Genomic DNA, 57671 nt, shown 5'->3' with positions numbered 1-57671 from the left:
TGTAATTACAGATCTTAAGAATTATTTAATCCCAATTGTAGGTATAGCTACTGTAGCAGTTATTGCTGTGTCTTACTTTATTATAATAGATAAAGATATTGTTAGTTACGTTTCAGGATTGTTAGATTATAGTGTAGATTTTAGTCCTTTAAACTCTAAGCGTATTATAATAAGTTCTACATTATTATTATCATTTGGTTTGTGGTCTTTGTTTTACTACATAAAAAACATAAAGTCTCAAATGAAGAGCTATAGACCTTCGTTTAAACTAATAATATTATCTGCTATTATAGGATTAGCAATCTTAGCAATTGCGCCTTCAAAAAATGGTAGTGAGTTCCTTTTTCTATTTGCACCTTTATCTATTATTATGACTAATTATATAGAAGTAATTTCAGAAAAATGGTTTAAAGAAACCTTGCTTTGGGTTCTTACTATAACACCAATAATTTTATTAATGCTGTAATTTTTTTCCGAAGGCTAAATCACCTGCATCACCTAATCCAGGAACGATGTAACCTTCTTTGCTTAACGATTTATCTACAGTAGCAATCCATAGGTGTGTATCTTTTCCGAAGTGATTATTAACAAAATCCACACCATCTTGAGCTCCAATAACACTCACTAAATGAATGTTTTTTGGCGTACCAAAAGGTTTTAGAGCCTCAAAAGTTGCAACCATAGATTGACCAGTTGCCAACATAGGATCTGCAAGAATTAATGTTTTACCTTCCAAACTAGGACAGGCTAAATATTCTACAATAATCTCAAAGGTCTCTGGATTGTCTTTATGATGTCTATAGGCCGAAATAAACGCGTTTTCAGCCTCATCAAAGTAGTTTAGGAGTCCGTTGTGAAGCGGTACACCAGCTCTTAAAATAGAACACAATACAATATCATCATTAATGAGTTTGGTCTCACTTTTCCCTAAAGGTGTTGTGATAGTTTTAGGAGAAAAATCTAGGGTTTTGCTCATTTCATAACATAAAACTTCACCAATACGTTCAATGTTTCGTCTAAAACGCATACGATCTGTTTGGATGTTGACGTCTCTAATTTCTGAAATGAAAGAATTTAATATAGAATCTTCTTGTGATAAATTATGAATGTGCATAGTTGAGTGTTCATTTTATGAGTGCTAAAGTTAATAAATACCCATATATTTGTAGTCTAAAATTTTATATTATGTTTTCAGAAAAAGCCAATAAAATATTTCAGGATGTTATTGCAAAATATCATGTCATTAATACAGTAGATCAGCCATTTACAAATCCTTATAATAAAGAATCAAACTTATTAGAACATTTATTATATAGAAAATGTTGGATTGACACCGTTCAATGGCACTATGAAGACATTATTCGTGATCCTCAAATAGATCCGGTTGCTGCTTTAAAATTGAAACGCCAAATTGATGCTTCTAATCAAGATAGAACAGATATGGTTGAATATATTGATAGTTATTTTCTAGAAAAATATAAAGATGTTTCTCCAAAAGCGAATGCAACTATAAATACTGAAAGTCCTGCTTGGGGAATTGACAGATTATCTATTTTAGCACTTAAAGTGTATCATATGAACGAAGAAGCAACTCGTAAAGATGCCTCAGATGCTCATAGAGCTGCTTGTCAAACAAAATTAGATATTTTATTAGAACAGCGTGTTGATTTATCAACTGCTATTGATACGCTAATAGAGGATATAAGTAAAGGTGATAAGTACATGAAAGTCTATAAGCAGATGAAAATGTATAATGACGACGAACTTAATCCTGTACTACGTTCACAGAAGTAAATATTACTTTATTGTCAGTCTGAGCGCAGTCGAAGACCATTTTATGGCGACACCAAAAAGCACTTTGACTGCGCTCAGTGTGACAATCCATTACTATGCCAAAACCAAATCACATTCTAGTAATTAGGCTCTCAGCAATGGGTGACGTTGCAATGACAGTACCTGTTTTACGTGCATTTACAAATCAATATCCTGAAATTAAACTTACAGTTTTAACCAGACCATTTTTTACCCCTTTTTTTAGAGATATTCCTAATATTACTGTTGTTTCTGCAGATATAAAAGGGAAACATAAAGGTGTTTTTGGACTTTATAAATTATCAAAAGAGCTCAAAACTTTAAATATAGACAGCATTGCAGATTTGCATAATGTTTTAAGAAGTAAGATTTTGAAATTTTTTCTCTTCGGAAAACGCGTGGTGCAAATAGATAAAGGTCGTGAAGAAAAGAAGGCTTTGGTAAACGGACAATCATTCAAGCAACTAAAAACGACACATCAACGCTATGCTGATGTTTTTGAAAAATTAGGATATCCAATTGATTTGAGTCAACCTAATTTTCCGAAGAAAGAAAACCTAAAAGAAAAATTCATAAAGATTATAGGTAACGACTCAAAACCATGGATAGGCATTGCGCCTTTTGCAGCTTTTGATTGTAAAATGTATCCATTAGATTTAATGACAACAGTTATAGAAACGCTTTCAAAGGATTATAAAGTGTTATTATTTGGAGCAGGAAATGAAGAAAAAATAATATTGAATACCTTAGCTAATCAAGGTGACAATATTATAAATCTTGCAGGTCAATTTTCTTTAAGCGAAGAACTAGACATTATATCTAATTTAGATCTCATGCTCGCTATGGATTCTGGTAATGCACATATTGCTGCCATGTTAGGTGTTAAAGTAATTACAGTTTGGGGAGTTACACATCCTTATGCAGGATTTTTACCTTTTAATACGACGTTAGATTCTGCTATTTTAGCTGATAGGATAACATATCCTAAAATACCAACATCAGTCTATGGTAATAAATGTCCAGAAGACTATGAAAATGCAATGCGTACTATTGCTCCAGGTACCATAATTTCAAAAATAAATAAGACTTTAAACCTAAGTTAGACATAACATTTATTTCTAGTTTAAAGGTTTGAAATTAAAAAAAAAGCCTCGTTCCAGAAGAACGAGGCAAGATTTAGAATTTTTAGATAATCCCTATGATTAAACTCTAATCTATAGCGAAAGTATTTTGATTAAAATTAGCTAAGAAGAATAGGTAGGAAAATTTTTTATTTTTTCGACAAAGTGTTCGTTTTTAGGGTTTAAACTTAATTAAATTAGGTGATGTGTAATTTAAACTATTGAATATTTTAATGATTGATGACGTTTATTTGGTATTATACGTCATCATAATCAACTTTAATTGTTGGAGTTGTGGGTTGTGCTTGACAGGTTAATATTAAACCTTCTGCTAATTCACCATCTGTTAAAATATTATTTTGCCTCATGGTAGCTTCACCTTCGGTAATTTTGGCAATACAACTACTACAAATTCCGCCTTGACATGAATAAGGAGCATCAATATCTTCATCTAATGCAGCTTCCAAAATGGTTTGTTTTTGAGACATTTCAAAAGTGAATGTTTCATCATCTACAAGAACTGTTATTTTAGTTTTTCCGCTAGAAACGGCTCCATCATCAACAACTGCTGGTTTTGCAGCTTTGAAAAGTTCAAAATGAATACGGTCTTTGTCTGTACCATGATCTGTCAAAACATCTTTAACGGTATGAATCATCCCTTCTGGACCACATAAATAATAAGCATCAACATCAATATGCTTGTACTTATTTTTCATTACAAAATTCACAGTACTTTTCTCTATACGACCAAAAATAGCATCTTCCTCATCTGCCTGACTAAAAACAAATTGGATCCCAAAACGATCTTTATACTCATGTTGAAGTTGTAATAATTCATTTAAAAACATCGTATCCTCTGTTTTTTTGTTTCCATAAACAAGGATGATTTTACTTAAAACTTCTTCTTCTAAAGCACACTTAATGATACTTAATATTGGAGTGATGCCACTTCCTGCAGCGAATAACCCAATATTTTTAGTTTTAGAATCATTTGGTTCAAACACAAAACGACCTTTAGGAGGTGCCACTTCTAACACATCTCCAACACGTAATTGAGTATTAGCGTATGCAGAAAAAGTACCATCTTCAACTTCTTTAACAGCAACTTTAAGTTCTCCGCTTTTAGGAGAAGAGCATAACGAATAGTCACGTCTTACTTCGTTACCGTTAAGGTCTGTTTTTAAAGTGATATACTGTCCTGCTTTAAATCGATATGTGTTTTTTAATTCCTCCGGAACGTCAAAACTTATAGTAACCGCATTTTCGGTTTCCTTAGTAATGTCTTTAATTGAAAGCTTATGAAAGTGTGACATATTTTATTTTTTTGTAAAAATAATGAAGCTAAAACACTTTGTCATTTTTTTAGATGAAAAAATATTACATAAAAGCTATATGCATAAGAATATTATGTATATTTGGTGTATGGCAAATTCAAAATTATATAAAGGTAGTTTAGTGACTATTATTTTAAAACTTTTAAACGAAAGTGATAAAATGTATGGTTATGAAATCACTCAAAAAGTTAAAGAACTTACTAAAGGTGAATTAAAAATTACCGAAGGTGCCTTATATCCTGCACTTCATAAATTAGAAGCAGAAGGTTTATTAGACGTTGAGGTTAAAAAAGTTGATAATAGATTACGTAAATATTACAAATTAACAGAGAAAGGCAATAAAGAGACCATTAGTAAATTACAAGAATTGCAAGACTATATTAAGACAATGCAAGTTTTGGTGAATCCTAAATTGAGTTTAGAGTAATGGTTAAATTAGAAAAAGAACACATTCAGTTTATAGAAAACTATCTAGAGAACTCAGATATTTTTTATGCAGATATTCGCATGGAAATGACAGATCATGTTGCTTCAGAAATTGAAAAACTCTTGGATTCAGAACACACAGAATTCTACGAGACGTTCAAATCTTATATGGTAAATAACAAGTCTACATTGTTAGAGAATAATAAGAAATATATTAGAGGAGCAGATAAATCTATATATAGAAGGTTATGGAGAGAACTGTATAAGTTACCAACGTTACTCGTCTTTAGTTTATTCTTTTTTGTAAGTTATAAGTGGTTGTCCACTATTGAAGTTGAAAATTTAAGGCATTATATGGCATTATTTCCAGTATTATCAATTGTCCCATTTTGCATAGTTTACTTTTTTGCTTTAAAAATGTTTAAGCTACCTCGATTTTCTGGTATTGAACGATTAGCTTTTTTATATATGATTTGTTTTCAGTTGTTTCATTTTATGTGTGCTTTCTCTGGACTATATATTCAAAGTAAGAGTAACTTTTATATTGTAGCAATTGTAATATCAATTATTGCGACATTGAGTTTAATTATTATAAAAATCACTGTTAAAATTATTAATCAATATCATAATGATTATAAGTATATCAAAGGCTAAATAAAGCACCAACCTCTTATAAGGTTATCTGTCCAGAATTTAGTTTGTAACAAAACAAGATTTTTATCTACTAACATTTCAGAATAAAAAAATCAACCAATACATGAGAGTAAAACAGTTTGTTAGTCTAGAATGGAAGCAGTTTTTTCGTTCAGCTAATTTTGGAAAGAGCATAGCTATTAAAATTTTTATGGGCTTTATGGCACTTTATATGATAGGTGCTTTTTTGTTTATAGGTGTTTTTTTATATAAGATTTTAAAGAAATTAGTTCCAGATTTAGACCCAATTGAAGTCATAAATAATTATTTGATTTATTGGATTTTAATTGAATTAGTGATAAGGTATTTCATGCAAAAATTACCAGTATTAAATATCAAACCTTTATTAACCTTGGCCATTTCAAGACATAAAATCACTAATTATGTGTTAACTAAATCAGCTTTATCCTTCTTTAATGTGATGTCTTTATTCTGGATCATCCCTTTTTGCATTACACTTCTTATCAAAGGGTATCCTGTAATTAATGTATTGCCATGGTTTGTTTCTTTAGTGTGTATTGTTTTAATCATTAATTTTTTAAATTTTTTAATCAATAAAAAGAATGTTTATTTCTATTCTATACTAGGCGTTTTAATTCTAGCAATCGGTTTAGAGTACTATAATATATTTGAGATTTCTGCAGTTTGTGGTAAAGCGTTTAATGTACTTTACAATAATCCTATATTAACTATTGTGCCAATCATTATTCTAGCGTTGGTGTATTATTTAAATTATAAAAACCTTAGAGGTCTTCTATTTCTAGATGCATCATTAAAACAAAAAACAGAAGAAGCTAAAACACAAGACCTTACTTGGACTAATCGTTTTGGTGATATTGCACCTTTTTTACAATTAGATTTAAAATTGATTTGGAGAAATAAAAGACCTAGAATGACAGTCTTTCTATCCATTTTGTTTTTGCTATACGGACTTTATTTTTACACTAATGATAAAATGCTTGAGATGCCAGTAATACTAGTTTTTGCTGGAATTTTTATCACAGGAATGTTTCTTTCAAACTTTGGGCAGTTTATACCATCTTGGGATAGTTCTTATTACAGTATGATGATGTCTCAAAATATCCCTTTACGTAAATATTTAGACTCAAAAGCAGGTCTTATTACTTTTAGTGTTGTGGTTTTATTTTTATTGTCAATTCCCTATGTTTATTTTGGTTGGGAGGTTTTAGTAATCAATTTTGCCTGTGCACTTTATAATATTGGTATTAATATGCCAATGGTTTTATTGATCTCTTCAATGAATAAAAAAAGAATTGATCTAGAGAAAAGTCCAATGATGAATACACAAGGAATGAGTGCAGCACAATGGATTATTATATTTCCATTTCTTGGGTTACCAGTTGTAATTTATTTAATACCATATTTATTATCTAATGCTATTATTGCATCAATAGTTTTAGGCTCAGTAGGTGTTATTGGTATCCTCTTTAGAAACCTAATATTAAATAAAATTACAGAAATATATAGATCCAAAAAGTATGCAATGGTTGCTGGATTTAAAGAACAAAATTAAAACAATAAGCTCATGATAATTACATCAAACCTTTCAAAAAAATACGCTAATAAAACCGTTTTAAATATAGATAACTTAGAGATCCCAAAAGGACAAAGTTTTGGTCTTGTTGGTAATAATGGTGCAGGTAAAACAACATATTTTAGTTTGCTATTAGATCTTATTCAACCAACAACTGGACATATTAAAAATAATGACGTTTTGGTTCATGAAAGTGAAGATTGGAAACCATTCACATCCTCTTTTATTGATGAAAGCTTTCTTATTGGATATTTAACACCAGAAGAATATTTCTATTTCATTGGTGATCTTCGTGGACAAAATAAGGCAGATGTCAATGCACTTTTATCTCAGTTTGAAGACTTTTTTCATGGCGAAATATTAGGTCAAAAAAAGTATCTACGTGATCTTAGTAAAGGAAACCAGAAAAAAGCAGGAATCGTTGCTGCATTAATAGGAAACCCAGAAGTTATTATTCTAGATGAACCATTTGCAAATTTAGATCCTACAACTCAAATTCGTTTAAAAGGAATTATTAAAGATCTAGCAGAAAAACAGGGTGTAACTGTATTAGTTTCTAGTCATGATTTAATGCATGTTACAGATGTTTGTGAGCGCATTGTGGTTCTAGAAAAAGGTGAAGTCGTTAAAGATTTAGAAACCAATGCTGCTACACTTAAAGAGTTAGAAGCACATTTTTCAGGTTCTGAGTTGGTTTAAGACTTTCTCTCGCAGAGACGCAGCCAATCAAACTAATAGCTTGTTAAATACGAATACTTTGAACTAATTATAAAATAGTATTGCTTTTAAAAGAGTAATCACATGCAACTTTGTGCCTTCGCGACTATGCGAGAAAAAAAGATTAGAATAAACCGCAAGAGTAAGTCAACTAAACAGCAAACACCTTTCCGTCAAACACTCAAAACATCTAAAAACCCACCATTTTTCAATGATAATTCAAAAAGATGCTTATTTTTACAGCGCTACATAATATATGCGAGCGATTTTAGTTATAGTATTTACAAAAAACTAAACCTTTTGAATACATCTTTTAAAGTCTTAATATCAGTCTTTTGCGTAACAATGATTATCACAAGTTGTTCTCGTAAGAAAGACACTTTTGTTAATCGAAATTTTCATGCACTAGGTACCAAATACAATATTTTGTATAATGGAAATATTGCATTAGAAAAAGGACGAGAAACTATTGACAATGCTGCAACAGATAACTATTGGGAGTTATTACCAATAGAACGTATGCAGGTTTCAGATGAAATTATATTACCTGGTCAATCTAAAAACCAAGATTTTGAGCGTGCTGAAGAAAAAGCAATTAAAGCCGTTCAAAAACATGGGATGAACATCAAAGGTAAAGAGTATAATCCGCAAATTGACGAAGCCTATTTACTGCTAGGTCAAGCACGTTATTTTGACCAACGCTTTGTACCAGCTTTAGAAGCATTCAATTACATTTTGTATAAATATCCAGCAAGTGATAAGATTAATACTGCTAAAGTTTGGAGAGAGAAAGCAAACATTAGATTAGAAAATAATGAGCTTGCTATTAAAAACTTAAAACGCCTTTTAGAGCAAGAAGAACTTGAAGATCAGGATATGGCAGATGCTACATCTATTTTGGCTCAAGGCTATATAAATATTAAAGCTAAAGACAGTGCTTTAGCACAATTGACAATCGCAGCAGATTTCACTAAAAAGAACAAAGAAAAAGCACGTTTCAATTATATTATAGGTCAGCTTTATAATGAATTCGGGAAAAAAGATAGCGCAAACCTTGCCTTTGATAAGGTGATTGATATGCATCGTAAAATCCCAAGACCTTATTATATCAACGCACATTTAGCCAAATCAAATAACTTTGATATGGACAACGGAAACCAAATCGAGTTTTTAGAATACTTAATAGATCTAGAAGAAGATCGTGAAAATCGTCCGTTTTTAGATAAAATTTATTACCGCATTGCAGAGTTTCATCGCGCTAATGAAAGAGATTCAATGGCAGTTGCCTATTACAACAAATCACTTCGCACCAATTTGGGTGATAAAGAGTTGAAATCAAGAGATTATGCAACGCTAGGCGATATGAACTTTGATGATGCAGAGTATAAAATTGCAGGCGCATATTACGATAGCACTATGATGAATATGAAGCTTAATTCTAAGCCTTATCGTATTGTTCAACGGAAACGTGAAAACCTTGAAGATGTGATCTTTTATGAAGATATCGCACAATCACATGACAGCATATTAAAATTAGTTGATTTTTCCGAAGCAGAAAGACTAACCTATTTTACAACCTATACAGAAGAATTAAAAGTTCTAGCAGAAGCTGAAAAAGAAAAAGCTGAAGCCGAAGAGCGTCGTAATGCAGCTAGTTCTGGATTAAAAACTTCAGAAAACAACGTTAAAGGCGCAAACGCAACTGCTGGAAAATCTTTAAGAGCCACGCCTGGAGGAGGAAGTGCTGGTCAAGAAAGTGAGTTTTACTTTTATAATCCTACAACGGTTGCCTACGGAAAAAGTGAATTCATGAAAGTTTGGGGAGACAGAGAACTTAAAGATAATTGGAGATTATCTGACGCTAAAGGCAAAGGTTTTAATAATACCGAAGTTGTTGATGTTGCGGCTAACGCTTCAGATGAAGAACGTTTTGATCCTGAGTTTTATATTTCTAAAATACCATCAGATCAAAAAGTGATTGATAGTTTAGCAAAAGATAGAAACTATGCATATTATCAATTAGGTACTATTTATAAAGAAAAATTTAAGGAGTACGAATTAGCTAAAGTAAAACTGGAAACCTTACTTCAAAATAATCCTGAAGACCGTTTAATATTACCTTCAAAATATAATTTATATAAAATTTATATAGAGTTAGGATTAAGCAGTAAAGCAACTGCAATGAAAGATGAGATTGTAAATACATATCCAGATTCTAGGTATGCCAAAATACTGCTTAACCCAAAATCGGAATTTGCACAAGACGAAAACAGTCCAGAAAGCCTATATGCTAATCTGTTTAAACTTTTTGGCGACCAGCAATATGGTGAGGTAGTCACAAAAGCAGAGCAGTACATCACTCAATTTGAAGGCGATCCATTAGTGCCTAAATTTGAAATTTTAAAAGCATCTGCTAATGGTAGATTAATTGGATTTGAAGCTTATAAAAAAGGCGTAAATTATATTGCGTTGACGTATCCAAATTCCGAAGAAGGAAAAAAAGCAAAAGAGATTTTAGAAACCGTTATACCAGTTTTAGCAAATAAAGAATTTATTAGTAACGATACAGGAATACGTTTCAATGTATTGTATCCTTTTAGCACTACTGAAAAAGATCAAATTGAAGAGTTTGTGAAGAAATTAGATAATGCAATCTCAAAAATAAATTACTTCGACTTGTCAACGTCTGTTGATTTTTATGATGCTGATACGATTTTTGTTGTTGTTCACGGATTAAAAAGTATACAAGGATCTGCTGGTTTTGCAGAAATACTAAAAGAGACTAAAGATAAAATAGATCGTAATTTTTATTCAATTTCTTCGCCTAACTACGAAATTGTACAACGACATAAAAACTTAAACGAATACCTAGAATCTCAATAAAATCAAACCAATGTTTTCAGGTAAAAAAACAGCAAGTATGGCTTCAGAAACAACTTCACAACAAAACACAATTGCTAAAGGCACTGTTATTACAGGTGATATTATTAGCGAAGGCGATTTTAGAATTGAAGGCACAATTCAAGGCAATGTAAAAACACCAGGTAAGGTGGTTATTGGTAGAACAGGAATCATTAATGGCACTTTAAAAAGTGCAAATGCAGATATTGAAGGTAAATTTACAGGCAAATTATTATTGACAGATACCTTATCATTAAAATCATCTGCACATGTAGAAGGTGAAGTAATGGTAGGTAAATTAGCAGTAGAACCTGGAGCAAACTTTAATGCTACATGCTCAATGAAAGGTGCTATAAAAGATTTTAAAAATGGAGGAGCTGGACAACAAACAACGACCCAAAGACCAGAACAACGATCAAATCCAGAAAAAGATCAAACCACTTAATAGTTACGCTAGGCTTTCGGGAATTGCAATTCAGATGTTTGCTATTATTGGTGTTGGAACTTTTATTGGCTATAAGTTAGATGGATTGTATCCTAATGAGCACAATCTATATACATTAGCTGGTTCATTATCGTCTGTTATCATATCTATAGTTTACGTAATTAGACGTATTATTGCAGCTTCAAAAGACGATTAATACATGAATGCCCTTTTTAAAAAGAGAGAAATCAATTTTCTTATACAGTTTATCGCTTTAAGCGCTTTACTATTTGGAACTCATAGTTATTTAAACTTTCATTTTGCTAAAGATGTGATGCTGTTTTTTCCATTGTGGCACATTTATGTGTTTCATATTATAACAGTCATTATTATATATACTTTAATTAACTACCGAGATTCTATTGGTAAGACTGAAGTGTTCAATACGTTTATCTTAGGAATGCTTCTCAAAATGATTTTAACTATGGTATTTTTATTACCATGGATATTATCCAAACCAGAACAAAAAGGTTATGATTTAGCTAATTTCTTTGTTCCTTACTTTATTTTTCTTGCTTTTGAAGTCTTTTCGGTTGTAAAATTTCTTCAGAAAAAGTAAGTATTTCATCCTTAAAATATCCAGATTATTACGCTATTTAAGAATCATTAAATTAATGTTTGACAATTAATATAATGTACGTACATTTGCACCGAATTTAAAGCAGCGTATTTTTAAGCGATACAGGATGATATTAAACACTTTCAAAAACGTATTATTTTCAGTGCTATTTTTAGCAGTTTCTTTTGCTGGTTATGCATCTGAAGATAGTGATCCTCAAGAAGGAGAAGAATTTAATCCAAAAGAAATGATTTTGCATCACGTAAAAGATGCTCATGAGTTTCATTTATGGGATTGGAAAGGTAAACCGGTTTCATTATCGTTACCAATTATACTTTGGACAGATAATGGTTTAACTTCATTTTCTTCAAGTAACTTTCATCATGATGATGAAGGTAAAACTATTGTTGAGAAAAATGGTGGTAAATTCGTTAAGCTTCACGAAAAAATTTATCAGTTAGATAGTAATGCAACAACTGTTGCTTTTGATGAAGAACATCACCCAACTAACGCACACAAGCCTTTAAATTTTTCTATTACTAGAAACGTATTTATGATGTGGGTTTCTGTTGCAGTATTGTTATTAATATTTCTTACTACAGCAAGAAGTTACAAGAAATCTAAAGATGGTGTGCCAACTGGTATTGCTGGATTTGTAGAACCATTAGTGGTTTTTGTTAGAGATGAAATTGGAAAACCAATGATTGGTGAGCATAAGTACAAAAAATATATGCCTTACCTATTAACTATATTTTTCTTTATCTGGATTAATAATATTTTTGGATTAATTCCAATATTAAATGGAGCTAACTTAAGTGGTAACATTGCGTTTACATGTACACTTGCCGTGTTTACATTTATCATAACAACATTAAGTGGTAACAAAAACTACTGGAAACACATTTTTTGGATGCCAGGCGTTCCTGTACCAATGAAAATATTCTTAATGCCAATTGAGATTATCGGAATGTTTGTAAAACCTATTTCGTTAATGATTCGTTTGTTTGCTAACATAACAGCAGGACACGTGATCATACTAGCATTAATGTCATTAATATTTGTATTTAAGTCTGTAGCAATTGCTCCAGTATCTGTAGCGTTTTCATTATTCATTACAGTTATTGAAATTATTGTAACTGCAATACAAGCATATATATTTACAATATTGTCAGCCCTTTATTTTGGAATGGCAACTGAAGAAGAACATCATTAATTAATTTAAATTTTATAACTATGACTATTACTGGAATTGCAGCTATTGGAGCTGGTTTAGCAGCTATTGGAGCTGGTGTTGGAATTGGAAAAATTGGTGGGTCTGCAATGGATGCAATGGCTCGTCAACCAGAGATGCACGGAAAGATTCAATCTTCTGCATTAATTTTAGCAGCCTTCGTAGAAGCGGTAGCACTATTTGGTGTTGTTGTTGCTTTCTTACAAGGGTAAAAACAAGTAAAGCACAGAAGTAACGGTTGGTTGCTTCTGTGTCTTTAAAATTTAAGTTATTTAAAACACAAAGAAATGGATTTAATTACACCTGAATTTGGTCTAGTATTCTGGACAGCAATTACGTTTTTGTTTTTGCTTTTAATCTTAAGGAAATTTGCATGGAAACCTATTCTTGGCGCTGTAAGCGATAGAGAAGAAGGTATTAAGGATGCATTAGCTTCTGCTGAAAATGCTCGTAAAGAGATGGAAAATTTAACAGCAGATAACGAGCGTATCTTAAAAGAAGCGAGACTTGAAAGAGAAACGATGCTAAAAGAAGCACGTGAGATTAAAGCAAAGATGATTTCAGATGCTAAAGATGAAGCACAAGAGCAGGCTAATAAAATGATTACGCAAGCTCAAATAGCAATCGAAAGTGAAAAGAAATCTGCTATGGCAGAATTGAAAAATCACGTTGCTGGTTTATCAATAGAAATAGCTGAAAAAGTAGTACGTCAAGAATTATCTAATAAAGGTAAGCAACTAGAATTAGTTGAATCTATGTTAGGTGAAGCAAAACTAAACTAAGAGACAATGGCAGGATCAAGAGCAGCAATACGTTACGCAAAAGCAGTTTTAAGCTTAGCATCAGATCAAAATACAGCTGAAACTGTAAATAATGATATGAAGTTAATAGCAACTACTATTGCAGAAAGTAAAGACTTGAATGATATGCTTCAAAGTCCTGTAGTAAGATCTTCAGATAAGAAAGCTGTTTTATTACAGGTTTTTAAAGGTTCTAATGACATGACTGCAAATTTGATCGATACATTAATTACCAACAAAAGATTAACACTTTTGGGAGATGTAGCGATTAATTATAATAGCTTGTATGATGAGTTAAAAGGAACACAAGTTGCAAAAGTTACAACTGCAGTTCCTCTTACTGATGAACTAAGAGTTAAAGTTTTAGCAAAGGTTAAAGAGCTTACAGGAAAAGATGTCGAAGTTGAAAATATCATTAATGAAGAGATCTTAGGAGGTTTCATTTTACGTGTTGGAGATATTCAATACAATGCAAGTGTAGCTAACAAATTGAATACATTAAAAAGAGAGTTTAAATTAAATTAAGATATTTATATCTAAATAAATAAATAAGATGGCAGAAGTAAAACCAGCTGAAATATCAGCAATCTTAAAACAACAACTTTCAGGTTTTGAAGCAGGAGCTTCATTGGATGAAGTTGGAACAGTATTAACAGTAGGTGATGGTATTGTACGTGCTTACGGATTAGCTAACGCTCAATATGGTGAGTTAGTTGAGTTCGAAGGCGGATTAGAAGGTATCGTACTTAATCTTGAAGAAGATAACGTTGGTATTGTATTGTTAGGAACTTCAGTAGGAGTAAGAGAAGGCTCTACAGTAAAACGTACATCTCGTATCGCATCTGTTAAAGTAGGTGAAGGTATTGTTGGTCGTGTTGTAGATACTTTAGGAAGTCCAATTGATGGTAAAGGTCCAATTACAGGAGAAACTTATGAAATGCCTTTAGAGCGTAAAGCTCCTGGTGTTATCTATAGAGAACCGGTAACAGAACCATTACAAACAGGAATTAAAGCAATTGACGCTATGATCCCAGTTGGTAGAGGTCAACGTGAGTTGGTGATTGGTGACCGTCAAACTGGTAAAACTACAGTTTGTATTGATGCAATCTTAAATCAAAAAGAATTTTACGATGCAGGAAATCCTGTATATTGTATATACGTTGCTATTGGTCAAAAAGCTTCAACAGTAGCATTAATTGCTAAAACTTTAGAAGAAAAAGGAGCATTAGCATATACAACAATAGTGGCTGCAAATGCATCAGATCCTGCTGCAATGCAAGTTTACGCACCTTTTACAGGAGCATCTATTGGTGAGTATTTTAGAGATACTGGTAGACCAGCCTTAATTGTATTTGATGATTTATCAAAACAAGCAGTTGCATATCGTGAGGTATCTTTATTATTACGTCGTCCTCCAGGACGTGAAGCATATCCTGGTGATGTATTTTATTTACACTCAAGATTATTAGAGCGTTCTGCTAAAATCATTAATAATGATGCTATCGCTAAAGAAATGAACGATTTACCAGATTCATTAAAGCCAATCGTAAAAGGTGGTGGTTCTTTAACAGCATTACCAATTATTGAAACGCAAGCAGGTGACGTTTCTGCATATATTCCAACTAACGTAATTTCTATTACAGATGGACAAATCTTCTTAGATGGAGATTTATTTAACTCTGGTGTTCGTCCAGCAATTAACGTAGGTATTTCTGTATCTCGTGTTGGTGGTAATGCTCAGATTAAATCAATGAAAAAAGTATCTGGTACATTAAAATTAGATCAAGCTCAGTATCGTGAATTAGAAGCGTTCGCTAAGTTTGGTTCAGATTTAGATGCTGTGACGCTTAACGTTATTGAAAAAGGTAAGCGTAATGTTGAGATCTTAAAGCAAGCTCAAAACGATCCGTTTACAGTTGAAGATCAAGTAGCAATTATTTATGCTGGATCTAAAAACTTATTAAAAGACGTTCCTGTAAACAAAGTGAAAGAATTTGAAAGAGATTATCTTGAATTCTTAAAAGCAAAGCATGCAGATGTTTTAAGCACTTTAAAATCAGGGAAATTAACTGATGAAGTTATTGATACACTAACAGTTGTAGCTAAAGACTTATCAGGTAAATATAGAGCATAATTAACATTCCTGTTCTTAATTTAGAACAGGAATATTTTCATATTTTGAAATATGGCTAATCTTAAAGAAATACGTAATAGAATATCTTCAGTATCGTCAACGATGCAAATTACTAGTGCCATGAAAATGGTATCTGCTGCAAAATTGAAGAAAGCTCAAGATGCTATTACTGCAATGCGTCCATATTCAGATAAGTTGACTGAACTTTTACAAAGTTTAAGCGCGACTTTAGATGCTGATTCTGGAAGTAAATTTGCAACACAACGCGAGGTTAAAAAAGTATTATTAGTAGCAATTACTTCTAATAGAGGTCTTGCTGGTGCTTTTAACTCCAACATTATCAAAGCGGTTACAAGTCTTGCAACTGATAAGTATGCAAATCAAGAAGTATCTTATCTAGCTATCGGTAAAAAAGCAAATGACGCTTTCAAAAAGACCAATAATGTTATCGCTAACAAAAGTGAAGTCTTTGATGATTTAACTTTTGAAAATGTTTCTGAAATAGCACAAATGCTAATGGATAAGTTTGTTGAAGGTGATTTTGATAAAATCGAAATCGTTTACAATAAATTCAAAAATGCAGCGACTCAAATTATTATGACAGAACAATTTTTACCAATTGTTCCAATGGAAGGCGAAGCTAATGTGAACACTGACTATATTTTTGAACCTTCAAAAATAGAAATTGTTGAACAACTTATTCCGAAGTCATTAAAGACACAATTATACAAATCTATTAGAGATAGTTTTGCTTCAGAACATGGTGCTCGTATGACTGCAATGCATAAAGCAACAGATAACGCAACAGAATTGAGAGATCAATTAAAATTAACATACAATAAAGCACGTCAAGCTGCTATTACTAACGAAATTTTAGAGATCGTTGGTGGTGCAGAAGCATTGAACAACTAACATTGGTATGCTGAATTTATTTCAGTATCTTATATAAATTATAAAACCCAACTCAGATGAGTTGGGTTTTTATTTTAAATTTTTCTGTAACATTTTTTTGATTTTGTATCTAAAGAGAAAAACCAATTAAAATTTACAATATGAAAACATTTAAAAACCTTATACTAATAACTATTTGTGTATTTAGCATAACAGTGCAAGCTCATGAAAAAGCTTTTGAAGTCGAAGTTAAAGGCCAAGGAGAAGCTGTATTATTATTTCCTGGATTTACATGTACAGGAGATGTTTGGAATGACGTCGTAGAAGAACTTTCTAAAACTAACGAATGTCATATTTTTACGTTTGCTGGATTTGGAAATGTACCTGCAATAGATACACCATGGCTTTCTAAAGTTAAAGAGGGAATAGATCAGTATATTTCTAAAAACAAATTGCAAAAAGCAACAATAATAGGACACAGTTTAGGAGGAACTTTAGGCTTATGGATTGCAACAGATGAGGATGCTATGTTCAATAAAATTATTGTTATTGACGCCTTGCCATCAACAGGTGCTTTAATAATTCCGAACTTTAATAGCGAAACAATAGTTTATGATAATTCATTTAATCAAAGATTGTTAGACATGGATGTAACTAGTTTTGAAGCAATGGCTACTCAAATGGCAAGTAATATGTCATTAAATAAAGAGAAACATGATTTAATTAAAGAATGGATTTTAAAGACAGATCGAAAAACATACGTTTATGGCTATACAGATTTGCTTAAATTAGATTTAAGAGAGTCTATTGCTAAGATAACCATTCCTGTTACTATTCTTGCTGCAACTGAACCTTATGGAGAAGACGTAGTAAAGAAGACTTATGAAGAACAATATAAGTACTTAGAAGACTATTCTATTAAGTTTGCTAAAGCGTCTGCTCATTTTATTATGTTTGATCAACCAAAGTGGCTATTAAGCATTATAAAAGCAGAATTATAAGGTAAATGTCAATGTTAGAGAATCAATTTAAAAGCGTTTATGAGGCTAATTATCCTAAAGTGATTCGCTTATGTTTAGGATATACTAATGGAGACACTATACTTTCAAAAGATTTAGCACAAGAAATTTTTATTAAAGTATGGCAAAACCTAAAGTTTTTTAGAAACCAGTCTAGCATATCGACGTGGATTTATAGAATTGCAGTAAATACATGTCTGTTAGAATTAAGAAAAAAAGGAACTGTTAGACTATCAAACCAACTCAATCATCTAGAGCAATCTAATGATAACTTTTCTGAAGAAAAAGAAGCAAAACTTAAACAGCTATACAAATGCATAAGTAGCTTAAAAACCGAAAGTAAAAGTATAATCCTATTAGAATTAGAAGGATTACCACAAAAAGAAATAGCAGAAATTATGGGCTTATCTCATGAAGTAATAAGAGTAAGGATCCATAGAATTAAAATTGAATTAACTAAATGCGTTAAAAAATGACAACATTTGAAGAATTAAAATCTGATTGGGATAATCAACCAAAGCAAAATCCACCTAGAGGTGGATCAGAATTAATAGTTCAAAAAATTAATGGACTAAAAAGAAAACAATGGATAACAAATATTGTTTTATTGATTACAGTATTAATTTTGATAGGCTTTTTTTTCTATGTTGAGGCCTATAATAATACAACCGTAACTTTTGCATTATTTTTAATGGTAAGCTCTTTATTAGTAAGGATTATTATTGAATACTTTAGTATTAAAAAGCTCCAAGAAATAGATGTTACAGTAAATTCATCTGTTTTTAATGATAACATTATAGCTTATTATAAAAAGAGAATAAGAACACATTATATCATCACACCAATTATAATTATATTATATAGTTTAGGATTTATTTTACTATTACCTTCTTTTAAAAAGTACCTTTCGGAAGGATTCTATACTTACATAATTTTCTCTGCAATAATCATTCTAATTATCATGGTGTTATTTTTTAGAAAACAAATCAAAAAAGAACTTTCAATAGTAAAAGGACTATAAAAATTAAATCTTATAATTACAGTTTAAGAGTTTGACTTTTTAGTCAGACTTTTTTTATGGCATTAATTTTGAAATTGTATCTTTATAACGCTTAATACTTTATAATGAAATTATTAAAACATACCTCTTTCTTAATTGTAATGCTAATTGTAATGGCTAGTTTCTCTCAATGCTCTTCAGCGCAAAAATTACAAACAAAAGCACCAACTCAGTTTGGAGATGTATATTGTCAAACATGGGTAGCTGGTATTAAAGGAGGTGGTTCTGGTATTAATATATTTATTCCTGTTATGGATAAAACAATTCAATTGGATAGTGTGTATTTTAGAGGTAAAGCAACTAAATTAGAGGTAAATTCTAGTGAAACACCACTGTATATCGGACGTTTTAAAACCGGATTTAATGAACATAAAGATATCATTATGAGCAGTGATTCTAATGAAGAGTATGGCAATAAACTACCAGAAAAGGCAGTAAAAATTCCTTTTGATTTAAAAGATGATGAATGCGTTGTTAGCTATATTAAAGACAATAAAACACTGTATTATAAAATTTCAAATGTTCAACAAAAGGAACCTTTAAATTACCCTAGTGCTCCTTCAAGAGAAACTATAAAAGGTATCTAGTGATTAAAACTTAACCAAAATGAATACGCCAAAACTTAGATTTTACTGTATCATTCTTGTTGTAATTACAATGTATAGTTGTTCTAATGCTTACAAACTACAAAAGACAGCTCCAATACAATACTCAAGAGCTTATTTTCAAAATTGGACTAGCGCAATTAAAATTGGAAGTTCTGGTTATAATTTCCACATAGCTAATCTAACACCAGCTAACAATGTTGTTATTGATAGTGTTTTTTTTAGAAATGTAAAAGGACGTCTTATTCCAGATAAAGGTAAATATGTTTGTCAGTTAGTAAAACGAGATCCAATCAGTAAAGGACACGCATTAAAAACGATAAAAGACTTTCCTTTTGAGATTTCAAACAGAGCATGTGTGATAAGTTATCGAGAAGATGGTGAAATCAAATACTTCAAAATAAGTGATGTTATTGAAAATGAAGGCATTTACTATGAAAATGGTCCTCCTGAGATGCAATAATATATCTTTGGTTGACGTTTGCTAAAAACGTATTTTTAGCCCAACAAAATTGAACTCTTGAGTGCATTAAAATCCCTTTTTAAACAAACATTTATTTACGGTTTAGCTACGGTCTTACCTAGAATGTTAAGCTTTTTATTAGTGCCTCTTTATACTACAGAAGGTGTACTATCATCGGTTGCAGAGTATGGTAAAGTGTCGGTGATTTTCTCCTATTTTGTATTATTCAATGTTATTTTAGCTTATGGTATGGAAACTGCTTTCTTCAGGTTTTTCAACAAAGAAGATGATAAAGATAGCGTAATTGGAACTTCCGCAGTTTCGCTTATTGCATCTTCATTAGGCTTTTTTACTCTCGCTCTAATATTTCAGAATCAAATAGCAGCATTAATTCAAATTGATGTCAAATATATCAATCTTGTTATTTGGATTTTACTCTTAGATGCACTAGTCATCATCCCATTTGCTTGGTTGAGAGCTACAGCGCAACCTATGCGTTATGCAATTATCAAAATATTAAATGTGGCGATTAATCTAGGACTTAATTTGTTTTTCCTTCTTGCATTAAAAGATTTAGCTACGGGAGGAAGTGTATTTGAAACGATTTATAGACCTGATTTCGAAATCAGTTACATTTTTATAGCCAACTTGGTAGCAAGTGCAGTAACGCTAATTTTCGTGTTGTCATTTTATACTAAAATCAAATATAAGTTTGATTCTAAATTATGGAAAACAATGTTTCGTTACGCATTCCCTGTATTAGTTGCTGGAGTTGCGTTTTCAATCAATGAGACTTTTGACCGAATTTTATTAGACAGATTATTACCTCCAGATATTGCCGAAACTGAAATTGGGATGTATTCTGCATGTTATAAAATAGCACTGTTTATGACCTTATTTGCCACAGCTTATCGGTTAGGAATCGAGCCATTTTTCTTTAGTCATGCTAAAACAGAAAACCCTCAAAAAAATTATGCTAAAATATTAGAGTTTTTCGTTGCTTTTGGTTCTATAATATTACTAGCTGTAGTGGTTTTTGCAGATATATTAAAACCCTATATTGTAAGAAGTGAAGAGTATTGGGAAGCCATGTGGGTTGTGCCAATTATTTTGTTGGCGAACTTCTTTTTGGGGATTTATCACAACCTTTCTGTATGGTATAAAATTACAGATAGAACAAAATTTGGAGCTTATATTTCTATAGTAGGTGCGATTATCACTTTAGCTATCAATATAATGTTCATTAAAACGTATAGTTATAAAGCATCTGCAATAGCCACATTAGTTGCTTATGCGATTATGATGTTATTATCTTATTACTTCGGAAGGAAATATTATCCAATTCCATATAATTTAAAGAAAATTGGTATCTACTTGTTCTTGTCAATTAGTCTGTCAATCTTATCATTCTACTACTTTAGAGGCGATTATCTTATAGGAATTTCAATGTTAATTGTATTTTTGGGTATCGTTTTCTTTTCAGAAAAAAATGAATTAAAAAGAATTTTAAAAACGCGCTAATCTGTCATTCAGAGCGAAGCAAAGAATTTTACCATGCAAATAAAAATCATAAACAAATCCAATCACGATTTACCACATTACGAAACGAGTGCTTCAGCAGGAATGGATTTAAGAGCTAGTATTTCAGAATCTAGAACATTAAAATCATTAGAACGCACAATAGTAGGCACTGGTTTATTTATAGAATTACCAGTTGGTATTGAGGCTCAAGTAAGACCTCGAAGTGGATTAGCAGCAAAAAAAGGAATTACAGTACTCAATGCTCCAGGAACTATAGATGCAGATTATAGAGGCGAAATAGGTGTCATTTTAGTAAATTTGTCTAACGAAGATTTCACTATAAATAACGGAGAACGTATTGCGCAATTAGTCATTGCTAAACATGAACGTGCAGAGTGGACAGAAGTAAATGAGCTTTCTGAAACCGATCGTGGAGAAGGAGGATTTGGCAGTACAGGAGTTAAATAACCAATTCCTGCAAACGCAGGAATCTCTTTGTAAATAAAAACAAAACATTTTCTCAAACAACGTCCATAACAAAAGCATTGAAATAAAAAATGATATTGTTTATTTATATAGAGATAGTAGCCGATTTTTTTAACTAAATTGAAATGAAACATTGGTACGTCTATATAATGAGCAACAAGAAGAATGGTGTTTTATATATTGGAGTAACCGATAATATTGAAGAAAGAGTAAAAGAACATAAATTAAAAATATTTCCTAAATCATTTACAGCAAAGTATAATTGCGATAAATTGATTTATTTTGAAGAGTTTGAAAACGGAATTGAGGCTGAAAAACGAGAAAGACAGTTCAAAAAATGGAAGAGAGATTGGAAAATAGAATTAATTGAAGAAATGAACTCTGGTTGGTCAGATCTTAGTACCAATTGGAATTTAAATTATAATAAACTTAGAATATAGTATAACACTTTAAAAGATACCTGCTTTCGTAGGCATGCATATGAAAATAATAGTACCAATGGCAGGACGAGGCTCTCGTCTAAGACCACATAGTTTAACAGTACCAAAACCATTAATTCCTGTAGCAGGACAACCAATTGTGCATAGATTGGTTAAGGATATTGCAAAAGTTTTAAAACAACCAATTGAAGAAATCGCTTTTGTTTTAGGTGATCCAGCTTGGTTTGGTGATGATGTAGTAGAAAGTTTAAAAGCCTTAGCAACAAGTTTAGGTGCTAAACCATCTATCTATCGTCAAGACCAACCTCTTGGTACTGGTCATGCAATTATGTGTGCAAAACCATCACTTTCTGGACCAGCAGTTGTTGCATATGCAGATACGTTAATTCGTGCAGAGTTTGATTTAGATCCAAATGCAGATAGTGTGATTTGGACTAAAAAAGTAGCAAATCCACAAGCCTATGGAGTTGTGAAACTAAACGATAATCAAGAAATCGTTGAACTAGTTGAAAAGCCAGAAACCTTCGTAAGTGATCAAGCTGTAATTGGCATCTATTATTTCAAAGATGTAGCAGTTTTAAAAGACAAATTGCAAGAAGTACTTGATGAGAACGTTATGAATGGAGGAGAATACCAAATTAATGATGGTATTAAACGCATGATGGCAGACGGTAAAATCTTTAAAACAGGAACAGTTGATGAGTGGATGGATTGCGGAAACAAAAACGTAACCCTTGAAACCAATACAAGAATGTTAGGCTTTTTAAAAGCAGATGGCGAAGAGCAAATGATTGCTAAATCTGTAAAAAATAATAACTCAACTGTTATTGAACCTTGTTATATTGGAGAAAACACTGTGTTAAACAATGCTACAGTTGGACCAAATGTATCTATTGGTAATAATTGTGTAATAGAAAATACAAGCGTTAAAAATAGCTTAATACAAAACCATACTACTATTAAAAATGCTACATTAGACAATGCTATGATTGGTAATCACGTTAAATATAATGGTGATTTTAAAGCGATTAGTATTGGTGATTATTCAGTTTTGGAATAACTATTGATTAATGATTGAGAGCTCATGCTTTCAAAACCCAAATAATGAAAACTAAATTTTACATCCTGCTTTTTTTCTTCGGAATGATTATGCTTCCGCAGAACACCTATGCGCAAGTTGATTTCAATAAGCGACCAGATGATGATTTAGGAAACGTAGAAGACTTGTTTCAGGAATATTTCTTTGAAGCCCTAAAACAGAAAGGTATTGAAAACTATCAAAAATCTGCAGATGCACTTTTAAAATGTATAGAAATTAATGATAGCGATCCAGTTTTGTATTATGAACTAGGGAAAAACTATATGCAACTTAAAAACTTTGGAGCTGCAGAAGATGCGTTTAAAGAAGCCGTTTCTAAAGCACCAAAAAACGAATGGTATTTAGACGAGTTGTATGGTGTTTATATTCAGCAAAATGATATGAACAAAGCGCTCAAAACAGTGAAGCAACTTGTAGAATATCATCCAGATTATAAGCAAGATTTGGCATCGTTATATATTGAATTAAAAAAATATAAAGATGCGTTAAAGATTTTAGACGAATTAGATTCTAAATCAGGTTACAGTGAAGACAGAGACTATCTACGTAATAAAATCTACAACATAACTGGCAATGATGAAGATCGCATTGAAAACCTAGAAGAACGTGTTAAGAGTAATCCAGAGGATGAGTCAAATTATCTTCGTCTTATTTTTCGTTATAGCGAAACAGGAGAAACTCAAAAGGCATTTGATGCTGCAAAACGTTTACTAACTTTTAATCCAGAATCTCAACTGGTGCATTTAGCATTATATAAGTTTTATTTGGATGACAATGATACTGAAAATGCCATTAAGTCAATGAAAGTTGTTCTAACAAGTGCAGTTATCAAACCTGAAGCTAAAACGAAAGTGCTTAATGATTTTGTAAAGTTTGTTGGTAAAAATCCGCAATACGAAGCAGATTTAGTTGAAGTTACATCTTTAATTAGTGATGATAAAAGTGTGAAAACATTATTAGAGTTAGGTGATTATTATTTAAAATCTAACGACAAAGAAAAAGCTTTAAGATACTACCAAGAAGCATTGCAACAAGAACCTAATGAGTTTAAAATCATAAGAGATGTGCTCCTGCTTCAAATAGACTTAGATAAAGATCAAGAAGCTATAAAACGTAGTGAAGAAGCTCTTGAGGTGTTTCCATCACAACCTATATTATATTTAATAAATGGAGTCGCAAATAATAAGATCAAGCAACCAGAAAAAGCCATAGAAAGCTTAGAAATAGGGTTAGATTTTTTAGTTGAAAACCCTAAAATGGAAGCAGATTTCTACAAGCAGTTAAGCGAATCACACAAACAGTTAAATAATATAAGTCAATCTCAAACGTTTGCTAAAAAGGCAGAAGCCTTATTGAAAGATCAATAATATATGAGGATTTTAAAAATTGGTATAGTCTGTTTTTTAGTGACAATGGTAATATCTTGCAAGTCAGCACGAAGTATCGTTGCTAATGGTGAGGTAGATTCTAAGCTTACTGCAAAACAATTAATTAGAGAAAATGGCAAGCAAGAAGCGAAGTTTAAAACGCTCCAAGCTAAAGTGAAGATTGATATTATTGATGGTCTTAAAGAGTCTTCTTATACTCTTAATCTAAGAATGCAAAAAGATAAAACCATCTGGATAAGTGCTACATTAGGTTTGGCAAGAGCTATGATTACACCAGATCGTGTTCAGTTTTATGATAAAATCAACGACCAATATTTTGATGGTGACTACAAGTTGCTTAGTGATTTATTGGGTATTGAACTAAACTTTGATAAAGTACAAAGTTTGTTGATTGGAGAGTCGCTTTTTAATTTAAAAGATGATACGTATGTGATTTCTAACAATGAAGCATCGTACATTCTTCAACCCAAAAATCAAAATGCATTATTAGAACTGTTTTTGTTGTTTAATCCGTCACATTTCAAAATGGATTCTCAGCAATTATTACAACCTTTAAAAAAACGTTTTCTTCAAATAGATTACACAGGATACCAACAAGTTGATAAAGAAGTATTGCCACAAACCATTAAAATTATTGCTGTAGAAGATAGCGAAGAACTTAATGTGTTGATGGAATACAAATCGGTTTCTATAAATGAAGAAGTACGGTTTCCGTTTAAAATCCCTTCAGGCTTTGAAGAAATAATATTATAAGATGCATCATAAACTCACATACATTCTATTTCTTTTTTTAGTGCTGAATGGTTTTACTTCGGAAGCACAAAGTGCTAAACAAAAAGCACTAGAGGCTAAACGTGTTAAATTTCAGCAGGAATTAAAACAGCTTAATGCCCTATTGTTTACGAATAAAAAGGAAGAAAAATCTGTGGTGTCTTTAGTAGAAGACTTAAATTATAAAGTCAATGTAAGACGCAATTTAATAAAAGTCACCAACGATCAAGCCAATTTATTGACTCGAGAAATTAATGCCAACCAAAATGAGATTACAAGCTTAAGAGATCAATTAACAGCACTAAAAAAAGACTATTCTGAAATGATAGTCAAATCTTACAAAAACAAATCTGATCAAAGTCGCGTGATGTTTTTATTGTCTTCAGATGATTTTAAACAAGCCTACAAGCGTCTTCAGTACATCAAACAATACGCAGATTACCAAAAGGAGCAAGGCGATTTAATTAAAGGTAAAACCACAAAACTCCAAGAATTAAATACAGATTTATTACGTCAAAAAGCAGATAAAGATAAACTCATTGTAGAAAACAGAGCCGTTAAAAAAGAACTAGAAAAAGAACTCAAAGAGCAAGACAAATTAATGGCTTCAATACGACAAAATTTAAGTTCGTATTCGTCTAAAATCAAAAAGAAGCAACAAGAAATCGATGCTATTGATAGAGAAATAAATAGGTTGATTAGAGAAGCTATTGCTGCATCAAATAAAAAAGCAGGTAAATCAACGTCATCAAAAGGATTTGCCTTAACTCCTGAAGCAAAATTGATTGCTAAGAACTTTGCATCCAACAAAGGTAAATTGCCTTGGCCAGTTGCAAAAGGTGTTGTTAAAGTACGTTTTGGTACGCAACCGTCACCTATTGATCCTTCTGTGAAGATTAATAGTCAAGGTGTTAGAATAGCTACAGAAAAAGGCTCTAAAGTAAGAGCTGTTTTTGAAGGTGAAGTGTTAGCTGTTTCAGGCCAAAAAAATTCTAATCCTGTTATTTTAATTAAGCATGGTAATTACATAACGATTTATAGAAACTTATTTAAAGTCTATGTTCGTAAAGGAGATAAAGTGACTGCAAAGCAGGAGATAGGAGAAGTGTTTACTAATAATGAGGGAGAAACAATGTTAGGTTTTGGTGTATTTAAAGAGTCTAATCCTGAAAATCCAGCGAGTTGGATTTACAAAATGTGAGAACATTTTGAAACATTTTTAATGGGATTTACAAAATGTGATAACATTTTGAAACATTATTAATGGGATTTACAAAATGTGATAATGTTGACGTCATTCTGAACTCAATTTCTGGAACTCATCATCACTAATTTTCAAACTATATAAACAAAGCTTTCAATTCAGTAGCTTCTGCAGCTTTCATTTTGCCTGCAACTACCAAACTCAATTGTTTACGACGTAATGCTGCAGCATAACGCTCTTTTTCTAATTTTGTTTCTGCTATTAATTCTGGTACTTTAACAGGACGACCAGTTTCATCTACTGCCACAAACGTGTAAATAGCTTCATTGGCTTTTATACACTCACCAGACTCTCTATCCTCTATCCAAACATCCAAATATACTTCCATAGAACTAGAAAAAGCTCTAGAAACTTTGGCTTCTACAGTAACAACACTTCCTAAAGGGATAGATCTATTAAAAGCGACGTGATTTACAGCAGCAGTCACAACTATTCTTCTACTATGGCGACGTGCAGCAATACTAGCAGCACGATCCATACGAGCTAATAATTCACCACCAAAAAGGTTATTAATTGGGTTGGTTTCACTTGGCAATACCAAATCGGTCATGATTGTTTTAGACTGAAATGCTGTTCTTGGTTCCATCAAAAATTTTTAATTTTTGTTTCCGTGAAAACGGAAATCATATTCAGCGCAAAGGTAACACGATTTTATCGCATGAAAATGCAATTTATGATTTTGTTAAATGAAAATGAGATATCCTTCAGAAGGAAGAATGACTGAAGAATCTAAGAAATTAAATCAAAATGAGATTCTTAGCTACGCTCTGAATGACAAAATATTAATCTAATGCCTTAACCAACAACCAAGCATCACGATTTTGTGTGCGCTTAATAGTTTTTAATGCATTTAAAGCTTCAATTCTATCTGTATGACTAGAATACACAACTTCGTGTAGTCCGTAACGGTTTACACCAATTTTACGAGCTTTAAAACCTTTATCTTTAAGTTGTTGAACTTTCTTATCTGAATTTGCTTCTACACGAAATGCACCAGCAACAATATGGTAATTACCAGTCATTTTCTCCACTTGAAGTGTGGCAGCAGGCAACGGACTTTCAATAACGAAAGTCGCTTCTTGCACTTTAGCATCTAATTGTACATTAGCTTCTTCTTGCGCAATTTGGTTGTGAATATCAACTTGTTTTCCGTAGTAATTAGAAGCAACAAATCCTCCAGCTGTTAAAAAGAGTAAACCAATGGCTGCATATTTAAGATATGGTCTATTGGAACGCTTTTCTGGAGTAATCGCAATAGGAATCACTTTTTCTACCTGTTCAACAGTCTCTTTATGAACTTCTCTTGTAACGGCAACAGTTTTAAATTGTGACAATCCAAAAGCATCTGTAAGGTAATTGATATGATTTGAAGGCTCAAAGTTGATTTTACCTTCTTTATTTAAAATTAAATCACCAATGTTATTGAGCTCAATTGTTTCGCCTTCGACCAAATAAGACTTGATAGATTTTACTTGTTTTGCAATTTTCTCTACAGCAACGAGATATGGTACTTTTTCAACTTCAGCGATGTAGTTAGCAAGAAGACCATCATTAGTTTGTAATTGCTCATTAAAAGACAAAGCCTTTTTTGGCGGATAAAATGAATGAGTGTTTTCGTTTAATTTTGCTGAAACACGATGCGTTAAAAATGCGCCAAACTGAGGTACAATAACACAATCGTATCTATATAATAAATCGCTGATGTAAGTTTCTAATTGCATAAAAACAAAGTTAAAAATTTTTCAATGCGAAAAAAACATCATTTCAAGTAGTTATTAACAGTCTAAAATTTGTTTCTTGCATATAGAAAATATACTATAAAATGACTGATCAAGAATTAATTTATGTTTTAGCACTGCAACACGTTCCAAAAGTTGGAGATATTACTGCCAAAAAATTAATTAATCACTGTGGTTCTGCTGAAGGTGTATTGAAAGAAAAACAAAACAATCTTCTTAAAATTGATGGGATTGGAACATCTACAATTAAAGGGCTTTTTAATTCTAAACATTTAAAAGATGCCGAAAACGAACTCCAATTCATAAAAGATAATGACATTAAATGCTTGTACTTTACAGATGAAGACTATCCAGAACGATTGAAACATTGTATCGATAGTCCAATTTTACTATTTCAAGTGGGTAACGTTAATCTTAAACAAAAACGAATTATTAGTGTTATTGGAACTCGAAAAATTACGACTTACGGAGTCGCATTTTGCGAGAAACTCATTGAGCAATTGGTTCCTTTTGATCCTATCATAGTTTCGGGTTTTGCCTACGGAACAGATATCACAGCACAAAAATCGGCAATTAAACACAAGCTTCAAACGATTGGTTGTTTGGCGCATGGGTTAAATCAAATTTATCCTAAAACGCATAAAAAGTATATGACACAAGTTGAAGAAAATGGTGGATTCCTCACTGATTTTTGGAGTTCAGATGCTTTTGATAGAAATAACTTTTTAAAGCGAAACCGTATTATTGCTGGTATGAGCGAAGCCACGATTGTTATAGAATCTGCTGAAAAAGGAGGAAGTCTTGTTACTGCAGATATAGCTAATTCTTATGGAAAAGATGTATTTGCTGTTCCTGGTCGCGCAACTGATAGTCAAAGTATTGGTTGTAATAATTTAATAAAAACGCAACAAGCATATTTATTATCAAACCCTATGGATGTTCCATATTTACTTAATTGGCAATTAGAGAATAATACCAAGCCTGCTATTCAAAAACAGTTGTTTGTTGAGTTAAATTCCGAAGAAAAAACCATTTATAATTTTTTAAAAGATAAGGACGCACAGTTATTAGATGTGATTGCAATACAATGTGAACTCCCAACTTTTAAAGTGGCAGGTATTTTATTAACTATGGAATTAAAAGGATTGACTCGACCTTTACCTGGAAAATTGTTTGAGTTAATTTAATACCCAACCTTACCACGAACACGAGTTAAAACAGCATTAGCAACAACTTTAGCTTTTGTTGCTCCTATAGCTAATGCGTCATCAATTTCGTTAAGGTTAGACATATAATGGTTATAACGTTCTCTTTCCGTAGAAAACTTAGAAAGTATGAGTTCATATAACGCCTGTTTTGCGTGACCATAACCATAGCCTCCATTTTCGTAATTGGCTTTCATATTATGAATTTCATCTTCTGAAGCTAATAAATTATAAAGCGCAAAGCAGTTACAAGTAGCCCAGTCTTTTGGTTCCTCTAGAGGTGTACTATCGGTTTCAATAGACATGATTTGCTTGCGTAGTTTCTTTTCTGGTAAAAATATATTGATAAAGTTATTTCTACTTTTACTCATTTTTTCACCATCGGTTCCTGGGATGAGTTTGGTGTGTTCTTGTATTTTTGCTTCTGGCAATACAAAAGTCTCTCCCATTTGCGCATGAAAACGCGATGCTACATCACGAGTCATTTCTAAGTGCTGCAGTTGATCTTTTCCTACAGGAATTATTTCGGCATCATACAACAAAATATCGGCAGCCATAAGCATTGGATACATAAATAGGCCAGAGTTGACATCATCTAAACGGTCTGCTTTGTCTTTAAAACCATGTGCCAACATTAAGCGTTTGTAAGGAAAAAAGCAATTTAAATACCAAGCTAACTCAGTAACTTGCGGAATATCACTTTGTCTATAAAATACTGTTTTGTTAATATCTAGACCAAATGCTAACCAAGTTGCAGCAACCGAATACGTATTGTGACGTAATTCTTCAGCATTTTTAATTTGTGTGAGTGTATGCATATTAGCGATAAATAGATACGACTCATTTTTGGTGTCGTTAGCCATGTTAATAGCTGGTAAAATAGCGCCTAATATATTTCCTAAATGTGGTGTTCCTGTGCTTTGTATTCCTGTGAGTATTCTTGCCATGTTCACTTCCCGTAAAAACGGGAATCTTTTTTAATTAGTTTAATCGTTTTGATATAGGATGTTAATTTCTGTCTTCAGACTATATCGTCAGCAAAGGTAATTTTTTTAGTAGAAATGTTGAATTAATTTAAGTAGTTTTGAGCCCAATGAAGATTTTTAAGAACATATTTTACACGTTATATCGCATTTGGTTCTACATATTGGTAGCAATACCAATACTTGTGTTTTTTCCAGTATTGGTCGTTTCAATTTTAAAAGAGTCTTGGTATCCATTATTTTTTAGAATTGCTCGCCTTTGGGCTTGGTTCATTCTCATTGGGATGGGTTTTAGAGTTAAGATTGAGCGTGAGGAAATTCCGAAGAAGAATGAAAGCTACATGTTTGTTGCTAATCATACCTCAATGGCAGATATTATGTTGATGTTGGTGACGGTTAAAAATCCGTTTGTATTTGTTGGTAAGGCAGAGTTAGCAAAAATTCCGTTATTTGGTTTTTTCTATAAACGAACCAGTATTTTGGTAGATAGAAATGATGCAAAAAGCAGACAAACAGTGTTTTTAAGAGCACAACGACGTTTAAAGCAAGGCATGAGTATTTGTATTTTTCCAGAAGGTGGTGTGCCAGATGAAAGCATTGTATTAGATGATTTTAAAGATGGTGCATTTAGAATGGCAATCAATCATCAAATCCCAATTGTACCTATAACTTTTGGTGATAATAAAAAGCGATTTTCTTATACGTTTTTAAGTGGTGGTCCAGGAAAAATGCGTTCAAAAGTGCATCGTTTTATTCCTACTAAAGGATTAAACATTAAAGATACAAAAACAATAAATGCTCAAACATATCAATTAATACTCAACCAATTGAATGTTTTTGATAGCAAAACGATCTTAAACAAAAAAGCTACTCCTGGCACGGAGTAGCTTTTCGTCATTATTGCTTTTGCAATAATTATCTAACCAACTAAAAAACCTAAAATTTAAAACTAAGTCCTGTATAAACACCAATAAAATACGGTTGGAAGTCACCAGATGTATTATTAAATGTGTTTATTTGATACTTGAACGTGGGCTCAAGATTAAATCGTAATTGTTTTGAAATATTATAGTTAATACCAATTCCAAAATTGGCACTATAACTCATATCATTAATATTTGATGCTTCACCTAAACGTGTTTTGTTTCCGTTACTTTCTACAGAATACACATCATTATCGCTTAAAAATAAGGTGCTAAAACCACCAATAAGATTGACTCCAATTTTAGTGTCAAGCACGTTGTATTCTAATTCAATAGGCACTTCTATAAATCCTAATTGTTGGCTAATTGATCCTTGTTCTTTAATAAACAAAACTTCTGGACCTGTAGCAAAACTAAAATTACTGGCACTAATGTAAGTGGTTGTAGAATCGTTTGAAGATACATTTTGTAAAGCGCGACTTGTGCTAGACGCATTTGGATTACTAAATGCAACTACATCATTAGTAGAATATCCCAAATTAACTTTGTTAACTCCAGCTCTAATTGTAAACTTTTTATTGATAGCATAAGCGCCTTTGATACCGTAACTTAAATTAATATCTCCCTCTTTTGTATTGCCTACAAACTGTTCATCAATTGGAGATCCTTTTCCTAATGTGTTAAAATATACAGGAGCCATATTTGGAGCAAGACTCCAACGTTTTAATAAAGGATTAATAGAATCATTAACCTTTTCATTATCTTCAGTTTCAGTTTCAGCAATGGCTTTTTCTATAGCATTTTCTGTTATTTCCTTTGTTTTTGAGGTGTCTATTAGTGTTTCACTTTTTTCTTTTTCAGAAGTATTAGTCGTAGTTACCTGAGTAGAAGTCTTACTCTTAGTTTGATTTATGAGTTTATCAATTTCAGATTTATTCTTTCTAATATCATTTTTAAGCTCTTCATCTTGAGGAGTATTGTTATTAGCGTTTTTTACAACAGTATTTTTGGTTTTAAGCTTACTATTATTAGTCTCTTTATCGACTTCAAGATTATTTTTTTCATAAGAAACAACGGCATCACCTTGTAACGATTTGTTCTTAATTATAGATTTATTTTTAAGAGTATTAGTACTGTTCTTGTCACTTTCTGTTTTTTCATTGTCTTCGGAAATCGTAACACTTGTTTTATTGTCTACTTTAGTGGTTGTGAGCTTATTTTGAGGTGTATTGTTATTGTTGTTCTCGTTGTTCTCGCTTGTGCTGAGCTTAGTCGAAGTATCGGAATTATTTTCACGATCTACAATAGGTTGTTGTTCTAAATCTTCAGAAGTATTTAATTCACTACCATTTGGTTGGTCATTATTATTTGTGGAATTATTCTTAGATTTTTCTGTATCAACAATTTCTTTTTCAATTGCATTTTCAGATACATTAAAGAAGGTGTTAGCTACCGTAAACATTAATATTAGAGCAGCAGCAACTCCAGCAACTTTCCACCAAATTGGAATTACTCTACGTTTACGTTTGTCTTTATTGAGTTCTGCCTCAATGTTTTCCCAGACAGTATCATTTGGAGCAACTTCAAAATTTTTAAGTTGCTCTTTAAAGAGTTTGTCTATGTTTTTCTTTTCACTCATTATATACTTTGCGAATTGGGACTCGCTTTATATTGTTTTATTTTCTCTTTTAAAATCAAGCGAGCTCTCGCTAAATTTGATTTTGATGTGCCTGTTGATATGTTTAACATCGCAGCAATTTCTTTGTGCGAGTAATCATCTAAGGCATATAAATTAAATACCAAACGGTAACGATCTGGCAATTCTTGAATGATGTTAAGTAGATAATCAATGCTCATATCATCGTCATCAACTTCTACAGTTACATCTTCAATTTGATCTTCATTTATAATGTCAAAAACACCAGCGCTTCTATACCGTTGCAAAGCAGTGTTGATGGTAATACGTTTCATCCAACCTTCTAACGATCCTTGACTTTTAAATTGACCAATCTTTTTAAAAATCGTTAAATAGGCGTCTTGTAAATTATCTTCGGCTTCGACATAATTGCGCGAATACTTTAAACAAACCGAAAACAATTTACTAGCATACAGCTTGTATAATTGACTTTGAGCTTGAGTATCATTACGTTTACAGCCTTTAATGAGTTGGTCTAAACTCACATAATTATGGTTTAATTAATTTATTGTACAACTGGTACTTCTACGATATAGTAGATGTCATTATCATTTTCATCTAGTCCTTGAAAAAACTTAAAAGTGTAAGTCTCGTAACTATTAACCTGAAAGTTAAAAGAGACCTCTACTTCATTTTCTCCTTGTTCATAAATATCACAAGGTTGATCATCATAAACGGTGTTAATTACAGCAACAATGCGTTCATTATCATTGATATCGTAATAGAAATTGTTGAAAATATGACAACCAGATGGTCTAAAATAAGTGACACCTATTTCATAGACTTGACCAAATTGAAATTCCTCAGGAATCGTTACACTTTCAATTGGCAATACTTCAGTATGAAAGCTTAATTGACTGTCATCAGGAGTACAAGAGACTAATAAGGTTATTAAAAAGCTTAATAAAAAAATCTTCTTCATTTATATAAATTAATTTTGAAACATATATGATTTCATCATGTAGATACAGAAATTACAAAAAGGTTGCGTCTTAAAACAAAAAAAATCCCAAAAAGAGGGATTTTTTATTTTTTGATGCTGTTTTTTAGTCCTTAGAGTTAATATTTGCCCTAACTTTTTCTTCTAGTTCATCCATTAATTCAGGGTTGTCTTTAATCAATGCCTTAACAGCATCTCTACCCTGACCTAATTTGGTTTCACCATAGCTAAACCATGAGCCACTCTTTTTAATGATTTCTTGCTCTACAGCGACATCTAATATTTCTCCAACTTTAGAAATACCTTCTCCATACATGATATCAAATTCACACATTCTAAAAGGTGGAGCCACTTTGTTTTTAACAACTTTAACTCTGGTTTTGTTACCCATTACGCCTCCATCTGTATTTTTAATTTGAGTAGAACGACGAATATCTAATCTAACTGAAGCATAAAACTTTAAAGCATTACCACCAGTTGTAGTTTCTGGGTTACCAAACATAACACCAATTTTTTCACGTAATTGATTAATGAAAATTACGGTACAATTTGTTTTACTAATTGATCCTGTTAATTTTCTTAATGCTTGAGACATTAAACGAGCATGTAATCCCATTTTAGAATCTCCCATTTCGCCTTCAATTTCACTTTTTGGAGTTAAGGCAGCAACCGAATCAATAACGACGATATCAATAGCACCAGAACGAATTAAATTATCTGCGATTTCTAATGCTTGTTCACCATTATCAGGTTGTGAAATGATAAGATTATCTATGTCTACACCTAAATTTTCAGCATAAAAACGATCAAATGCATGCTCAGCATCAATAAATGCAGCAATACCTCCAGCTTTTTGAGCCTCAGCGATGGCATGTAAAGTTAAAGTGGTTTTACCAGAAGATTCTGGTCCATATATTTCTACAACTCGTCCTCTAGGATATCCACCAACTCCTAAGGCAATATCTAAACCTAAAGATCCAGAAGAAATAGCTTCAACATCTACGACTGCTTGGTCGCTCATTTTCATTACTGTTCCCTTTCCGTAAGCTTTATCTAATTTATCTAAAGTTAATTTTAATGCTTTTAATTTTGCGTCTTTTTCACTGCTCATTTCCTTGTTATTTATATAATTAATCTCCTTTTAAAAGGGTTAGCTAAAATACAACATCTTTTATTTTTTTTTGACTTATGACGCAACCTTTTTAAACTTTTTGCATCTACTAATTGAGATTGGGAAATCTTGCAATGAAAAAGAAGCTTTAAATCTGTAAATGAGATTAAAGATTATTGATACATTGAAACTTACAACTTTGTACTTTTTATTGATTTAGAAAGTGTGCGACATCGTTTGAATAGCTTCAAGACATCATGTTTTTTAATAATAATGTATAGGATAAAGCATATCCAACAAACTTAAATTCTTATTAAAGATGAGATTTTTTAGAAAAATTATTTTTAACAACGTATCAGGTTCTTCAGTTGCTATTCTTGTGAATAGTAATTGTAAAGCCGATGGTGGCTAACTCGTTATGTGTTTTTAAGACAAAATTAAAAATATTAATAACGAGTTAGTCCTCTAAAAAAGCCCTGTTTTTTCAAATCCGCAGGGCTTTTTTATACGTTTTATTTAATACTCAACTTTCCCTACCTTTGCATCCATATACATCGAAGTTTAAACAAGGATGTAATTTTTTTAACCTTAAAATTAGTATAGCATGCAACTGTACAATAACTTAAGTGCGAAAGAAAGAGCAGAACTTATTGAAAAAGCGGGAAAAGAACGCTTAACAATCTCTTTCTATAAGTACGCCAAAATTAGAAATACACAAATTTTTAGAAATCACATGTTCTTAGCATGGGATGAGTTAGAAGTCTTAGGACGAATTTATGTCGCTCAGGAAGGCATAAATGCTCAACTTTCCGTTCCTGCAGAAAATTTTGACATGTTCAAAAATCATTTAGATACCATTACTTTTTTAGAAAACGTAAGATTAAATGTTGCAATTGAGCATGATAACTTCGCCTTTTTAAAACTAAAAGTAAAAGTGCGTCAAAAAATTGTGGCAGATGGACTCAATGATGACACTTTTGATGTCACTAACAAAGGGGTTCATGTTGATGCTTCAAAATTTAATGACCTCATTGAAGATCCAAATACCGTTTTGGTTGATATGAGAAATCATTATGAAAGTGAAATAGGCCATTTTAAAAATGCTGTCACTCCAGATGTAGATACATTTAGAGAATCTCTAGACATTATAGAAGAAGATTTAAAAGAACATAAGGAAGATAAAAATCTAGTCATGTATTGTACTGGCGGAATTAGATGTGAAAAAGCAAGTGCTTATTATAAACATAAAGGTTTTAAAAACGTGTATCAATTAGATGGTGGTATTATCAACTATGTACGACAAGTAGAATCTAATGACTTAGAAAACAAGTTTATAGGTAAAAACTTTGTGTTTGATGAACGTCGATCTGAACGTATAAGTGACGACGTCATTGCCAATTGCCATCAATGCGGAAATCCTGCCGATTTGCATACTAATTGTGCTAATGAAGCTTGTCATTTATTATTTATACAATGTGACAGCTGCAAAGAACAAATGGAAAATTGTTGTTCTACAAATTGTATGGAAATTCATAGATTACCTTTTGAGGAGCAAAAAGCACTTCGTAAAGGCCAAGGCAATAGCAATGATATATTCAAAAAAGGAAGAGCAGATCATTTACCTTATAAAAAAGATTTGAGAAACATTTCCGAATCATTTTCAAAATAAAAAAGGCTCCTAAATGGAGCCTTTTTTAGCATTAATCTTTTATCAATTTAATGGTCTTTTTCTCTAAAGAATCACTTTGTAGTATTAGAAAGTACATGCCGTTAGATAGTGAAGAAAGGTCGATACTTTTTATTCCTTCGGAAATTTGCTGCAAAGAAACAACAGTCTTCCCAAGAATATCAATCACATTTGCTTTAATAATGTTTTTAGTAGAAGAAATATTTATAACATCGTTAAAAGGATTAGGATACACAGAAGTTTGACTAAAATCATTTTCTTCAACACTTAAAGGGTCACCAACATTAAAACTATGTGTTACAGTTTCTCCTTCATAAGTTGCTTCCCATTTCCATTCACCTTGAATGTCAAGGGTGAAAATCCATCTCCACCAAGATGCATAATAATCATCTGTTAACTCAAAATCCCAATTATACAAATCCGTATTATCAGGTTTAATTAATCTAAGATTTACACTAGTTCCAGTCACTTGATCTTTTAAATACACAGCAAAATGAATCGTTTGATTAATATTAAATTGATTGCTTTCATTAGTTATTTCTGTAGTTGGGCATGTTGGAAAAATAGGATCTGCAGTATGAGTTAAAACTGCATTTATACCAGGATTATTATAGGCTCTTTGTGATTCCCACCACGAATCTGGATTCATGTTATTACAGTTTCCAGCATAAGGATCTACCAATTGTGAATAGGTGTTATCTGTGTAAACTTCAAAATGTAAATGTGGCCCTGTAGAATTCCCAGAACTACCAACAACACCCAAATATTCACCTTGGGCAACCATATCTCCAACATTTTTAGAGCTTGTTGAGCCATTTTTCATATGTCCATACCAAGCGATACTACCATCGTTATGTTGCACATAAATGGCATTCCAGATGTTATTGTTAAAATTGCAACTTCTATCAAATTCACCATCATTTTTGGCGATAATTTGTCCTGGAGCTGCAGCAATGATTTCTACCTTATCATTATCCATCATTTTCCATCCAAATGGCCATGTAAACATATCTACACCTTGATGGTTATAACCACTATTATTGTCGTAAGTTCTAGTTCCGCAGTTAAAATCTGTAAGTTGGTTTGGAAAACCAGTATTATGGTCTACATAACCGGAAATTCCATAAATTTCATTGTACGCAGAACCATCAGCTTTTTTTAAAGGCCAAATAAAAAGCGGGTGACTTCCTCTTTGAGCTTCAGAAAACGATAATCTATTTTGTAATCTTAAATCTTCGATACTGAGTTGCAATGTTTCAATAATATTGCTCCTTTCTTCCAAAGTTATACAAGGAGATTTTTCAGGATTGAAAATAAATTCTCCTCCACCAACTTCAGAATTTGGAGTTTGTGCAAAGCAAAATCCAGTTATAAAGAGTGTAAAAACGAATAACGTAATTTTTGAATTCATAATTGATAGTTTTTAAGATTATATATATTCATCGAAAACAAATAAAAACGTGAGCATTATTTTTGTAATACATTAAATATAAGTCTTTTGTATCAAATGTATTAATGTGAAATGAGTCAACTCCTCTTTCATTATTTTTATGGATAATTAATCTTATATTTACATTTCAAAAGAATCATTAATCTTCATTTGATAACTTCTTCAGGCTATCAAATTATATATAAAATTTCATGAGTTGTAAAAGTTGCTCAACTGGCAAGGATGGACAACCAAAAGGATGCAAAAACAATGGGACTTGCGGCACAGATAGCTGCAATAAACTCACCGTTTTTGATTGGTTAGCCAACATGACATTACCGGAAGGTCAAGAACCTTTTATTGGTGTCGAAGTACGTTTTAAAAACGGACGAAAATTATACTATAAAAACACCGAAAATTTAACGTTAAGCATAGGAGATATTGTTGCAACTCAAGCGAGTTCTGGTCATGATATTGGTATGGTAACACTTACTGGAGAATTAGTAAGAGTTCAAATGAAACGTAAAAAAGTAAATATTGATGATGAAGAAAGCGTCATGAAGATTTATCGTAAAGCGAGTCAAAAAGATATCGATATTTGGTCTGCAGCAAGAGATAAAGAAGAACCTATGAAAGTCAAAGCAAGACAATTTGCTATTGACTTAAAACTTCAAATGAAAATCTCAGATATTGAATATCAAGGAGATGCAAGTAAAGCGACTTTTTATTACACAGCAGAAGAACGTGTGGATTTTAGAGAACTTATTAAACTTTTTGCACGAGAATTCAGAACACGAATTGAGATGAAACAAGTTGGATTTCGTCAAGAAGCAGCTCGTCTTGGAGGTATTGGTTCATGTGGTAGAGAATTATGTTGTTCAACATGGTTAACAGATTTTAGATCTGTAAGTACATCTGCCGCACGTTACCAACAATTATCATTAAATCCATTAAAATTAGCTGGACAATGTGGGAAGTTAAAGTGCTGTTTAAATTATGAGTTAGACGCCTACTTGGATGCTTTAAAAGCTTTCCCTAAATCAGATACTAAGCTATTTACAGAAAAAGGAAAAGCTGTCTGTCAAAAGACAGATATTTTTAAAGGTCATCTCTGGTATGCTTATGAAGGAGAATGGATGAATTGGCACGTACTGACTACTGATCAAGCCAACGAAATAATAGAAAAAAACAAGAAAAGAGAAAAAGTGGCAAGCTTAGAAGAGTATGCTTCTGTATTGATAGAAGATACTAAAACAGAGTTTGAAAACGTTGTTGGTCAAGATAGTTTAACACGATTTGATGGTCCAAAACGTAAAAAGAAACGTAAAAACAATAAGGGTAGACAAAACCAACGCAGAAAAAACCCAAAAAATGCAAATAATAGTGATGCAAAAAAATAAATATTGGATACTATGTGTATTACTTGTGTTGAGCATTGTGTCTTGTGACTCTAATCGTGTTTTTGATGAATATAAGTCTGTATCTGGACAATGGGATAAAGACAATATAGTCACCTTTAAGGTCGTACCACCAGATACAACAAATGCCTATAATTTGTATGTTAACTTACGAAATACTGAGGATTATAAATTTAGTAATTTACGTTTAATTGTAGAGCTTAATTACCCAAATGGTAAAACCCAAAAAGACACTTTAGAATATAAAATGGCAAATCCAGATGGTACATTTTTAGGTACTGGATTTACAGATATTAAAGAAAGTAAATTGTGGTATAAAGGATATAATGAACCATTTGTTTTTGATGAAGATGGGGAATATACAATTAACGTACAACATGCTATGAGAGAAAACGGAAGTATCAATGGCATTGATAAATTAGAAGGCATCACAGATGTTGGTTTTAGAATAGAGCATTCGCAAACAAATTGATTATGGCAAAAAAAACGGTAGCAAAGAAAAAAACCGCTAAGGAAAACGCTCAAGACTTTTCAAAATATGTTAGACGTTTCTGGATTATTTTTACAGGAGGCGTTGTCGCATTTTTCTTAATGTTTCTATTAGCATCTTGGGGACTTTTAGGTGAAATGCCAGATCATACTATTTTAGAAAACCCAAAAACGTTTTTAGCAACAGAAATTATATCATCAGATGATCAAACACTTGGAAAGTTTTATTTAGATGATAATAGAACTCCTGTAGATTATGAAGAGCTACCAAAAGAATTGGTTGATGCTTTAGTTGCTACCGAAGATATAAGACATTACGACCACTCAGGTATTGATTTTAGAGGTACAGTTAGAGCCATTGTAAAAATGGGTAAAGGAGGTGGAGCAAGTACCATCTCACAACAATTAGCTAAGCAACTGTTTACAAAACAAGTCTCTTCAAATAAGATTCAACGTATTTTTCAAAAAGTAAGAGAATGGGTCATTGCAACACGTTTAGAGCGTCAATATACTAAAGAAGAGATCATTGCGATGTATTTTAATATTTATGACTTCGGAAATAATGCCGACGGAATAAGAAGTGCGTCTCGTATTTACTTCGGAAAAGAGCCTAAAGACTTACAGCTTAAAGAATCTGCAATGTTAGTTGGGATGTTTAAAAATTCATCACTATACAACCCAAGACCACACAGAAATCCAGAAGGTGTAAGAAACAGACGAAATGTGGTTTTAGCTCAAATGTATAAATATGAGTACATTTCCGAAAGTGTAAAAGATAGTCTTCAAAATACGCAACTCGATTTAAATTATTCACCAGAATCTCATCGTGAAGGATCAGCAACTTATTTTAGAGCATACTTAGATAAGTTCATGAAAGATTGGATCAAAGAGAATCCAAAACCAGACGGTTCTAAATATAATTTATATAACGACGGACTCAAAATCTTCACAACCATAGATTCTAGAATGCAGCACTATGCAGAAGAAGCAGTAGGACGTCATATGCCAAGATTGCAAGCCGAATTTGATAATCAAAACACACCAGATAGAAATAAAACAGCACCATTTTTGGATCTTGAAAAAGAAGAAATTGAAGCGTTAATGAACTCTGGAATGAGACGTTCAGAACGTTGGAGAGTTTTGAAATCACAAGGTAAATCTGACAAAGAAATTATAGCATCGTTTCAAAAACCTACACAAATGAGTGTTTTTGCATGGAAAGAAGGTCAGCCAAGCGAAATAGATACGATAATGAAGCCTATGGATTCTATGCGTTATTATAAATCATTTTTACAACCAGGTATGATGTCTATGGATCCTCAAACAGGTCATGTAAAAGCATGGGTTGGTGGTATGAATTTTAGACATTTTCAATATGATCATGTGAAGTTAGGAAAGCGTCAAGTAGGTTCTACATTTAAACCATTTGTATATGCAACAGCAATTGATCAATTGCATTTATCGCCTTGTGATACTATACCAAGACAACAAATTACAATTGAAGCTAATAAATATGGAAACCCAGAACCTTGGACAGCTAAAAACTCTGATGGTCGTTATGATGGTTTTTTAACTTTAAAGTCTGCATTAGGAAACTCAGTAAACACAGCAACAGCTCGTTTGATGGATAAAGTAGGTCCAGAGCCGGTTGTTGATATGGCAAAAAACTTAGGAATTACTTCAGAAATTCCTGCAGTTCCTGCAATCGCATTAGGAACACCAGATATAAGTGTTTATGAAATGGTAGCTGCGTATGCAACTTTCGCTAATAAAGGCGTATACAACAAACCAGTCATGGTGACGCGTATTGAAGATAAAAACGGAACGGTCTTGTATCAATTTACACCAGAAACTAAAGATGTACTGAGTGCAGAAGTAGCTTACACAACAGTAAACTTAATGCAAGGTGTCGTAGAAGCTGGTTCAGGTAGTAGACTGAGAGATTCTTGGAGAACAAATCAAACCTTATATAAAGAAATTATAACAGGATATCCTTACGAACTAACAAACCCAATAGCAGGAAAAACGGGAACTACTCAAAACCAAAGTGATGGTTGGTTCATGGGAATGGTGCCAAACTTAGTTACAGGTGTTTGGGTTGGAGCAGAAGATAGAGCAGCACACTTTAAACATATTTCTTATGGTCAAGGTGCTTCTATGGCATTGCCAATTTGGGGAATGTACATGAAATCATGTTATGGTGATAAAGAGTTAGATATTTCTAAAGCTGATTTTGAGAAACCAGCAAACTTATCTATAGAAGTAGATTGCAGTAAATGGGAAGGTAATGGAGATGATGATGCAGATCCTGATGATGATTTAGATGGTGTTATTGATTTTTAAAAAAGTCTTTTCTTCGGAAATATAATGAGCCATTCAATTTTGAATGGCTTTTTTTTATTTTAAAAGTCATACTAAGTATGGTTCAGGTATAGAGAGAAGAATCTCTTAATTATAATAATAGACATAGATTCTTTAGGGTTTCAGAATTTTCTCAATGATAAATTTATTTCGTAAATTTCCGTAGCAAAAAATAAACACAAATGATCAATAAAAAAGTAGCTAATGTTCAAGAAGCATTAAAGGGAGTTAGTGATAATATGACCTTTATGTTTGGTGGTTTTGGGTTATCAGGAATTCCCGAAAATTCTATAGCAGAGTTAGTTCGTTTAGGGACAAAAGGACTCAAATGTATTTCTAATAATGCAGGAGTAGATGATTTTGGATTAGGATTATTACTGCAAGGCAAACAAATAGATAAAATGACCTCTTCTTATGTAGGAGAAAATGATGAGTTTGAACGACAAATGTTATCTGGAGAATTAGAAGTGGAGTTAATTCCACAAGGAACTTTAGCAGAACGTTGTAGAGCAGCTCAAGCTGGATTTCCTGCAATATATACTCCTGCAGGTTATGGAACTGAAGTTGCTGAAGGTAAAGAAACTAGAGAATTTGACGGTAAAATGTATGTTTTAGAATATGCTTTTAAAGCAGATTTTGCTTTTATTAAAGCTTGGAAAGGAGATGCAGCAGGAAATCTAGTTTTTAAAGGAACAGCAAGAAATTTTAACCCAAATATGTGTGGAGCAGCAAAAATAACGGTTGCTGAGGTAGAAGAGTTAGTTCCTGTTGGAACTTTAGACCCTAATCAAATTCATATTCCAGGTATTTTTGTGAAACGTATTTTTCAGGGAGAAACCTACGAGAAACGAATAGAACAAAGAACTGTTAGACAAAGAGATTAAATATGTTAGATAAAAACGGAATAGCAAAAAGAATAGCAAAAGAAGTACAAGATGGATATTATGTAAATCTCGGTATTGGGATTCCTACTCTTGTGGCTAATTATGTGAGAGAAGATATAGAAGTAGAATTTCAAAGTGAAAATGGAGTTTTGGGTATGGGACCTTTTCCTTTTGAAGGTGAGGAAGATGCAGATATTATTAATGCAGGAAAGCAAACCATCACCACATTACCAGGAGCAAGTTTTTTTGATAGTGCAATGAGTTTCTCAATGATTAGAGGTCAACATGTTGATTTAACTATTCTTGGTGCTATGGAAGTGTCTGAAGAAGGCGACATCGCCAATTGGAAAATACCAGGTAAAATGGTAAAAGGAATGGGAGGAGCAATGGATCTTGTTGCTAGTGCAGAAAATATTATAGTTGCTATGATGCATACAAATAGAGCAGGAGCTTCAAAATTATTAAAAAAATGTTCTTTGCCTTTAACTGGAGTTGCATGTGTAAAAAAAGTCGTCACTAATCTTGCCGTTTTAGAAATTACACCAAAAGGTTTTAAGTTACTAGAACGTGCTCCAGGAGTTTCGGTAGAGGAGATTCAAAATGCTACAGAAGGAACTTTGATAATTGAAGGCGATATTCCAGAAATGGATTTATAGAACTCATAATAATTATAGCGTTGTTTTGAGCAATGTGAGATATATATTTAGCCACTTTCTAAGTGGCTTTTTTCATTTCCGAAGATCATATTAAATAAAATTATTGTAAGAATATTCTGTTAACTAGGTGTTGAATGTTAAAATTAAATGTATTTCATCGATTAATTATGTATTTAGGCTGATTAATTGAAAAAGGATATTATGTTTACAAAACCAAATCGGAATAAGATATTTAATGTGTAACCTAGATTTATGATTTGCCCCAAATCTATCATAATTTTAACTCAATGAACTTTTTTGCCCCAAATTTACCTAAACCTACAAATACCGAAAGCAAGCTTACTACTAGTTTTCAAAACACATTCAAATTGCTTAAAAGTGTCTTAACCCTAACTAAAAAAATATTCATGCTATAATCCCTTGGGAATAGCATGAATAAGTTTTTTAGTGTATTCTTTTTGTGGATGGTTATAAATGACATCTGCATCATCCATTTCTTCAATTTCACCTTTATTCATAACAATTAATTGGTCAGACATATATTTAACCACAGCTAAATCATGTGATATAAATATATAAGTAAAACCATAGTTGCTTTTGAGGTCATTAAGTAAATTTAAAACTTGAGCTTGTACAGAAATATCTAATGCTGAAACCGACTCATCACATATAATGAGTTGAGGTTCTAAAGCTACGGCTCTTGCAATACCAATACGCTGACGTTGTCCACCAGAAAACTCATGAGGATAGCGATTAAAATACGTTTCGTCTAAACCTACTTTTAATAATAATTCTAAAACGCGTTGTTTTCTATCGTCTTCAGATGTTCCAATACCGTGAACTTTCATAGGTTCCATTATTGCATTACCAACTGTTAATCTAGGATTTAAAGACGCATAAGGATCTTGAAATATAATTTGAATTTCTTTTCTAAGTTTTCGTATAGCAGATCTTGATAGTTTTGTGATATCCAAACCTTGATATAAAATGAATCCAGCTGTCGCTTTGTCTAATTGTAAAATAGCGTTTGAAAGTGTCGATTTCCCACAACCAGATTCTCCAACTAAGCCTAAAGTTTCACCTTTATATAATTTAAAAGACACATTATTTACAGCTTTAAATGTTTCTGGTTTTGAAAACCAACCAGATTTTGAAATGAATTCTTTTTCAAGATTAATGATCTCTAAAAGTGGTTTTTTAGAGTATATTTTTTTGTGAATTTTAGCACGTTCTTCAGAAGTTACAATTTCAGATTTTGTGGTATTATTAATAAAATCATCAATAGTGGGCAATTGTTTTAATCGCGTTTTCATTGACGGTTTAGAGTTGATTAATGCTTTTGTATATAAATCCTTCGGAAATTTGAAAACTTGCTCAACCTCACCTTGTTCAACAATATTTCCTTGATACATCACCATAATACGGTCTGCGATTTCAGACACTAAAGACAAATCATGAGAAATAAAAATGATACTCATTTGCTCTTCTCTTTGAAGTTCTTTAAGTAACAAAATAATATCTTTTTGAACTGTGACATCTAAAGCAGTTGTTGGCTCATCTGCAATTAGAATTTTTGGTTTACAGGCAATTGCCATCGCAATCATGACACGTTGTTTTTGTCCGCCAGAAATTTCATGAGGATACGCATCATAAATCCGTTGAGGTGATGGTAATTTAACTTTTTCAAACAGTGCTAAAGTTTCGGTTTTAGCATCTGCTTTAGATAAATTTGTATGTTGAAGTAAAATTTCAATAACTTGTTTTCCGCAAGTCATTGACGGATTTAAAGAACTCATTGGTTCTTGAAAAATCATTGCGATTTTGTGTCCTCTTATTTTCTGAAATTGTCTAGATTTAAGTGTTGTCAAATCTTGTGAATCAAACAAAATTGAACCTTGAGTGATTTTTGAAATGTTCTTTGGAAGCAAGCCTAGAATAGCTAAAGAAGAAACCGACTTTCCAGAACCAGATTCACCTACAACCCCTAAAATTTCATTCGTATTTATGTGGTATGATATGGTGTGTATGATTTCTTTTTCAACACCTTCCGAAGAAAAAGAAATGGAGAGATTATTTACCTCTAATAATTTTTTATTCTGCATAGGTAAATGTAGTCAATTCTTAATTTTAATTAAAAAATAAATATGAGATGACTTTTTTTAAGTAGGCTTTTTCACACATGTGTTAAAAAAAATAAAAAATATAATATAAATTTATGTATGAAACATTAATTTATATATTTGCATGGTTTTTAAGTAATTATATAGAAAAAAGTCACGTAGTTTAACGCTTAACAAAACGTGGTTTTTTTTTTATTACTTCTGATTTTATATTGAAAACCCCTCTTCTACTAAACCAAATTTTCTACTTGTTTATCTGTAGCAATATTGCTTTTTATAAATTTTGAATTAACAAGTTGAACTAATTGTCATTATGAACAAAATTGACACTACGATAAATGAATCTATGGATTCAATAAGCGTTATAGAAAATTATATATTAATTAATAAAAACAACTATTTTAATTTTAAGCCTAGTCGAGTACTTAAACAAATTATATTGTTGTTTATTCTCTTTTTTGCTCTAACATCAATCAATGCGCAACCTATTAAAGCCTTTCCAACTGCTGCTGGAGCTGGAGCTTATGCAACAGGTGGCCGTGGTGGTACTGTTTATCATGTTACTAACTTAAATAATAGTGGTACAGGAAGTCTTAGAGATGCTACAAGTTCTTCAAATAGAATTATAGTATTTGATGTAAGTGGTACTATAGAATTAACAAGTACATTAGTGATTACTTCTGATAATTTAACTATAGCTGGGCAAACAGCACCACTAGGAGGAATTACGGTTACAGGGAAAACAGTCAATTTTTCAAATGCAGATAATATAATTGTAAGATATATAAGGTTTAGGCCAGATTATACTAGCGATATTGTTGATGCTTTAAATGCAAATAATTTTACGAACTCTATAGTTGATCACTGTTCAATTTCTTGGGGTGGAGATGAATGTTTTAGTCAAACAGGAACTTCCTCAAATATAACGGTTCAAAATTGCATATTAGCAGAAAGTGCTACAGGAATGTTAGCAGGAGGTAGCAACACAACTTCAAATAATTTTAGTATTATAAATAATTTGTGGTATAACATAAGCCATAGAACTCCTAATATCGCTGCCGATAGAACAGATGTTATTAATAATGTTGTACATAATTGGTTTACTAGACTAATGGTGGTTTCTACAAAGGATAATACAAAGCTTAATGAAATAGGTAATTACTACCAAAGTGGAGCTAAAACAGCTAATCCGGTTAGTCCTAATTGGTCTGTAAATTGGTTAGATATCGGGTCTGCTAGTCAAAGAGATAATATAAGAATATATACTGATGGAAATGTTTACCCTTCCTTCTTAACTGAGGCACAAGATGATTGGAAACTATACAGATATAGAGGAAATATAACAAGTGGAGCATATGCAGGAACAAGTCAATGGGATTTAGCTAGTACTGATTTTAGAGTAACAACTCCTTTTACATTATTAGGTGAGGCACCAAATATAACAACTGCTGCAGAAGCACTTTCAACTGTGCCTTTGAATGCTGGAGCTAATAAATATTTAAATGCCGATGGAAGTTTTGGTACATTTCGAGATAATCTTGATTCTAATTATGTTTCAGATGTAACAAATAATACTTCTGCTTGGTATGCGTATCCTCCAACAGATCTAGTTAATAAACAGCATTATGTAGATTTTCATAATTCGGTAAGTAATACACCTATTAATATTAGACCTGCAGGATTTGATACAAATAATGATGGAATTCCAAATATTTGGGGAAATTCTAATTTACCAAATGGTGCTACAGCTACAACTATTGCTCCAAGTGGTTATACTTGGATTGAAGAGTATATAAATGGTTTAACAGCTACAAATAATACGACCATAGGTGTAGATGATAACAAACAAACACAAGAAAATACACCTGTAAATGGAAATGTAATTACAAATGATAATGATCCACAAGGCGACAATCAAACAGTTGCAAGTGCTCTGGTAGATAAAGATGGTGATGGTGTTAGTGATGATTCATTACCACTAGGGAATTCAACATCTATTTATGGAACAAGTGATACAGGTGTAACAGGTTTTGCAGGAACAATAACACTAAGTAATACTGGAACTTACGCCTATTCACCAGCATCAAATTTTACAGGTACAGTAGAAATTCCATATATAGTAACAGATGATAATGCTTCACCTGCTACAGATAATGCAACTCTATATTTAACAGTGTTACAAAATATAACAACTGGTTGTTCAGGTGAAATTACGTCCTTTCCTTATGTTGAAGGATTTGAAAATACATTAGGAGCTTGGACACAATCATCAACAGACGATATTGATTGGACGGTTGATGAAAACGAAACTCCTTCTAGTGGTACAGGACCTTCAAGCGCATCTCAAGGCGCATATTATATATTTTTAGAAGCTTCGGGAACTGGTACTGGATACCCAACAAAACAAGCGGTATTAAATTCGCCATGTTTTAATTTAACTGGTTTGTCAGAGGCAAATTTCAGTTTTAAATACCATCAATATGGATCATCTGATATGGGAAGTGTTGATTTAGAATTGAGTGTTGATAATGGTGTAAATTGGACATCTATTTGGAATAGTGTAGGAAATAAAGGTAATACTTGGTTATTGGCTGATGTTGACATTTCTGCTTATGTAGGAGGAAGTGTTAAATTACGTTTCAATAGAGTTACAGGTGGTACTTGGGAAGCAGATGTTGCTATAGATGATGTGAATTTATCTGGAGTAAATTCAATAGAAGAAGTTTGTTCGGGAACAATTACGTCTTTTCCTTATGCTGAAGGATTTGAAAACACTTTAGGAGATTGGACGCAATCATCATTTGATGATATTGATTGGACAGTTGATGCTAATGGAACGGTTTCAGGCGGAACTGGACCATCAAATGCATCTCAAGGCTCGTACTATTTATATGTAGAAGCGTCTAATTTTCTTAACAAACAAGCCATATTAAATTCACCATGTTTTGATTTGTCAGCTTTAACTGATGCAACCTTCAGTTTTAAATATCACCAATTTGGTTCTTCTGATATGGGAAGTATTAATTTAGAAGCAAGTGATGATGATGGCCTAAGTTGGACGTCAATTTGGAACAGCTCAGGTAATATTGGAGATTCATGGTTAACCGCAAATATTGACATGTCTTCTTATGTTGGTGGAAATGTCCAATTACGATTTAATAGAATTATAGGAAATACATGGCAAGCAGATTTCGCAATTGATGATGTGAGTATGTTAGGAGGAGATCTGGAAGCTCCTGTAATATCATTAATAGGTGCCTCTACTTTAACCTTAAATCTTGGAGACACGTATAACGAATTAGGTGCAACAGCAACTGATAATGTTGATGGTAATATTTCAGGAAATATTAGTGTTGGAGGTGCTACAGTAAACTCAAATGCTGTTGGAACTTATGTTGTGACTTACAATGTAAGCGATGCTGCAGGAAATGACGCTATACAAGTTGTTAGAACAGTTAATGTAATAAATTTATCTTCAGAATGTTCTGGTGAAATTACGTCTTACCCATATACTGAAGGATTTGAAAACACATTAGGAGCCTGGACACAATCATCATTAGATGATATAAACTGGACAGTAGATGATAGTGGAACAATTTCGGGAGGAACAGGACCATCAAGTGCAGTTCAAGGTACGTACTATATTTATGTAGAAGCTTCTGAATCTGGAGTAGGGTTTCCAACCAAACAAGCCATTTTAAATTCACCATGTTTTAATTTATCTGGTTTATCAGAAGCTAATTTTAGCTTTAAATACCATCAATTTGGTTCTGAAAATATGGGGAGTATTGATCTAGAAGCCAGCGATGATGATGGTGAAAGTTGGACATCTATTTGGAATAGTGAAGGAAACAAAGGTGATACATGGTTAACAGCAAATGTTGATCTTGGAGTTTTTATTGGAGGAAGTGTTCAGTTACGTTTTAATAGAGTTACAGGTAGTACATGGCAAGCAGATTTAGCTATTGATGATGTAAACTTATCAGTTCAAAATGGAGGAGGAGTTGATTGTTCGGGAGCAATTACGTCTTACCCTTATGCTGAAGGTTTTGAAAACACATTAGGAGCTTGGACACAATCATCAGCAGACGATATAGATTGGACAATTGATGCAAATGGAACGGTTTCAGGTGGAACAGGACCATCAAGCGCATCACAAGGCACGTATTATTTATATGTAGAAGCGTCTAATTATCTTAACAAGCAAGCGATATTAAACTCACCTTGTTTTGATTTATCAGCTTTAACAGATGCCACATTTAGTTTCAAATACCATCAATTTGGTTCTGAAAATATGGGAAGTATTGATCTAGAAGCTAGTAATGATAATGGAGCGAGTTGGACGTCGATTTGGAATAGTAATGGAAATTTAGGAGATGAATGGTTCTCTGCAAATGTTGATATCTCATCCTATGTAGGTGCTAGTGTTCAGTTACGTTTTAATAGAGTTACTGGTAGTACATGGCAGGCAGATTTCGCAATTGATGATATCAATATAAAAGAAAACGGAAATTCAGGAGGTAATGGATGTTCTCGCGGAATTAGTTCTTATCCTTATACGCAAGGATTTGAAAATACATTAGGAGATTGGACACAGTCGTTAGCAGATGATATTGATTGGACAATTAATGCAAATGGAACGGTTTCAGGTGGAACAGGACCATCAAGTGCAATTCAAGGATTATACTATCTGTATGTTGAAGCTTCAGAGACTAATATAGGTTATCCAACAAAACAAGCCATACTAAATTCGCCTTGTTTTAATTTGAGTGCTCAAGCTTCGGCGACATTTAGTTTCAACTATCACGAATATGGAGCATCAGATATGGGAACGATTGATTTAGAAGTTAGTGATGATGATGGATTAACTTGGGTTAGCATTTGGAATAGTTCAGGAAACTTAGGAGATTCATGGCAAACGGCTAATGTTGATCTTTCTTCATTTATAGGTGGAGGAGTGCAATTACGTTTCAATAGGATTACTGGAAATACTTGGCAAGCAGACTTCGCAATAGATAATGTGAATTTATCAACTGGAACTGCTAGAGTAGAAGCAAGTAGTATAGTATTGAAGGATGAAAGCGAGATCATTTTATATCCAAATCCAGTTAAAGATAATATACTTAATATTAAATCTACGTATACTAACATTTCTTATGAAATATATAATATGGTTGGTCAGTTAGTTTCTAAAGGACATGTAAAAAATAAAGCCATTGATGTTAGTAATTTGAAAGGAGCAATCTACCAAATTACATTTTCTGCGGAAGGTGAAATAATTACAAAACAATTTATTAAGCAATAACTTAATTTCAAACAACTACTTCTTTTGTTTGTTAGTCAAACTTATTATCTCAAGTAATTTAGTTATCAGAATAATAAAATGTAGTCATTTTCTGAGTTTAAATTACGGTAAAACCGTATGTGATTTTTTTTGGATTGCAGTTCGACGAAAACCCTATTGTATTATTTTTATTTTAACAAAAATTTAATACTTTCACAGCGTTTTGATTAAAAAATTTCAATTTTTTTTGAAAAAATCATAATTAAAGGCTTAAAAAAATAGGTTTTTGATATTAACACGCAACTAATTCTAATAAATCCATTAACATGAAAATTAAACTACTATTACTTATTGTTCTAATAAGTACAAATTTCGTTTTGGCACAAAACAAAACACTTTGGCAAAGACAATTAATTGACAACACGACTAGCATTAAAGCTAATAAACAAAATCTTCCAAAGACGCAGACTTTTAGTCTTAATGTAAACGGTCTTAAAGAGGCTTTGATTAATGCACCTAAACGAGGAAAATATACTAAGTCGTCTAATATTATAGTCGCGTTTCCTAATGAAGATGGAACTTTTGAAAGTTTTAGAGTTGTAGAAGCTTCTGTTTTAAGTCCAGAACTTCAAGAACGTTATCCAAATATTAAATCATATGCAGGACAAGGAATTGAGGATCCTTCCGCAGTCATACGTTTTAGCATCTCACCTCTTGGGTTTCAAAGTATGAAACTATCTGCTAATAAGCCTGCTACATTTATAGAAGCAATTACAAAAAATGGGTCGCATTATGCAGTATATAAAAGAGCAGATAAAATTAATTATAATGATGATTTTGAATGTTCTGTTACAGAAGAAGTAAATAATCATATGAATAGTGGCATGCAGCAACGAAATGCTGATGATGCTATTTTAAGAACATATAGATTAGCAGTTTCTACAACTGGAGAATATACTGCTTATCATGGTGGTACAAAAGCTTTGGCTCTTGCAGCTATCAATCAAACCATGACTCGTGTTAATGGTATTTTTGAAAATGATTTTAATGTAACCATGATTTTAATATCAAATAACGATTCTGTTATTTATACGAATTCTGGCAGTGATCCTTATACAAGTTCAGCTAATTATAACAGTCAATTACAATCAACATTAACTAGTGTGATTGGAGAATCTAATTATGATATTGGACACTTATTTGCTAGAGCATCAAATAATGGTAATGCAGGATGCATTGGTTGTGTTTGTGTAAATGGTCAAAAAGGAAGTGGTTTTACATCTCGTACTGATCCAGAAGGAGATCCTTTTGATGTCGATTATGTAGCTCATGAAATTGGTCACCAGTTTGGAGGTAATCACACATGGACATTTAATGGTAACGAAGGTACTAATGCACAAATGGAACCTGGTAGTGGATCAACGATTATGGGTTATGCAGGAATTACAGGAGCTACAGATGTACAATCTAATAGTGATCCTTACTTTCATGCAAGATCTATAGAACAAGTTACAGACTATATTAAAACGACAAGTTGCCAAACCAATACAAATACTGGTAATGCTGTACCCTCTGTTAATGCTGGTTCAAATTATACAATTCCTAAAGGAACCGCTTTTGTTCTAGATGGCTCAGCTACAGATGCTAATTCTGGAGATGTATTAACGTACTGTTGGGAGCAATATGATGAAAACAATGCGTCTACGACATACCCAAGTGTTACCGCTACATCTGGTGTAGCATTTAGGTCTTATAGTCCTAAAACAGATACTAAAAGATATTTTCCTAGGTTATCTACAGTTAAATCTGGAGCAACGTCTTGGCAATGGGAAGCAGTTCCGAATGTTGCTAGAAGTTTAAATTTTAGATTAACTGTTAGAGATAATCGTCTTGGAGGCGCAACTAATAATAGTGATGATATGCAAGTTACTGTGAATGGAACAGCTGGACCATTTGTAGTCAATTCTCCAAATACGAATGTTACTTGGAATGCTGGTACTGCTCAAACTGTAACATGGAATGTTGCAGGTACAACAGGTAATGGAGTTAATGCTGCAAATGTTGATATTTTCTTATCTACAGATGGAGGAGACACATATCCGATAACATTGGCTTCTGGTGTGACAAATGATGGTTCACACGATATCGTAGTACCTAATAATCAAGGAAATCAAAACAGAGTGATGGTTAAAGGAGCTAACAATATCTTCTTTGATATCTCAAACTCTAATTTTACAATTGCAGGTCAAGTAACCTGTAATGCAACGACACCTTCAGGATTAACTGCATCAAATGTAGGGTCTACATCAGCAACTTTAAGTTGGAATGCTGTGGCAGGAGCAACATATGATTTACGTTACAGAGTAGCTGGAACATCAACTTGGACGACTAATGCAGTTACAGGTATTTCTTCTAATCTTTCTGGGTTAACAGTTTTAACACAATATGAAGCTCAAGTAAGAAGTAAATGTTCTGGAGGAAGTAATTCTGGATATAGCTCATCTGTGAATTTTACAACTACAGAGGTACAATTAAATTATTGCGATTCTGCTAGTACAAATATTAACGATGAATATATAGGAAGAGTACAATTAAATACAATTGATAATCCATCTGGAGGTCAGTTTTACACAGATTTTACATCTATTTCGACAACATTAAATAAAGGGTCTCAATATACAATCTCGGTGACTCCAACTTGGACAGGAACAGTATATTCTGAAGGATATTCAGTTTGGATTGATTATAACCATGATGGTGATTTTAGTGATTCAGGAGAACAAGTTTGGTCTCAAGCTGCTACACAAAACACACCTGTTTCTGGGAATTTTACTATACCAAATGGAGCCGTTGAAACGTCTACACGAATGAGAGTTTCTATGAAATATAATGGGATTCCAACTGCTTGTGAATCGTTCCAATATGGAGAAGTTGAAGATTATACAGTTGCAATTCAAGGCTCTGGACCAGATGTTGAAGCACCAAGTGTGCCTAGTAACTTAACAGCTAGTGCAACTACCCAAACAACAACTAATTTATCGTGGACAGCATCTACAGATAATGTTGGTGTATCTGGTTATGATGTTTATCAAGGGTCATCTGTAATTGCAACGGTAACAACGACAACTTATCAAGTAACTGGATTATCTCCAAGTACAGCTTATAATTTCAGAATAAAAGCAAAAGATGCAGCAGTTAATGAGTCAGGATTTAGTAATACTGCCAATATAACCACACTTAATCCACCAGATACTCAAGCACCTTCAACACCTTTAAATTTGGTTGCAAGTGGTACAACACAAACCACTACAAATTTAAATTGGAGTGCTTCTAGTGACAATGTTGGAGTCGTTGGTTATGACATTTACCAAGGTTCAACAATTATTGGTAGTGCATCAACAACTTCCGCTGCAATTAGTGGTTTAACCGCAAATACAAATTATACATATAGAGTAAGAGCAAAAGATGCAGCTGGTAATGTTTCTGGATTTAGTAATACAGTTAATGTAACAACTTTACCAAACTCTACAAATGGATGCTCTGGTGGAATTTCATCGTTCCCATATGCTGAAGGATTTGAAAACACTTTAGGAGCGTGGACACAATCATCAGTAGATGATATTAATTGGACTGTTGATGCAAACGGAACACCATCAAGTGGAACTGGACCATCAAGTGCTTCTCAAGGATCATACTATGTGTTTGTAGAAGCCTCTGGAAACAATACTGGTTATCCTAACAAACAAGCAATATTAAATTCACCTTGTTTTAATTTATCAGCATTGTCTGAAGCTACATTTAGCTTTAAATACCACCAATTTGGTTCTGCAAATATGGGAAGTATTGATTTAGAAGCTAGTGATGATAATGGAGCAAGTTGGGCGTCTATATGGAATAGTACAGGAAATTTAGGAAACACATGGCTAACTGCAGATGTTGATCTTGGAGCTTATATAGGCGGAAGTGTTCAATTACGTTTCAATAGAGTTACAGGAAATACATGGCAGGCAGATTTAGCTATTGATGATGTGAGTTTATCTGAAGGTGGAAATACAGGTGGAAATGGTTGCTCTGGAGGAATTTCTTCTTATCCGTATTCTGAAGGGTTTGAAAACACATTAGGAGCTTGGACGCAATCATCAGCAGACGATTTAAACTGGACAGTGGATGCAAATGGAACACCTTCAAGTGGTACAGGTCCATCAAGTGCAGTTCAAGGGTCATATTACATTTATGTAGAAGCTTCTGGAAATAATACAGGTTATCCAACAAAACAAGCAATTATAAATTCACCTTGTTTTGATTTAAGTGGTCAAACATCAGCAACATTTACTTTTAATTATCATCAATATGGTTCTACTAATATGGGAACTATCGACTTAGAAGCTAGTGATGATAATGGAGCTACTTGGACAAGTATTTGGAGTGATTCTGGAAACAAAGGTAATTCATGGCAGTCTGCTAGTGTTAATTTATCCGCTTATACTGGTGGAAGTGTACAATTGCGTTTCAATAGGGTAACAGGTAATACTTGGCAAGCAGATATTGCAATTGATAATATTAATCTTTCAACAGGAACTTCAAAAGATGTGACTTCTAGAGATGAAATATCTGATATAGAAGATATTTCATTATATCCAAATCCAGTTAAAGGTGACGTAATAAATGTGAAATCTTCTTATACCAATATATCTTATGAAATTTATAATACCGTTGGTCAACTTGTTGGAAAAGGAATCGTTAAAAACGATATCATTAATATAGGGAGTTTAGATGGTGCAATATATCAAATACGATTTACTACGGAAAATGGAACGTTAACAAAAAGATTTATTAAACAATAAACACTAACCATTTACTAATTAAAAAAAGTCCAGATGTTCAACATCTGGGCTTTTTTTATGCGGTTTAAGGTAAATTTAAATAAAATAATATGGTAAAACAGTAAGTTTTTAATTAGTTGAGTTGATATTTTTAATATCAAGAAGAAAAAGTACTTACATTGATACTATTAAATGTAGCTATAATACTTGTGATTTACAGTGCATAAATATTCAATCAAACTCTTCAGAGGGTTAAACATTAAATCTTCTATTACCATCTATAAAAAATTAAACTAGTAATAAAAAACAAGTCATTATTGTGTTGATTTATAAGCCAATATTTAATTTATTTTGCACTTCATCGGTTTTTTTTGCATTTTGTGGAGTAAATTACAATTAATGTAATATATTAGCACTCTGAATTAATTGATATAATTCATTAAACCCTTAACTAATGAAAAAAATTACCTACCTACTTGTTCTACTTTTACTAGTGGTTCAAACTTCTTTTGCGCAAGACATTTACAAGCGCGTTACCATTAATAGAATTGATGACTCTGTTGTTGAAATTTTAGACAGCAATGGTATTGATATGACCTGTGGTGCTATGTTCATAGATGACAAATTACAAATTGAATTAAGTGAAGCTGAACTCCAACGTCTATCAAATCAAGGCTTGAGTTATACCGTTTTAATTGATAATCTTACAGAGTTCTATAGCAATCGAGCTACAAGAGATCTTCCAAGAGCACGTATAGAATTAGAGCAAGAAAAGCAAATGTCTCAGCACAATGCGAGATATAGTGTTAGTGAGATTTTAAATAATGTAGGACAATATGATGAATGTGATGAAATCGATTGGGCAACTCCAGTCAATTGGAATTTAAATCCAAACAATTCACCAAACTCATTTGGAGGTTGTTTAACTTATGCTCAAGTCCTTCAAGAACTAGAAGACATGAGAACTTACTCTCTTGAAAATGGCTTGAATATAATTTCTGAAGCATTAGATGCCTCATTAGTCTCTGGTGAAGTAGATATCCCAGCAAATAAACAAACCACATTAGAAGGTAGAGAGATCTGGTATGTTCGTATTTCTGACGATGCAGATAATGATGACCCTTCAGAACCAGAAACCTTATACCAATC

Annotated in this window: 51 protein-coding genes (1 of these 51 running past the window's edge); 40 read left to right on the top strand and 11 right to left on the bottom strand. The window is 32.4% G+C overall.

The features are described from left to right. Positions 1 to 466, top strand: the 3' portion of a protein-coding gene (locus WNY78_RS10885; protein ID WP_342873231.1) for a DUF6427 family protein. The gene continues 458 nt to the left of window position 1, outside the view; only the last 466 of its 924 coding nucleotides appear in the window; its start codon lies beyond the left edge, outside the window; it ends in the stop codon at positions 464 to 466. Here the strand turns inward: WNY78_RS10885 and upp are convergent. Continuing rightward, a complete protein-coding gene (upp, locus tag WNY78_RS10880; RefSeq protein ID WP_342873230.1) occupies positions 455 to 1114 on the bottom strand; it encodes a uracil phosphoribosyltransferase in 660 nt (219 codons plus the stop codon). The two genes, WNY78_RS10885 and upp, sit on opposite strands and share 12 nt — an antisense overlap. 71 nt (positions 1115 to 1185) lie before the next feature. Between upp and WNY78_RS10875 the strand changes: the two genes are divergently transcribed. Both WNY78_RS10875 and WNY78_RS10870 read left to right on the top strand, forming a co-directional pair. Next, positions 1186 to 1794, top strand: a complete 609-nt coding sequence (locus WNY78_RS10875) for a DUF4254 domain-containing protein (protein ID WP_342873229.1) — start codon at positions 1186 to 1188, stop codon at positions 1792 to 1794. A 95-nt stretch (positions 1795 to 1889) separates the two neighbouring features. Next, positions 1890 to 2915 carry a glycosyltransferase family 9 protein gene (locus tag WNY78_RS10870; RefSeq protein WP_342873228.1) on the top strand — a complete coding sequence of 342 codons (1026 nt, stop codon included), beginning with the start codon at positions 1890 to 1892 and terminating at the stop codon, positions 2913 to 2915. Positions 2916 to 3190: 275 nt separating this feature from the next. On the opposite strand, the gene WNY78_RS10865 is transcribed toward WNY78_RS10870, so the two are convergent. Next, positions 3191 to 4246, bottom strand: coding sequence for a ferredoxin--NADP reductase (locus tag WNY78_RS10865; RefSeq protein WP_342873227.1), 1056 nt, complete (start codon positions 4244 to 4246; stop codon positions 3191 to 3193). 109 nt (positions 4247 to 4355) lie between these two features. Between WNY78_RS10865 and WNY78_RS10860 the strand changes: the two genes are divergently transcribed. The 26 genes from WNY78_RS10860 (at position 4356) to WNY78_RS10735 (ending at position 26711) form a co-directional block, all read left to right on the top strand. After that, entirely contained in the window at positions 4356 to 4694 is a 339-nt protein-coding gene (locus WNY78_RS10860; RefSeq protein ID WP_342873226.1) for a PadR family transcriptional regulator, read from the top strand. Then, entirely contained in the window at positions 4694 to 5347 is a 654-nt protein-coding gene (locus WNY78_RS10855; protein ID WP_342873225.1) for a hypothetical protein, read from the top strand. The genes WNY78_RS10860 and WNY78_RS10855 overlap by 1 nt, the downstream gene beginning before the upstream one ends. A 103-nt stretch (positions 5348 to 5450) precedes the next feature. Next, the gene (locus tag WNY78_RS10850; protein WP_342873224.1) at positions 5451 to 6920 is read left to right on the top strand and encodes a DUF5687 family protein; all 1470 of its coding nucleotides are present in this window, start codon (positions 5451 to 5453) and stop codon (positions 6918 to 6920) included. Positions 6921 to 6932: 12 nt separating this feature from the next. After that, positions 6933 to 7640 (top strand): ABC transporter ATP-binding protein, encoded by a 708-nt coding sequence (locus WNY78_RS10845; protein ID WP_342873223.1) that lies wholly within the window; start codon positions 6933 to 6935, stop codon positions 7638 to 7640. A gap of 363 nt (positions 7641 to 8003) precedes the next feature. Beyond that, on the top strand, positions 8004 to 10541 hold the full coding sequence (locus WNY78_RS10840) for a tetratricopeptide repeat protein (RefSeq protein ID WP_342873222.1): 2538 nt from the start codon (positions 8004 to 8006) through the stop codon (positions 10539 to 10541). Between the two features lie 10 nt (positions 10542 to 10551). Next, positions 10552 to 11004, top strand: a complete 453-nt coding sequence (locus tag WNY78_RS10835) for a polymer-forming cytoskeletal protein (RefSeq protein WP_342873221.1) — start codon at positions 10552 to 10554, stop codon at positions 11002 to 11004. Further along, positions 10928 to 11200 carry an AtpZ/AtpI family protein gene (locus WNY78_RS10830; protein ID WP_342873220.1) on the top strand — a complete coding sequence of 91 codons (273 nt, stop codon included), beginning with the start codon at positions 10928 to 10930 and terminating at the stop codon, positions 11198 to 11200. Before WNY78_RS10835 ends, WNY78_RS10830 begins: the two co-directional genes overlap by 77 nt. Before the next feature lie 3 nt (positions 11201 to 11203). Then, positions 11204 to 11602, top strand: coding sequence for a hypothetical protein (locus WNY78_RS10825; RefSeq protein WP_342873219.1), 399 nt, complete (start codon positions 11204 to 11206; stop codon positions 11600 to 11602). 127 nt (positions 11603 to 11729) lie between these two features. Then, positions 11730 to 12815, top strand: a complete 1086-nt coding sequence (atpB, locus tag WNY78_RS10820; protein ID WP_342873218.1) for a F0F1 ATP synthase subunit A — start codon at positions 11730 to 11732, stop codon at positions 12813 to 12815. A 20-nt stretch (positions 12816 to 12835) separates the two neighbouring features. Continuing rightward, entirely contained in the window at positions 12836 to 13045 is a 210-nt protein-coding gene (atpE, locus tag WNY78_RS10815) for an ATP synthase F0 subunit C (RefSeq protein WP_230934552.1), read from the top strand. Positions 13046 to 13120: 75 nt separating this feature from the next. After that, entirely contained in the window at positions 13121 to 13615 is a 495-nt protein-coding gene (locus WNY78_RS10810; protein ID WP_342873217.1) for a F0F1 ATP synthase subunit B, read from the top strand. A 6-nt stretch (positions 13616 to 13621) separates the two neighbouring features. Next, the gene (gene atpH, locus WNY78_RS10805) at positions 13622 to 14158 is read left to right on the top strand and encodes an ATP synthase F1 subunit delta (protein WP_342873216.1); all 537 of its coding nucleotides are present in this window, start codon (positions 13622 to 13624) and stop codon (positions 14156 to 14158) included. Between the two features lie 28 nt (positions 14159 to 14186). Then, positions 14187 to 15767: a F0F1 ATP synthase subunit alpha gene (atpA, locus tag WNY78_RS10800; RefSeq protein ID WP_342873215.1), complete on the top strand. Its 1581-nt coding sequence runs from the start codon at positions 14187 to 14189 to the stop codon at positions 15765 to 15767. Between the two features lie 51 nt (positions 15768 to 15818). Next, a complete protein-coding gene (gene atpG, locus WNY78_RS10795; RefSeq protein WP_342873214.1) occupies positions 15819 to 16679 on the top strand; it encodes an ATP synthase F1 subunit gamma in 861 nt (286 codons plus the stop codon). Between the two features lie 140 nt (positions 16680 to 16819). Next, complete coding sequence (locus tag WNY78_RS10790; RefSeq protein WP_342873213.1) at positions 16820 to 17659, top strand: alpha/beta hydrolase; 840 nt, start codon at positions 16820 to 16822, stop codon at positions 17657 to 17659. A gap of 11 nt (positions 17660 to 17670) precedes the next feature. Then, positions 17671 to 18153, top strand: coding sequence for an RNA polymerase sigma factor (locus tag WNY78_RS10785; protein ID WP_342873212.1), 483 nt, complete (start codon positions 17671 to 17673; stop codon positions 18151 to 18153). Beyond that, positions 18150 to 18698: a hypothetical protein gene (locus WNY78_RS10780; RefSeq protein ID WP_342873211.1), complete on the top strand. Its 549-nt coding sequence runs from the start codon at positions 18150 to 18152 to the stop codon at positions 18696 to 18698. The genes WNY78_RS10785 and WNY78_RS10780 overlap by 4 nt, the downstream gene beginning before the upstream one ends. Before the next feature lie 104 nt (positions 18699 to 18802). Beyond that, complete coding sequence (locus WNY78_RS10775) at positions 18803 to 19324, top strand: hypothetical protein (RefSeq protein ID WP_342873210.1); 522 nt, start codon at positions 18803 to 18805, stop codon at positions 19322 to 19324. A 19-nt stretch (positions 19325 to 19343) separates the two neighbouring features. Further along, entirely contained in the window at positions 19344 to 19805 is a 462-nt protein-coding gene (locus tag WNY78_RS10770) for a hypothetical protein (RefSeq protein ID WP_342873209.1), read from the top strand. Positions 19806 to 19862: 57 nt separating this feature from the next. After that, a complete protein-coding gene (locus tag WNY78_RS10765; protein WP_342873208.1) occupies positions 19863 to 21326 on the top strand; it encodes an oligosaccharide flippase family protein in 1464 nt (487 codons plus the stop codon). A 33-nt stretch (positions 21327 to 21359) separates the two neighbouring features. Further along, entirely contained in the window at positions 21360 to 21794 is a 435-nt protein-coding gene (gene dut, locus WNY78_RS10760) for a dUTP diphosphatase (protein ID WP_342873207.1), read from the top strand. Positions 21795 to 21937: 143 nt separating this feature from the next. Continuing rightward, positions 21938 to 22252, top strand: a complete 315-nt coding sequence (locus WNY78_RS10755; protein ID WP_342873206.1) for a GIY-YIG nuclease family protein — start codon at positions 21938 to 21940, stop codon at positions 22250 to 22252. 40 nt (positions 22253 to 22292) lie between these two features. Beyond that, entirely contained in the window at positions 22293 to 23312 is a 1020-nt protein-coding gene (locus tag WNY78_RS10750; protein WP_342873205.1) for a sugar phosphate nucleotidyltransferase, read from the top strand. A 44-nt stretch (positions 23313 to 23356) separates the two neighbouring features. Then, positions 23357 to 24718 carry a tetratricopeptide repeat protein gene (locus WNY78_RS10745; RefSeq protein ID WP_342873204.1) on the top strand — a complete coding sequence of 454 codons (1362 nt, stop codon included), beginning with the start codon at positions 23357 to 23359 and terminating at the stop codon, positions 24716 to 24718. Between the two features lie 3 nt (positions 24719 to 24721). Next, positions 24722 to 25492, top strand: a complete 771-nt coding sequence (locus WNY78_RS10740; RefSeq protein ID WP_342873203.1) for a DUF4292 domain-containing protein — start codon at positions 24722 to 24724, stop codon at positions 25490 to 25492. A gap of 1 nt (position 25493) precedes the next feature. Then, positions 25494 to 26711, top strand: coding sequence for a peptidoglycan DD-metalloendopeptidase family protein (locus WNY78_RS10735; protein WP_342873202.1), 1218 nt, complete (start codon positions 25494 to 25496; stop codon positions 26709 to 26711). Positions 26712 to 26850: 139 nt separating this feature from the next. Here the strand turns inward: WNY78_RS10735 and WNY78_RS10730 are convergent, their stop codons facing one another. Together WNY78_RS10730 and WNY78_RS10725 are read right to left on the bottom strand one after the other, a co-directional pair. After that, positions 26851 to 27360 (bottom strand): acyl-CoA thioesterase, encoded by a 510-nt coding sequence (locus WNY78_RS10730; protein WP_342873201.1) that lies wholly within the window; start codon positions 27358 to 27360, stop codon positions 26851 to 26853. A gap of 196 nt (positions 27361 to 27556) precedes the next feature. After that, the gene (locus WNY78_RS10725; RefSeq protein WP_342873200.1) at positions 27557 to 28495 is read right to left on the bottom strand and encodes an SPOR domain-containing protein; all 939 of its coding nucleotides are present in this window, start codon (positions 28493 to 28495) and stop codon (positions 27557 to 27559) included. A 101-nt stretch (positions 28496 to 28596) separates the two neighbouring features. Between WNY78_RS10725 and dprA the strand changes: the two genes are divergently transcribed. Further along, a complete protein-coding gene (gene dprA, locus WNY78_RS10720; protein WP_342873199.1) occupies positions 28597 to 29700 on the top strand; it encodes a DNA-processing protein DprA in 1104 nt (367 codons plus the stop codon). On the opposite strand, the gene trpS is transcribed toward dprA, so the two are convergent. Next, a complete protein-coding gene (gene trpS / locus WNY78_RS10715) occupies positions 29697 to 30665 on the bottom strand; it encodes a tryptophan--tRNA ligase (protein ID WP_342873198.1) in 969 nt (322 codons plus the stop codon). The genes dprA and trpS overlap by 4 nt on opposite strands. A 146-nt stretch (positions 30666 to 30811) precedes the next feature. Between trpS and WNY78_RS10710 the strand changes: the two genes are divergently transcribed. Beyond that, positions 30812 to 31588 (top strand): lysophospholipid acyltransferase family protein, encoded by a 777-nt coding sequence (locus tag WNY78_RS10710; protein WP_342873197.1) that lies wholly within the window; start codon positions 30812 to 30814, stop codon positions 31586 to 31588. A 49-nt stretch (positions 31589 to 31637) separates the two neighbouring features. Here the strand turns inward: WNY78_RS10710 and WNY78_RS10705 are convergent, their stop codons facing one another. The 4 genes from WNY78_RS10705 to recA form a co-directional block, all read right to left on the bottom strand. Next, the gene (locus WNY78_RS10705) at positions 31638 to 33263 is read right to left on the bottom strand and encodes a hypothetical protein (RefSeq protein WP_342873196.1); all 1626 of its coding nucleotides are present in this window, start codon (positions 33261 to 33263) and stop codon (positions 31638 to 31640) included. Beyond that, positions 33263 to 33805 carry an RNA polymerase sigma factor gene (locus WNY78_RS10700; RefSeq protein WP_342873195.1) on the bottom strand — a complete coding sequence of 181 codons (543 nt, stop codon included), beginning with the start codon at positions 33803 to 33805 and terminating at the stop codon, positions 33263 to 33265. The genes WNY78_RS10705 and WNY78_RS10700 overlap by 1 nt, the downstream gene beginning before the upstream one ends. Before the next feature lie 20 nt (positions 33806 to 33825). Then, positions 33826 to 34242 carry a hypothetical protein gene (locus WNY78_RS10695; RefSeq protein ID WP_342873194.1) on the bottom strand — a complete coding sequence of 139 codons (417 nt, stop codon included), beginning with the start codon at positions 34240 to 34242 and terminating at the stop codon, positions 33826 to 33828. A gap of 124 nt (positions 34243 to 34366) precedes the next feature. Further along, entirely contained in the window at positions 34367 to 35371 is a 1005-nt protein-coding gene (gene recA / locus WNY78_RS10690) for a recombinase RecA (protein WP_342873193.1), read from the bottom strand. A gap of 604 nt (positions 35372 to 35975) precedes the next feature. Between recA and WNY78_RS10685 the strand changes: the two genes are divergently transcribed. Next, positions 35976 to 37040, top strand: a complete 1065-nt coding sequence (locus WNY78_RS10685) for a rhodanese-related sulfurtransferase (RefSeq protein ID WP_342873192.1) — start codon at positions 35976 to 35978, stop codon at positions 37038 to 37040. Positions 37041 to 37071: 31 nt separating this feature from the next. On the opposite strand, the gene WNY78_RS10680 is transcribed toward WNY78_RS10685, so the two are convergent. Then, positions 37072 to 38469: a peptidoglycan DD-metalloendopeptidase family protein gene (locus tag WNY78_RS10680; RefSeq protein ID WP_342873191.1), complete on the bottom strand. Its 1398-nt coding sequence runs from the start codon at positions 38467 to 38469 to the stop codon at positions 37072 to 37074. A 230-nt stretch (positions 38470 to 38699) separates the two neighbouring features. Here WNY78_RS10680 and ricT point away from each other — a divergent pair, with 230 nt between their 5' ends. The 5 genes from ricT to WNY78_RS10655 all read left to right on the top strand — a co-directional run bounded on the left by ricT (position 38700) and on the right by WNY78_RS10655 (position 44295). Further along, on the top strand, positions 38700 to 39887 hold the full coding sequence (gene ricT, locus WNY78_RS10675; protein ID WP_342873190.1) for a regulatory iron-sulfur-containing complex subunit RicT: 1188 nt from the start codon (positions 38700 to 38702) through the stop codon (positions 39885 to 39887). Further along, positions 39874 to 40377 carry a gliding motility lipoprotein GldH gene (locus WNY78_RS10670; protein ID WP_342873189.1) on the top strand — a complete coding sequence of 168 codons (504 nt, stop codon included), beginning with the start codon at positions 39874 to 39876 and terminating at the stop codon, positions 40375 to 40377. Before ricT ends, WNY78_RS10670 begins: the two co-directional genes overlap by 14 nt. 2 nt (positions 40378 to 40379) lie before the next feature. Continuing rightward, positions 40380 to 42737, top strand: coding sequence for a transglycosylase domain-containing protein (locus WNY78_RS10665; protein ID WP_342873188.1), 2358 nt, complete (start codon positions 40380 to 40382; stop codon positions 42735 to 42737). 200 nt (positions 42738 to 42937) lie between these two features. Further along, on the top strand, positions 42938 to 43639 hold the full coding sequence (locus WNY78_RS10660; RefSeq protein ID WP_342873187.1) for a CoA transferase subunit A: 702 nt from the start codon (positions 42938 to 42940) through the stop codon (positions 43637 to 43639). 2 nt (positions 43640 to 43641) lie between these two features. Further along, entirely contained in the window at positions 43642 to 44295 is a 654-nt protein-coding gene (locus WNY78_RS10655) for a CoA transferase subunit B (protein ID WP_342873186.1), read from the top strand. Positions 44296 to 44705: 410 nt separating this feature from the next. Here WNY78_RS10655 and WNY78_RS10650 read toward each other — a convergent pair whose 3' ends face one another. Then, positions 44706 to 46397: an ABC transporter ATP-binding protein gene (locus WNY78_RS10650; protein ID WP_342873185.1), complete on the bottom strand. Its 1692-nt coding sequence runs from the start codon at positions 46395 to 46397 to the stop codon at positions 44706 to 44708. A 331-nt stretch (positions 46398 to 46728) separates the two neighbouring features. Here WNY78_RS10650 and WNY78_RS10645 point away from each other — a divergent pair, with 331 nt between their 5' ends. From WNY78_RS10645 to WNY78_RS10635, 3 genes are all read left to right on the top strand, one after another. Continuing rightward, positions 46729 to 51720 (top strand): choice-of-anchor J domain-containing protein, encoded by a 4992-nt coding sequence (locus tag WNY78_RS10645; protein WP_342873184.1) that lies wholly within the window; start codon positions 46729 to 46731, stop codon positions 51718 to 51720. A gap of 305 nt (positions 51721 to 52025) precedes the next feature. After that, positions 52026 to 56543: a reprolysin-like metallopeptidase gene (locus tag WNY78_RS10640; protein WP_342873183.1), complete on the top strand. Its 4518-nt coding sequence runs from the start codon at positions 52026 to 52028 to the stop codon at positions 56541 to 56543. Positions 56544 to 56976: 433 nt separating this feature from the next. Then, positions 56977 to 57671: hypothetical protein (locus WNY78_RS10635; protein WP_342873182.1), on the top strand; the 695-nt coding region annotated here is incomplete at its 3' end.

The organism is Psychroserpens sp. AS72 (assembly GCF_038900375.1).
In the GTDB taxonomy this organism is placed as follows: Bacteria; Bacteroidota; Bacteroidia; order Flavobacteriales; family Flavobacteriaceae; genus Psychroserpens.
Note: the sequence above shows the minus strand (reverse complement) of the source record. Positions and strands in the feature narration are given on the sequence as shown.

What these genes read in the sequence shown, in the direction of transcription:
- dut (WP_342873207.1), top strand. Translation starts at nt 21,360, where the DNA reads ATGCAAATAAAAATCATAAACAAATCCAATCACGATTTACCACATTAC.
- WNY78_RS10680 (WP_342873191.1), bottom strand. Translation starts at nt 38,469, where the DNA reads ATGAATTCAAAAATTACGTTATTCGTTTTTACACTCTTTATAACTGGA.
- WNY78_RS10745 (WP_342873204.1), top strand. Translation starts at nt 23,357, where the DNA reads ATGAAAACTAAATTTTACATCCTGCTTTTTTTCTTCGGAATGATTATG.
- WNY78_RS10705 (WP_342873196.1), bottom strand. Translation starts at nt 33,263, where the DNA reads ATGAGTGAAAAGAAAAACATAGACAAACTCTTTAAAGAGCAACTTAAA.
- WNY78_RS10685 (WP_342873192.1), top strand. Translation starts at nt 35,976, where the DNA reads ATGCAACTGTACAATAACTTAAGTGCGAAAGAAAGAGCAGAACTTATT.
- WNY78_RS10695 (WP_342873194.1), bottom strand. Translation starts at nt 34,242, where the DNA reads ATGAAGAAGATTTTTTTATTAAGCTTTTTAATAACCTTATTAGTCTCT.
- WNY78_RS10650 (WP_342873185.1), bottom strand. Translation starts at nt 46,397, where the DNA reads ATGCAGAATAAAAAATTATTAGAGGTAAATAATCTCTCCATTTCTTTT.
- trpS (WP_342873198.1), bottom strand. Translation starts at nt 30,665, where the DNA reads ATGGCAAGAATACTCACAGGAATACAAAGCACAGGAACACCACATTTA.
- WNY78_RS10825 (WP_342873219.1), top strand. Translation starts at nt 11,204, where the DNA reads ATGAATGCCCTTTTTAAAAAGAGAGAAATCAATTTTCTTATACAGTTT.
- WNY78_RS10875 (WP_342873229.1), top strand. Translation starts at nt 1,186, where the DNA reads ATGTTTTCAGAAAAAGCCAATAAAATATTTCAGGATGTTATTGCAAAA.
- dprA (WP_342873199.1), top strand. Translation starts at nt 28,597, where the DNA reads ATGACTGATCAAGAATTAATTTATGTTTTAGCACTGCAACACGTTCCA.
- WNY78_RS10850 (WP_342873224.1), top strand. Translation starts at nt 5,451, where the DNA reads ATGAGAGTAAAACAGTTTGTTAGTCTAGAATGGAAGCAGTTTTTTCGT.
- WNY78_RS10860 (WP_342873226.1), top strand. Translation starts at nt 4,356, where the DNA reads ATGGCAAATTCAAAATTATATAAAGGTAGTTTAGTGACTATTATTTTA.
- WNY78_RS10735 (WP_342873202.1), top strand. Translation starts at nt 25,494, where the DNA reads ATGCATCATAAACTCACATACATTCTATTTCTTTTTTTAGTGCTGAAT.
- WNY78_RS10640 (WP_342873183.1), top strand. Translation starts at nt 52,026, where the DNA reads ATGAAAATTAAACTACTATTACTTATTGTTCTAATAAGTACAAATTTC.
- WNY78_RS10870 (WP_342873228.1), top strand. Translation starts at nt 1,890, where the DNA reads ATGCCAAAACCAAATCACATTCTAGTAATTAGGCTCTCAGCAATGGGT.
- ricT (WP_342873190.1), top strand. Translation starts at nt 38,700, where the DNA reads ATGAGTTGTAAAAGTTGCTCAACTGGCAAGGATGGACAACCAAAAGGA.
- WNY78_RS10750 (WP_342873205.1), top strand. Translation starts at nt 22,293, where the DNA reads ATGAAAATAATAGTACCAATGGCAGGACGAGGCTCTCGTCTAAGACCA.
- WNY78_RS10670 (WP_342873189.1), top strand. Translation starts at nt 39,874, where the DNA reads ATGCAAAAAAATAAATATTGGATACTATGTGTATTACTTGTGTTGAGC.
- WNY78_RS10865 (WP_342873227.1), bottom strand. Translation starts at nt 4,246, where the DNA reads ATGTCACACTTTCATAAGCTTTCAATTAAAGACATTACTAAGGAAACC.
- WNY78_RS10780 (WP_342873211.1), top strand. Translation starts at nt 18,150, where the DNA reads ATGACAACATTTGAAGAATTAAAATCTGATTGGGATAATCAACCAAAG.
- WNY78_RS10790 (WP_342873213.1), top strand. Translation starts at nt 16,820, where the DNA reads ATGAAAACATTTAAAAACCTTATACTAATAACTATTTGTGTATTTAGC.
- WNY78_RS10755 (WP_342873206.1), top strand. Translation starts at nt 21,938, where the DNA reads ATGAAACATTGGTACGTCTATATAATGAGCAACAAGAAGAATGGTGTT.
- recA (WP_342873193.1), bottom strand. Translation starts at nt 35,371, where the DNA reads ATGAGCAGTGAAAAAGACGCAAAATTAAAAGCATTAAAATTAACTTTA.
- WNY78_RS10830 (WP_342873220.1), top strand. Translation starts at nt 10,928, where the DNA reads ATGGAGGAGCTGGACAACAAACAACGACCCAAAGACCAGAACAACGAT.
- WNY78_RS10770 (WP_342873209.1), top strand. Translation starts at nt 19,344, where the DNA reads ATGAATACGCCAAAACTTAGATTTTACTGTATCATTCTTGTTGTAATT.
- upp (WP_342873230.1), bottom strand. Translation starts at nt 1,114, where the DNA reads ATGCACATTCATAATTTATCACAAGAAGATTCTATATTAAATTCTTTC.
- atpG (WP_342873214.1), top strand. Translation starts at nt 15,819, where the DNA reads ATGGCTAATCTTAAAGAAATACGTAATAGAATATCTTCAGTATCGTCA.
- WNY78_RS10775 (WP_342873210.1), top strand. Translation starts at nt 18,803, where the DNA reads ATGAAATTATTAAAACATACCTCTTTCTTAATTGTAATGCTAATTGTA.
- atpH (WP_342873216.1), top strand. Translation starts at nt 13,622, where the DNA reads ATGGCAGGATCAAGAGCAGCAATACGTTACGCAAAAGCAGTTTTAAGC.
- WNY78_RS10785 (WP_342873212.1), top strand. Translation starts at nt 17,671, where the DNA reads ATGTTAGAGAATCAATTTAAAAGCGTTTATGAGGCTAATTATCCTAAA.
- WNY78_RS10660 (WP_342873187.1), top strand. Translation starts at nt 42,938, where the DNA reads ATGATCAATAAAAAAGTAGCTAATGTTCAAGAAGCATTAAAGGGAGTT.
- WNY78_RS10710 (WP_342873197.1), top strand. Translation starts at nt 30,812, where the DNA reads ATGAAGATTTTTAAGAACATATTTTACACGTTATATCGCATTTGGTTC.
- WNY78_RS10845 (WP_342873223.1), top strand. Translation starts at nt 6,933, where the DNA reads ATGATAATTACATCAAACCTTTCAAAAAAATACGCTAATAAAACCGTT.
- WNY78_RS10655 (WP_342873186.1), top strand. Translation starts at nt 43,642, where the DNA reads ATGTTAGATAAAAACGGAATAGCAAAAAGAATAGCAAAAGAAGTACAA.
- WNY78_RS10740 (WP_342873203.1), top strand. Translation starts at nt 24,722, where the DNA reads ATGAGGATTTTAAAAATTGGTATAGTCTGTTTTTTAGTGACAATGGTA.
- WNY78_RS10665 (WP_342873188.1), top strand. Translation starts at nt 40,380, where the DNA reads ATGGCAAAAAAAACGGTAGCAAAGAAAAAAACCGCTAAGGAAAACGCT.
- WNY78_RS10855 (WP_342873225.1), top strand. Translation starts at nt 4,694, where the DNA reads ATGGTTAAATTAGAAAAAGAACACATTCAGTTTATAGAAAACTATCTA.
- WNY78_RS10725 (WP_342873200.1), bottom strand. Translation starts at nt 28,495, where the DNA reads ATGCAATTAGAAACTTACATCAGCGATTTATTATATAGATACGATTGT.
- atpB (WP_342873218.1), top strand. Translation starts at nt 11,730, where the DNA reads ATGATATTAAACACTTTCAAAAACGTATTATTTTCAGTGCTATTTTTA.
- WNY78_RS10840 (WP_342873222.1), top strand. Translation starts at nt 8,004, where the DNA reads ATGATTATCACAAGTTGTTCTCGTAAGAAAGACACTTTTGTTAATCGA.
- atpA (WP_342873215.1), top strand. Translation starts at nt 14,187, where the DNA reads ATGGCAGAAGTAAAACCAGCTGAAATATCAGCAATCTTAAAACAACAA.
- WNY78_RS10835 (WP_342873221.1), top strand. Translation starts at nt 10,552, where the DNA reads ATGTTTTCAGGTAAAAAAACAGCAAGTATGGCTTCAGAAACAACTTCA.
- WNY78_RS10810 (WP_342873217.1), top strand. Translation starts at nt 13,121, where the DNA reads ATGGATTTAATTACACCTGAATTTGGTCTAGTATTCTGGACAGCAATT.
- WNY78_RS10645 (WP_342873184.1), top strand. Translation starts at nt 46,729, where the DNA reads ATGAACAAAATTGACACTACGATAAATGAATCTATGGATTCAATAAGC.
- WNY78_RS10730 (WP_342873201.1), bottom strand. Translation starts at nt 27,360, where the DNA reads ATGGAACCAAGAACAGCATTTCAGTCTAAAACAATCATGACCGATTTG.
- atpE (WP_230934552.1), top strand. Translation starts at nt 12,836, where the DNA reads ATGACTATTACTGGAATTGCAGCTATTGGAGCTGGTTTAGCAGCTATT.